36 protein-coding genes and 1 pseudogene are annotated in these 41,741 nt (G+C 57.3%); 22 read left to right on the top strand and 15 right to left on the bottom strand.

Annotation, left to right across the window (positions count from 1 at the left end; translation table 11 throughout):
• Both ACEQU8_RS07485 and gyrB read left to right on the top strand, forming a co-directional pair.
• Window positions 1-293, top strand: a pseudogene (locus tag ACEQU8_RS07485) (DNA polymerase III subunit beta); the annotation flags it as partial.
• A gap of 24 nt (window positions 294-317) precedes the next feature.
• Window positions 318-2,843: a DNA topoisomerase (ATP-hydrolyzing) subunit B gene (gene gyrB, locus ACEQU8_RS07480; protein ID WP_370262662.1), complete on the top strand. Its 2,526-nt coding sequence runs from the start codon at window positions 318-320 to the stop codon at window positions 2,841-2,843.
• 3 nt (window positions 2,844-2,846) lie between these two features.
• Here the strand turns inward: gyrB and ACEQU8_RS07475 are convergent, their stop codons facing one another.
• From ACEQU8_RS07475 to ACEQU8_RS07455, 5 genes are all read right to left on the bottom strand, one after another.
• Complete coding sequence (locus ACEQU8_RS07475) at window positions 2,847-3,314, bottom strand: PaaI family thioesterase (RefSeq protein WP_370262660.1); 468 nt, start codon at window positions 3,312-3,314, stop codon at window positions 2,847-2,849.
• Window positions 3,314-3,727 carry a DUF4442 domain-containing protein gene (locus ACEQU8_RS07470; RefSeq protein ID WP_370262658.1) on the bottom strand — a complete coding sequence of 138 codons (414 nt, stop codon included), beginning with the start codon at window positions 3,725-3,727 and terminating at the stop codon, window positions 3,314-3,316. The genes ACEQU8_RS07475 and ACEQU8_RS07470 overlap by 1 nt, the downstream gene beginning before the upstream one ends.
• Window positions 3,724-4,161 carry a MarR family winged helix-turn-helix transcriptional regulator gene (locus tag ACEQU8_RS07465; protein ID WP_370262656.1) on the bottom strand — a complete coding sequence of 146 codons (438 nt, stop codon included), beginning with the start codon at window positions 4,159-4,161 and terminating at the stop codon, window positions 3,724-3,726. The genes ACEQU8_RS07470 and ACEQU8_RS07465 overlap by 4 nt, the downstream gene beginning before the upstream one ends.
• Before the next feature lie 88 nt (window positions 4,162-4,249).
• A complete protein-coding gene (gene cfa / locus ACEQU8_RS07460) occupies window positions 4,250-5,401 on the bottom strand; it encodes a cyclopropane fatty acyl phospholipid synthase (RefSeq protein ID WP_370262654.1) in 1,152 nt (383 codons plus the stop codon).
• 100 nt (window positions 5,402-5,501) lie between these two features.
• Entirely contained in the window at window positions 5,502-7,451 is a 1,950-nt protein-coding gene (locus ACEQU8_RS07455; RefSeq protein WP_370262652.1) for a hypothetical protein, read from the bottom strand.
• Window positions 7,452-7,747: 296 nt separating this feature from the next.
• On the opposite strand from ACEQU8_RS07455, the gene ACEQU8_RS07450 reads away from it, so the two are divergent.
• From ACEQU8_RS07450 to ACEQU8_RS07435, 4 genes are read left to right on the top strand one after another with little or no spacing between them, the layout of a single operon-like run.
• Window positions 7,748-8,698, top strand: a complete 951-nt coding sequence (locus ACEQU8_RS07450; RefSeq protein WP_370262650.1) for a patatin-like phospholipase family protein — start codon at window positions 7,748-7,750, stop codon at window positions 8,696-8,698.
• 33 nt (window positions 8,699-8,731) lie between these two features.
• Window positions 8,732-9,409 (top strand): response regulator transcription factor, encoded by a 678-nt coding sequence (locus ACEQU8_RS07445; RefSeq protein WP_370262649.1) that lies wholly within the window; start codon window positions 8,732-8,734, stop codon window positions 9,407-9,409.
• A 21-nt stretch (window positions 9,410-9,430) separates the two neighbouring features.
• Window positions 9,431-10,129, top strand: a complete 699-nt coding sequence (locus tag ACEQU8_RS07440; RefSeq protein WP_370262648.1) for a DUF4197 domain-containing protein — start codon at window positions 9,431-9,433, stop codon at window positions 10,127-10,129.
• Entirely contained in the window at window positions 10,126-10,716 is a 591-nt protein-coding gene (locus tag ACEQU8_RS07435) for a copper chaperone PCu(A)C (protein ID WP_370262647.1), read from the top strand. Before ACEQU8_RS07440 ends, ACEQU8_RS07435 begins: the two co-directional genes overlap by 4 nt.
• A 10-nt stretch (window positions 10,717-10,726) precedes the next feature.
• Here the strand turns inward: ACEQU8_RS07435 and ACEQU8_RS07430 are convergent, their stop codons facing one another.
• The 6 genes from ACEQU8_RS07430 to ACEQU8_RS07405 form a co-directional block, all read right to left on the bottom strand.
• On the bottom strand, window positions 10,727-12,805 hold the full coding sequence (locus tag ACEQU8_RS07430) for a TonB-dependent receptor (protein ID WP_370262644.1): 2,079 nt from the start codon (window positions 12,803-12,805) through the stop codon (window positions 10,727-10,729).
• A gap of 82 nt (window positions 12,806-12,887) precedes the next feature.
• Window positions 12,888-13,226: a hypothetical protein gene (locus ACEQU8_RS07425; RefSeq protein WP_370262642.1), complete on the bottom strand. Its 339-nt coding sequence runs from the start codon at window positions 13,224-13,226 to the stop codon at window positions 12,888-12,890.
• A 32-nt stretch (window positions 13,227-13,258) separates the two neighbouring features.
• Window positions 13,259-14,173 (bottom strand): acetyltransferase, encoded by a 915-nt coding sequence (locus ACEQU8_RS07420; RefSeq protein ID WP_370262640.1) that lies wholly within the window; start codon window positions 14,171-14,173, stop codon window positions 13,259-13,261.
• 118 nt (window positions 14,174-14,291) lie between these two features.
• On the bottom strand, window positions 14,292-15,995 hold the full coding sequence (locus ACEQU8_RS07415) for an alkaline phosphatase (protein WP_370262639.1): 1,704 nt from the start codon (window positions 15,993-15,995) through the stop codon (window positions 14,292-14,294).
• Window positions 15,996-16,151: 156 nt separating this feature from the next.
• A complete protein-coding gene (locus ACEQU8_RS07410) occupies window positions 16,152-17,798 on the bottom strand; it encodes a methyl-accepting chemotaxis protein (RefSeq protein WP_370262637.1) in 1,647 nt (548 codons plus the stop codon).
• A gap of 20 nt (window positions 17,799-17,818) precedes the next feature.
• Complete coding sequence (locus ACEQU8_RS07405; RefSeq protein ID WP_370262636.1) at window positions 17,819-18,373, bottom strand: hypothetical protein; 555 nt, start codon at window positions 18,371-18,373, stop codon at window positions 17,819-17,821.
• A gap of 246 nt (window positions 18,374-18,619) precedes the next feature.
• Between ACEQU8_RS07405 and ACEQU8_RS07400 the strand changes: the two genes are divergently transcribed.
• The 4 genes from ACEQU8_RS07400 to ACEQU8_RS07385 all read left to right on the top strand — a co-directional run bounded on the left by ACEQU8_RS07400 (window position 18,620) and on the right by ACEQU8_RS07385 (window position 24,464).
• Window positions 18,620-19,201 carry a cytochrome P460 family protein gene (locus tag ACEQU8_RS07400; protein ID WP_370262635.1) on the top strand — a complete coding sequence of 194 codons (582 nt, stop codon included), beginning with the start codon at window positions 18,620-18,622 and terminating at the stop codon, window positions 19,199-19,201.
• 138 nt (window positions 19,202-19,339) lie between these two features.
• On the top strand, window positions 19,340-20,194 hold the full coding sequence (locus ACEQU8_RS07395) for an SDR family oxidoreductase (protein ID WP_370262633.1): 855 nt from the start codon (window positions 19,340-19,342) through the stop codon (window positions 20,192-20,194).
• Window positions 20,195-20,218: 24 nt separating this feature from the next.
• Window positions 20,219-21,220: an MBL fold metallo-hydrolase gene (locus tag ACEQU8_RS07390; protein ID WP_372521236.1), complete on the top strand. Its 1,002-nt coding sequence runs from the start codon at window positions 20,219-20,221 to the stop codon at window positions 21,218-21,220.
• A gap of 22 nt (window positions 21,221-21,242) precedes the next feature.
• Window positions 21,243-24,464 (top strand): CHASE domain-containing protein, encoded by a 3,222-nt coding sequence (locus ACEQU8_RS07385; protein ID WP_370262630.1) that lies wholly within the window; start codon window positions 21,243-21,245, stop codon window positions 24,462-24,464.
• Here ACEQU8_RS07385 and ACEQU8_RS07380 read toward each other — a convergent pair.
• Window positions 24,447-24,884, bottom strand: coding sequence for a DUF6691 family protein (locus tag ACEQU8_RS07380; RefSeq protein WP_370262629.1), 438 nt, complete (start codon window positions 24,882-24,884; stop codon window positions 24,447-24,449). The genes ACEQU8_RS07385 and ACEQU8_RS07380 overlap by 18 nt on opposite strands.
• Window positions 24,881-25,324: a YeeE/YedE family protein gene (locus ACEQU8_RS07375; protein ID WP_370262627.1), complete on the bottom strand. Its 444-nt coding sequence runs from the start codon at window positions 25,322-25,324 to the stop codon at window positions 24,881-24,883. The genes ACEQU8_RS07380 and ACEQU8_RS07375 overlap by 4 nt, the downstream gene beginning before the upstream one ends.
• Window positions 25,325-25,431: 107 nt before the next feature.
• On the opposite strand from ACEQU8_RS07375, the gene mnmC reads away from it, so the two are divergent.
• Window positions 25,432-26,856 carry an FAD-dependent 5-carboxymethylaminomethyl-2-thiouridine(34) oxidoreductase MnmC gene (gene mnmC / locus ACEQU8_RS07370; protein ID WP_370262626.1) on the top strand — a complete coding sequence of 475 codons (1,425 nt, stop codon included), beginning with the start codon at window positions 25,432-25,434 and terminating at the stop codon, window positions 26,854-26,856.
• Here mnmC and ACEQU8_RS07365 read toward each other — a convergent pair.
• A complete protein-coding gene (locus ACEQU8_RS07365) occupies window positions 26,844-29,378 on the bottom strand; it encodes a DNA topoisomerase III (protein WP_370262625.1) in 2,535 nt (844 codons plus the stop codon). The two genes, mnmC and ACEQU8_RS07365, sit on opposite strands and share 13 nt — an antisense overlap.
• Before the next feature lie 93 nt (window positions 29,379-29,471).
• Window positions 29,472-30,578: a DNA-processing protein DprA gene (gene dprA / locus ACEQU8_RS07360; protein ID WP_370262624.1), complete on the bottom strand. Its 1,107-nt coding sequence runs from the start codon at window positions 30,576-30,578 to the stop codon at window positions 29,472-29,474.
• An 83-nt stretch (window positions 30,579-30,661) separates the two neighbouring features.
• Here dprA and def point away from each other — a divergent pair, with 83 nt between their 5' ends.
• The 11 genes from def (at window position 30,662) to ACEQU8_RS07305 (ending at window position 41,666) form a co-directional block, all read left to right on the top strand.
• A complete protein-coding gene (gene def, locus ACEQU8_RS07355; RefSeq protein WP_370262622.1) occupies window positions 30,662-31,168 on the top strand; it encodes a peptide deformylase in 507 nt (168 codons plus the stop codon).
• 30 nt (window positions 31,169-31,198) lie between these two features.
• On the top strand, window positions 31,199-32,170 hold the full coding sequence (fmt, locus tag ACEQU8_RS07350; protein WP_370262621.1) for a methionyl-tRNA formyltransferase: 972 nt from the start codon (window positions 31,199-31,201) through the stop codon (window positions 32,168-32,170).
• A 72-nt stretch (window positions 32,171-32,242) separates the two neighbouring features.
• Window positions 32,243-33,100, top strand: a complete 858-nt coding sequence (gene htpX, locus ACEQU8_RS07345; RefSeq protein WP_370262620.1) for a zinc metalloprotease HtpX — start codon at window positions 32,243-32,245, stop codon at window positions 33,098-33,100.
• Window positions 33,097-34,437 carry a 16S rRNA (cytosine(967)-C(5))-methyltransferase RsmB gene (gene rsmB, locus ACEQU8_RS07340; protein WP_370262618.1) on the top strand — a complete coding sequence of 447 codons (1,341 nt, stop codon included), beginning with the start codon at window positions 33,097-33,099 and terminating at the stop codon, window positions 34,435-34,437. Before htpX ends, rsmB begins: the two co-directional genes overlap by 4 nt.
• Before the next feature lie 9 nt (window positions 34,438-34,446).
• A complete protein-coding gene (locus ACEQU8_RS07335; RefSeq protein ID WP_370262617.1) occupies window positions 34,447-35,073 on the top strand; it encodes a DUF4390 domain-containing protein in 627 nt (208 codons plus the stop codon).
• Window positions 35,070-37,343 carry an ATP-binding protein gene (locus ACEQU8_RS07330; RefSeq protein WP_370262615.1) on the top strand — a complete coding sequence of 758 codons (2,274 nt, stop codon included), beginning with the start codon at window positions 35,070-35,072 and terminating at the stop codon, window positions 37,341-37,343. The genes ACEQU8_RS07335 and ACEQU8_RS07330 overlap by 4 nt, the downstream gene beginning before the upstream one ends.
• A gap of 18 nt (window positions 37,344-37,361) precedes the next feature.
• A complete protein-coding gene (locus ACEQU8_RS07325) occupies window positions 37,362-38,081 on the top strand; it encodes a response regulator (RefSeq protein ID WP_370262614.1) in 720 nt (239 codons plus the stop codon).
• Window positions 38,078-39,454, top strand: a complete 1,377-nt coding sequence (gene trkA / locus ACEQU8_RS07320) for a Trk system potassium transporter TrkA (protein WP_370262612.1) — start codon at window positions 38,078-38,080, stop codon at window positions 39,452-39,454. The genes ACEQU8_RS07325 and trkA overlap by 4 nt, the downstream gene beginning before the upstream one ends.
• 15 nt (window positions 39,455-39,469) lie before the next feature.
• Entirely contained in the window at window positions 39,470-40,930 is a 1,461-nt protein-coding gene (locus ACEQU8_RS07315) for a TrkH family potassium uptake protein (protein WP_370262611.1), read from the top strand.
• A complete protein-coding gene (locus ACEQU8_RS07310) occupies window positions 40,927-41,325 on the top strand; it encodes a GTP-binding protein (RefSeq protein WP_370262610.1) in 399 nt (132 codons plus the stop codon). The genes ACEQU8_RS07315 and ACEQU8_RS07310 overlap by 4 nt, the downstream gene beginning before the upstream one ends.
• Before the next feature lie 92 nt (window positions 41,326-41,417).
• Window positions 41,418-41,666 (top strand): DUF3567 family protein, encoded by a 249-nt coding sequence (locus tag ACEQU8_RS07305; protein ID WP_370262609.1) that lies wholly within the window; start codon window positions 41,418-41,420, stop codon window positions 41,664-41,666.
• Window positions 41,667-41,741 lie beyond the last annotated feature (75 nt).

The following is a 41,741-nucleotide window of genomic DNA, read 5'->3' as shown; positions in this document are numbered from 1 at the left end:
CTTCTATTCTGACCAGCGACAAATTCAGAGGCATACGATGGGTATTAAGTCCTGGAAGTTTGGTTGTTGTAGCCAGTAACTCGGACCAGGAAGAAGCTCGAGATGAAATCGAAGTGGATTACAACGGTCCAGAGATTGATGTTGGTTTTAACGTAAACTACTTGCTGGATGTGCTTAACAATCTCAAGGCTGAGACGGTTCAATTCACTTTGCAGGATGGCAACAGCAGCGCGCTGGTGACCAACCCCGGCAAAGACGATTTCAAGTACGTCGTGATGCCCATGCGCATTTGAACCGAACACACACAATAAAACCCTATGACTTCAGACATGCAAGAAGGCGGCGCTTTGCCCGCCCAACCCACTGGTGGTGACTATGGCGAAGGCGCCATTCAGATCCTTGAAGGCCTGGAGGCCGTGCGCAAACGGCCCGGCATGTACATCGGCGACACATCCGATGGCACTGGCCTGCACCATTTGGTGTTTGAAGTTGTAGACAACTCCATCGATGAGGCCTTGGCTGGCCATTGCGATGACATTGTGGTGACCATACACGCCGACAACTCCATCAGCGTCACCGACAACGGGCGGGGCATTCCCACCGGGGTCAAGATGGACGACAAGCACGAACCCAAACGCTCGGCCTCTGAAATTGCGCTCACTGAACTGCACGCGGGTGGCAAATTTAACCAGAACAGCTACAAGGTATCGGGCGGTTTGCATGGCGTGGGCGTGAGCTGTGTGAACGCTTTGTCGGTTTGGCTGCGCCTGACAGTACGCCGCGAGGGCAAGGTTCACCAAATTGAATTTGCCCGGGGTGTGGTGCAAAACCGCATCATTGAGGTGGTCGATGGGGTGGAAGTGTCGCCCATGAAGGTGTTGGGCCCCACTGACAAGCGGGGCACCGAAGTGCACTTTTTGCCCGACACCGACATTTTTCAGCAAAACAGCGACTTCCATTACGAAATACTGGCCAAACGCCTGCGCGAGCTAAGCTTTTTGAACAATGGCGTGCGCATTCGCTTAAAAGACGAGCGCACCGGCAAAGAAGACGACTTCGCCGGCAGCGGCGGCGTGATGGGCTTTGTACAGTTTATCAATGCCAACAAAAAGGTGCTTCACCCCAATGCCTTTTACGCTGCTGGCGAGCGCCCGGCCGAAACCTACGGCGGTAGTCCCGGCACCAGCATTGGCGTTGAAGTGGCCATGCAGTGGAATGATGGGTTTAACGAATCGGTGCTGTGTTTTACCAACAACATTCCACAACGCGATGGCGGCACCCACCTCACCGGCTTGCGCGCGGCCATGACCCGCGTGATTGGCAAATACATTGAAACCAATGAAATTGCCAAAAAGCAAAAAGTGGAGGTGAGCGGTGATGACATGCGCGAAGGCCTGTGCTGTGTGTTGTCGGTGAAGGTGCCCGAACCAAAATTTTCGAGCCAAACCAAAGACAAACTGGTGTCGAGCGAAGTGCGCGCCCCAGTGGAAGACATTGTGGTGAAAGCGCTCACCGAGTTTTTGGAAGAGCGCCCCAACGACGCAAAAATTATTTGTGGAAAAATTGTAGAAGCAGCGCGTGCGCGCGAAGCAGCCCGTAAGGCCCGAGAGATGACCCGCCGCAAAGGCGTGCTCGACGGCGTGGGATTGCCTGGCAAGTTGGCAGACTGCCAAGAACGAGACCCCGCCAAATGCGAACTGTACATTGTGGAGGGCGACTCGGCGGGTGGCTCGGCCAAGCAAGGCCGTGACAGAAAATTCCAGGCCATTTTGCCACTGCGCGGCAAGGTGCTCAACGTCGAAAAAGCGCGGTTCGACAAGCTGCTGACTTCTGAGCAAATCACCACGCTGATCACTGCCTTGGGCACCAGCATTGGCAAAGACGATTTCAACCTCGACAAGCTGCGTTACCACCGCATCATCATCATGACCGACGCGGACGTGGACGGCGCTCACATTCGCACCCTGTTGCTGACCCTGCTTTATCGCCAAATGCCCGAGTTGGTCGAAAAAGGCCATGTGTACATTGCTCAGCCGCCCTTGTACAAGGTGAAGCATGGCAAAGAAGAGCGTTACCTAAAAGATGACCAAGAGGAAGCCCAGTACATGATGGGCATTGCGCTTGAAAAAGCCGCCCTGGTGCCCGGCACTGGCAAAGATGCAATCACCGGTGAGGCCTTGGAAGAATTGGCCCGCCAGTTTGTGACCGTGGAAGCGGTGGTGCGGCGCCTAAGCCGAATCATCGACCCCGATGTGCTCAACGCCATTGTGGAAGGTGTAGAACTCGACCTGGACAACGAGGCCGCAGCCAAAGAAACCGCCGCCAAGTTGCAGGCTGTGCTCGACCCCACGGTGTTGAGTGTGTTTGCCCAATTTGATGAACAAAGCGACAAACACCGCGTGTTGATACACCGCCGCCACCATGGCAATGTGCGGGTGACCACCATCGATCCCGATTTTGTGCACGGTGCCGATTACCCCTTGTTGGCCCATGCTGCCAAAACCTTCAAAGGCCTGATTGGCGAGGGCGCTGAAATGCAGCGCGGCGAAGGCGAAAAGCAGAAGGTACAAGCGGTGCAAAGCTTCCGCGAAGCCATGCAATGGCTGCGCGAGCAGGCCGAGCGCTCGGTGAGCAAGCAGCGTTACAAAGGCCTGGGTGAAATGAACCCTGAACAGCTTTGGGAAACCACCATGGATCCCAATGTGCGCCGCCTGCTGCGCGTGCAAATTGAAGACGCCATTGCAGCCGACCAAATTTTTACCACGCTGATGGGTGATGAAGTGGAGCCTCGCCGCGCATTTATTGAAAGCAATGCGCTGAAGGCGAGCAATATTGATGTGTGAGTCTTACTTTTTCTTCAAATTCCAAGTCACCACCATCCGCGCCAAGATTTGACCGTTGGGGTCGTGCACATCGACCTCCACGGGGAAGTTGATCTTCCCGTGTTGACGAAGTGCTTGCTTCAGCTGTGCAATGGGGGCCGCCACCTTGGCGCTGGCCAGCACAGGGCCAGCAGATTGCCCCAGCACCTGAAATTCCACTTGGGCGGCCACCGGGCGCACACCCAAAATAACCGACGCAAATCCTCCGGCCATGGCGCCACCCGAACAGGTTTCTGCCAGGGTAAACAAAGCGCCTGCCGCCAACTGGCCTTGGTCGTCCAATAAATCGGCGCGGTGGTCCATGCTGTAGGTGGCTTGCCCATGGCCCATGGTTTTCAAGCGCACGCCGCATGCTTTGGCAAAGGGCACTTTGCCGTCCATTTGCATTTTGACCAAGGGGCGCATCAGAGCGTTCAACATGGCATCTAACATCACGCTCCCTCCTGGGCCAATACAAATTCAATTGCAAGCTCGGCCAATGGCTCGTTGTTTTGGTTGTGTATCACGGTCAGGGTGCTGGCGGTGTTATTGGCCAGGTCGATGGCGTTGATGGTGGTGCTCATCCACACCGGTCCTTTGGCGGGACGTTTGTAAGCGATTTGGCTTTTGAACCCGGCAATGTGTACACCCGCGTGTTGTTTGAGTTCGCTTTGCAGATTGGCTTGGGCGTCTGCCTGAGCCGCGGCAAAAATTGCACCGGCATGCAAAGTGCCGATGTGATTTTTTAAAAAGGGATCAAAGCCCAACAAGGTGTGAGCTTGACCCTCATGTTGGTGCGTACCCAGTTTGGCGAACCTTAAAAAAGGCTGGCTGGCCAGGTGGGCGGCCAGGGTTTGAATGTTCATTCATGGTCTCCATGGGGTTGAGCAAAACGCGTGTGCACGGTGTTCAGAAAGCGCAGCACGGTGTCTATTTCTTCGGCGGTAAAGCCTGCTTGCAGTTGCTTGTTCAGTTTGGTGAGCAAAGGCTTGGCTTGGGCCAGTTTTTGTTCGCCGGTGGGGGTAAGCCGCAAGTGGGCCACCCGCGCATCTTCTTCAGAGGGCACACGTTCCAGCAAGCCGCTGTTTTGCATGCGTTGAACCAAACCGGTCATCGCCGAGCTATTCAAACCCAAGGTTGCCCCCAAGGTTTGCATGGATGCCCTGGGTTGTTTGGCCAAAGCAAACAACAGGCTGATTTGCGCCACGGGCACGCCGATGAGTTGCTCGGCCTGGTTGTCTACATGGCGGTGCAGCGCGGCGCGTGCCCGGTTGAGCATGAAAAAAAGTCTGCGATCCATCTAAGCCTCTTTATTATTACGCATACGTAATATATAAAAGCTCCGACACTGCTGTCAATTAATACGTATGTGTATTAATAAAAAGTTTTTATGCAATGGGTCGAACACTGCGATAGATGCTTTGGCGTTTGCGATGGCTGAACACCAACTGCCACAGTTGGCCCTTGCGTGCGCGAAAATACCCCGCGCAACTCAAGAGGTAATAGGTCCACATCCGGTAAAAACGCTCGTCATAGCCAGCGGCTTTTAGCTGTGGCCAGGCGGCTTTGAAGTTGTTGTGCCAGGCCATGAGGGTTCGGTCATAGTCGCGACCAAAGTTGTGCCAGTCTTCAAGCACCAGTTTGCCCTCGGTGTGCAGCATGACTTCGCTGGGTGATGGAATTTTGCCGTTGGGGAAAATGTATTTGTCAATCCATGGATCGGTGGCGTCGGTTTTGTCAAAGCCGCCGATGGTGTGCAATAAAAAAAGTCCTTCGGGGTGCAGCAACCGCGTCACTGAGTCAAAGTATTCCCCATAGTTTTTGAGGCCCACGTGCTCAAACATGCCCACCGATACAATTTTGTCGAACCGACCAGTCAGCTCACGGTAGTCCATCATTTCAATGGCCACGGGCAGGCCTTTGCAGCGTATGCGTGCCAGTGCCTGCTGCTCGGCCGATACCGTGATGCCAAGCACCTGCACGCCACAGTGTGTGGCGGCATACCAGGCCAAGCCGCCCCAACCACAACCAATGTCCAGTAGTTTTTGCCCGGGCTGAAGCTCAAGCTTCTGGCAAATCATTTTGAGCTTGTGCAATTGGGCGTCGGCCAGGGTGTTGGCGTGCTGCCAATGCCCGCAAGAGTAGATCATCAGGGGATCAAGCATGGCTTCGAATAACTCGTTGCCAGTGTCGTAGTGGTGCTCGCCCACCTGAAAGGCCCGCATGGGCGATTGCAGATTGAAGACCTTGTCACGCACGGCGAGCATGAGCCACTGCATTTTGGTCCAGGCTTTGGTGTGGTCATCCAGGTCGATGGCCATGAGCCTGTGCATCAGTTCGTCCAGCTGCTCGCAGCTCCACCAGCCCTCCATGTACGCTTCGCCCAGACCCAGGGTGCCTCGCGTGAGCACGGCGCTGTACAGCCGATCGTCGTGCACCTGCATGTCGTGGGGCTGCGACCCGTTGAGGTTGACACCGGCTTGTTCAAGAAGCCGGGCGATGGGCTTTGGGGCCAAACTCGCCGATGAGTGGTTTTGCATGGTGCAACCCTCCCCTTAAGGCTGTCGAAATTTGGTCAGCGGAATACCTGTAGTTTTACCAAGAAAGCCGCTGATCGACAAATTGGGCTGCCGCCAGGGTTTATTTACCCCAGTACACCGCCTTGTCAGTGCCTGCTTTGGCGGTGACGGGCTTGGCAATGTCGCCCTTCCAGTCGTTGGCCAAATAGCAAAATGTTTTGGCAGCCAGTTGTAGCGCCAAAGTGGGAATCGACACCAAGAACATCAAATTGCCGATGTTGGTGTAGCTGATGCGGACATTGCTGCCACCCACCGCTTGCACTGTGCTCAGGGAGCCGCCAGTGGACGCAGCCAGAGCAGGAAAAGCAAAGCCGAAAATGGCTGTGACTGCCGCGCCACCAAAAAAACGGCCAAGGGAGGCGCACATGGTTCTGGACGCCACGCTTTGGGTGCAAAAACGTTGCAGCGAGGAAAACAGATTGTTGAACAATCGTGAGGCCTGCGCGTTGCTCGACAACACCACGCTGTTGTTGAACACCCGGCAGGCTTCCGAGGCCCGCAACAAGGTGCGGGTCACAATACCGTACTGGTGGAGGTTGGCCATCATGTAGGCCGAGTCGAGCCGCTGCTCAGCAGGTTGAGCCTTTTTGCGGGCCAAGGCGGCTTTGGCCGCTGGGGTGTCGCCGGACCAGTCTTTCAATTTTTTGGCCCACCGTGCGCCATCACTTCCACCAAACTTTTCAAGAAGGGCGGCGGGTAATCCAATGAGCAGCCCTTTGTGCAGCAGATTGCCAAAAAGACTGGTCTCGACCATCTTACGAACATCGGTATTGGACTTGACCTGTGGGTTGTCGATTTCGGTGTGGTTGACCAGCCGGCACAGGGCGCGAAAATGCTTTTCACGGGTTTCAACCTGGCGGTTGTGGCGCCGAAGCTCCAAGGGGCTGGGTGACTCTGGCAGGGTGGGCAAATCTTCGCTGAGGTAATCGCCGATGGCTGTGGTAAGCGCTTTCATTTGCGCTTCTTGGGTGGCTGCGCCTTGCACGGCATCGATCAGGTTTTGCAACAGCCTGGGGGTGCCATCTTCATTGATGAATTCAGCGCCAATCTTGACTCGAGCCCCTGAGCCAATCATGGCTTTGGACACCATGCTTTTGCCCACCGGGTCGTCGATGACGCTTTTGACCCTGTGCAGCACCTTGTGCAACAGTTCAGAGAGGTCCTTTTCCATGATGGCCTTCTGGCTGTCGTTGATGTTGGGGCGGCTAAGCGTCATTTGGCTGATTGCACCGGTGATGGTGCCGGCCAACCCCATCAAACTGGACACGGAAGAAAAAGACACAAACATGTCGGCCACAAGCTCTGTGATCTTGTTGCCGATACCATCGTTGACCATGCGTTTTTCCAGGCCATTTTTGGACTCGCCAATTAAGTATGTGGTGCCAACGCCAATCAAGCCCAGTGTGCCGGTCATGAGGGCTTTGTTGGCGGTGCCGCTTTCTTTCATGCCCGGGTGCACCGTGTTGCGCAAGGCGGCGGAGGTCATGCCGGTGGGGGCGGCAAATATTTCGCACATGCCATGGAAGACCTTGGAGATGGATCCAAAACGCAAGGCCCATTTGTTTTCTTTGTTTTTGCCTGAATGGTCGGTGGACTGGGTTTCTGAGTGTTTTTTGTACCGGGTGTCGTCTGTGCGGTATTCGCCTTGTAAGTATTCTGGCCGGTAGCGGACCACGTCTTGCCGCATGAGACTGCGCGCCACGCCGTCTGTTTGCCAGACAGATTTGGCGGGCATTTCGCCGCGGTTGTGTTGCTTTTCAAGCATGCGCTGTTCACGCAGAAGTGCCGCAGCCACGTGCTCTGAGGATTCTTGCCAGGCCTTGGCCATGATGCCGGGGCCGCGTGTGGCTGTGAGGAAGTTGTAGGTTTTGGTCCAGAAGGACATGCGCTTGTAATACCCGTTGCCTGCATTGGACATGCGAGCCTTGCGGGCCGTGTAGTCGCGGCTCGCCTGTTCCCACTCAGGCGAGTTGATGCAGCTTGGCGCTTGACTGGAAATATTGAGCGTCACCGTGTCTCCGGGTGTGCACCACGAAGGTGCTAAAAGTGCCTTATTTGCGCATAAACATGGCACAAAATCCGCATCAAACCAAAAGCGGGTCCGAGGGTATCACTCTTTAGGTGTCACTTTATTCATTAAAGTTTGACAAAATTCGGGTTTTCCCGAGCATGTTGTGCACTGCAACAGTGCGATGTGTGGCGTGGGTGTTTTGCTACACCCAAGCGCAGTTAGACGTGGAATACCACCCGGGCATGTTGCGCTGCGGTAGCATTTGAAGCGATTGATTTAAATGCAATTTGTTGAACATGACCAAGCAAATGTTGAATACGGCGCTCGCGGTGGCTGCCGCTTTGGTGTTGGGTGCTTGCAGTTCCTTAAGCTCTGCGCCAGCACCAGCGCCTCAACCCCAAGCAGAGCAAGCCGCTGCGCCTCCCAAAGTGCGCGAGCCCGTGGTGGCCTTGGTGCTGGGCGGGGGTGGCGTCAAAGGTTTTGCCCATGTGGGTGTGATCAAAGTGCTGGAAGCCCAGGGCATTCGCCCCAGCATTGTGGTGGGCACCAGCGCGGGCAGTTTTGTGGGGGCGTTGTATGCCAGCGGCATGAATGCATATGGCTTGCAGCGCGTGGCTTTGGGCATGCAAGAGGCCGATATTCGCGACCTTACCTTGAGCAGCCAGGGTTTTTTGGTGGGTGAAAAACTGCAACAGTTTGTAAACACCCAGGTGAAGAACAAGGCCATCCAAGATTTCCCCATTCGTTTTGCCGCCGTGGCCACCGACCTTGAAAGCGGCGAAAAAGTGGCCTTCAACTTTGGCAATGCCGGTCAGGCGGTGCGCGCCTCTTGCAGTATTCCAAATGTGTTTTTGCCCACCCGCATTGGCAAGCGTCAGTATGTGGATGGGGGCTTGGTAAGCCCGGTGCCCGTGATGACGGCCCGCGACATGGGCGCCGATGTGGTCATTGCGGTGGATATTTCTGCCAGGCCCAAACAGGGGGCCGGTGCCCTGGGTTGGTGGGGCTTGCTGGACCAAAGCATCAATATTCTTAGCCAGCAGGCCATTCGAGCCGAGTTGGCCCAGGCTGATGTGGTAATTCAACCCAGCGTACAACACGCCGATGCTTTAAACCTGGACCAACGGCATGAGTTTTTGCTGGAAGGCGAGAAGGTGGCCCACCAGGCCCTGGGGCGAATTAAAGAGGCAATTTCGGGCAGCAAGCAGCGTTTGATTGCCCAGGCGCAAGCCGAGGCCCGTTTGTAACCGCACATCGTGATTCGTCGTACAATAAAAAACATGACGAAAGAAAACACCGATGGGGCCACCCCACCTTTTATCCTGATTGTAGAAGACCACCCCATGATCTCCATCATGTTGGCCGACATGGTGGAGCAGCTTTTGCTGGAGAGTGAGGTGATGGTGTGCGACAGCCTGGCAAAAGCCCAGGTGTGTGGACGCCAGCCCGACCTGCTGATTGCAGACCTCGATCTGCCCGACTCCAAGGGTGTGGATTCCATCGATGCTTTTGGTCAATTGTTTCCCAATGCGGCCAAATTGATTTGCTCCGGTGTGCTGGATGCAGCGCTGATGCAACAGGCTCAAGCCGCAGGCTTTGCATTCGTGAACAAGGCTTCCAGCTATCCAGAGTTACTCCATGTTTTGCAAAGCTGCCTCATTGAAGCAGGTGTGCTCAGCCCCCCCGCCCCGCTGAATGAACGGAATGGCAACGAATACCATTCCAACATTTACGCCCCGGGTTCGGACAAACCTCTGACCTGGAAACAAGTGGACATCATGCGCAAAACCGCTGAGGGCATGTCGGCCAAAGAGGTGGCACGTGCGTTGGACATCAGCCCAGACACGGTGCGTGGCCACATCAAAGAAATCTTTCTCCGCTTGGGGGCCAAAAACAAAGGCCAGGCGGTGGAAATCTTCATTCGAGCCGAGCGCAAGGCCCGCCTGCTTGACCGCTAAAACCATCTTTGGGGGAAGTGCATGTTCAACTGCTTTTTGAAGCGTGGTTTGGCTTTGTGCGCCACTTTGATGGTGACAATGCCCGCATGGGCCAACCCTTTGGCTGGTGTAAGCAACACCGATGCAGTGGCAGCGTTGCGCACCACGTTGGCGCAAGGTGCCGATGTGGCGGTGGCCAGCCTGGGCAGGCCCGACGGCTTTTTGGGCAACCCGGCGGCGCGTATTCGCCTGCCAGCCAGCCTTGAGAACAGCAAGGGCATGTTGAACATGTTGGGCATGGGCAAACAGCTCGACGAGCTGGAAGTGTCGATGAACCGTGCGGCCGAGGCGGCTGTGCCCCAGGCCAAAGCCTTGCTGAAAAAAACGATCCAAAACATGTCGGTGACCGACGCGCGCCAAGTGCTTACTGGGGGCGACACCGCAGTGACCGATTTTTTCCGAACCAAAACCCAGGCGGATTTGTATAAGCAGTTGCTGCCCATCGTGAAAGCAAAAACAGGCCAGGTGGGTTTGGCGCAACAATACAATCAGCTCGCTGCCAAGGGCAGCAAGTTGGGCTTGGTCAAGCCCGAGGATGCAAATCTGGAGGGGCATGTGACCAACAAGGCCCTGGATGCCCTGTATTTGTTGGTGGCGGAAGAGGAAAAATCCATTCGAGCCAACCCCATGCAAGCAGGCAGCGCAATTTTGAAGAAGGTATTTGGAGGCATGAAGCAATGAGCCGTTTTTCGTCCCACTGGCCCACCCTGGGCATGGTGTTGCTGACCTTGGGTGCTTTAGGCCTGGGTGCTTGTTCAGAACACCATGGCCACCATCACGAGGGTGAGCACCATACGCACGCCGATGAAGCCCAACCCGTGACAGCGGCACCCAATGGCGCTCCTGCTCAGGTGCAAGATGGGGTGTCTGTGAGCGGCGCATGGGTGCGGGCCACCGTGGGTGAGCAAGACGCCACGGGCGCCTATTTCACCTTGAATTCCGAGCAGGCGTTGACCTTGGTGGGGGTGGCCAGCCCCGCCGCCGAAGTGGCTGAGGTGCATGAAATGCGCATGGATGGCGACATCATGCGCATGAGAAAGGCCGACCGTTTGGACATTAAGCCCGGCGAGGCTTTGGAACTGAAGCCGGGTGGCTACCACGTGATGCTGATGGTGTTAAATGGCCCCATAGAACCAGGGCAAGAGATAGAGCTTAGCCTGCAGTTCGAAAAACCCGACGGCAGCACCCTGGAAATGCCTGTGAAGGCGGTGGCTGGAGCCACCGCCGCAGATGCTGGCCACGGCAGTGGCCAACACCATTCACACTAAACCAACAACATTAAAACACCAGCTTTAACCCAAGCAACGCTGAGCGCCCCGGCAGCGGGGTGTAGCCGCGCACCGTGTTCAGCGTGGTGGCCGAGAATGCCAACTCATCGGTGATGTTTTGCAAACTGGCAAACACTTCACCCCCGACTTGCGAGAATTTCAAAGCCTTGGCCACGGTGAAATTCAGCAAGTTGTAACCATTGACACTGGGGTCGCCGGGCGAGGCTTTGCTGTCGTCCACCCAAATGTATTCAGGGGTTAAGGACCACCCGGCCATGGCGTATTCGCTGCTCAGTACCACGCGCTGTGGGCTGATTCTGGGCAGATTGCCGCCCCCATCTGTTCGCTTGCCCCTGACCAGGTCGTATTGCGCGCGCGGTTTAAACTGCCCCTTCCCCAAGGCGTATTGGGTTGAATAGGCCAGTTCAAGACCTGTGAACTCGGCGGGCACAGCGGTGAAGTCAAACACGGGCACTGTGAACGGGTTGCCTTCGCCATCCACGCCGCTGAAAGTTGAATTGGCGCCGCTGCGCTGGATCAGCGCAATGTAGTTGCTGTAGCGGCTTGCAAATGCGGTGGCGCTGAATTTGGCCAAGGCCACTTCCCAAGTGCTGGTGAGTTCCAGGTGGCGGCCGCGTTCCTCGCGTAAATTTGGGTTGCCCTTCTCGTAAGCGTCGGTGGCCACGTGTACACCGTCAGCATACAGTTCGAAGCCAGACGGCGCGCGCTCAACCCGGGAAATGGATCCACCCAGAGACCAACCGCTACCGATGGGAGTGGTGTAACCCATCGAGAGCGAGGTGGGCGCAAAGCTGCGGTTGATGGCTGGGCCGCCTGTGACCCCCCCGCCTGCGACAGGGCCGACCAGGGGCGATACGCCGCTGCTGGCGGCGTTCACATCGACTTGGTCTGCGCGAATGCCCACTTCAAACGTGCCACTGGTTTGAGGGTTTTTGCTGGCGCGTACAATGGTGAATACACCGGTTTGGTCGGTGGCGGTGCTGGGCACAAAGGCTTCGTCGCCCACCGCGGAAAAATCAATGCGTTCAAATTGCAGGCCGGTGGTGGTGCTGATGTTGAAGCCACCCAGGACAAAGGCCTGAAGGTCCAGCTCGAGACGACCATCCACCCCATCGTTGATGAACAGGGTGGCGGGATTGCCGTCTTCAAATTCGCGGTGCTGGTAGTCGGTTTTCGCCAAACGGTAGCGCACTTTGCTGAAGGCCGCCGTGTTGAAGCTCTGCTCGCCTTCCAGGGCATAGCGTTCTTGTTCCATGCCAATTCGCACATCGGTTGATTTGGGCACGCCGTAGTTGCTGTTGTATCGCTCGGCCAACACACCCACATAGCCTTGGCGTGTGCTCACAGAAGCTGCCACCGATGCACCATCGGATTTTGAGGAGGAGTTTCTAACTCGTTCGCCCCGCACCCCGTCTGGATCAGTGAAGGGGGGCACCTCGAGATCGCGCGTGGTGCGTTTGAAACCGCCCAGATGCAAGCTGACGCCCTGCCCCAAGCCAGCGTCCATCTTGAAGCCCCCGGCGGTTTGGTCGGCTGCACCACCCACCAGGGCGTTAAATTCGCTTTGTATGCCTTGCACAGGCGTGCGAGCGATGCGTTGGTCGACCAGGTTAATTGCGCCGCCCACCGCGTTGCCGCCGTAGGCCAAGGCGGCTGGGCCACGAAGAATTTCTACTTGGGTGAGCGAGAAGGGGTCGACTGGCAACGCATGGTCGAAGCTGAGGGCCGACACATCCACCGATGCTGCCGAGTTGCGCAAAATTTTGATGCGGTCTGCATCTTGACCACGAACAATGGGACGGCTCGCGTTGGGCCCAAAACCTGTGGCGCTGGTGCCAGGCTGATTGCGCAGAGCCTCGCCAACGGTAGTGGCGCCAGAGCCCAGCAGGGTGTCGGATTCGACCACCGCGAAGGGTTTGGCCACATCCCCTGTACTGGTCTGCCCAGTAACCACCACCGATTCAAGAATGCCTTGGGCTGTTGCACTCTGGGGAGCCAGCGCGAGCGCCAGCGATACAAATTGGATGGCTGCCAACGACACGGCGCCACGTTTAAACGGAGTAGACATCACGATTTTCCTGAAAACAAAAACGACACGCCCGCTGCTCACATTGGGGTGACAGCGGGTGATTGACTAAACAAATTCGAGATCAGGACAAGCGGGGTGGGTCGCGAACGCGGGTGCGCGCCAACAGGGCGCAATGGGGGTTTGGGTTGCCCAAAGCGGCTTTTAATCGAAGCGCTGGGCTGGGCATGGGGGGTTGAACAGCCGGAGCCGATGACAGCAAAGACTGCGCACCGGTGAGCCCATCCACCAACAAACACAAGTGAAGTGTGTCTGAGTGGTGATGGTGGTGCCCAAGCTCCGCTTGTTTAAGGGGTTCGCGATGCTCCAAGGCGTGCACATGCCCGGCCCCCTGCACCATGGGCAGGGCCCATGCAAGGCATATTGCAAGCAGCAAGCGATAAACAAGGAGGGGCTTTGGCATGGCTAGATTGTACACACCCTGTCAAGTCCCTTTTATGGCGCGTCGGTGGCCTTTTGTTTGAGGGCGGCCAGCCTTTGGTCTTTGGTTTGCCACAAACCCGCAACCCAGGCTTTGAAGGCTTGCTTGAAGTCGGGGTTGTTGCGGTAGTCGCCTGCAATCATCTCTTGGGGAATGGGCAGCAGGTGCACCTCAATTTGCATGCCGGTTTGCTGGCCGCACAGCCAGGACCATGTGGTGTTGCCTTTCACAGCTTGGTAAGCAATGGTGACATCCACCAAGGCTTCAAACTGTTCGCCCATGGCGTTTAAAGAAGCCGATAACCCCCCAAACTTGGGTGGCAACAGGTGCTGGTAAGGCGATTTGTAGCGTGCGTGCTTGCTGGGGGTAAAGCGGGTGCCTTCCAGAAAGTTGATCACGGTGACTGGGCTTTCTTTGTAGACCGCGCAGGCTTTGCGGGTGGTCTCAAGGTCTTGCTCGGCCAGTGCCGGGTTGCGGGCAATGGCTTTTTGGCTGTGGCGTTTCATGAATGGAAAATCCATGGCCCAGCACACCACGCCCACAATGGGCACCCAAATGAGTTCTTTTTTAAGGAAGAACCGGCCAAACGGCGCATGGCCATGCAGCGCGTTGAACAGCACCAGAATGTCGGCCCACGCGGCGTGGTTGCTGACCACCAAATAACTGCTGTGGGGCTGAAAATCGCCGTGTATGCGTAGCTCCCCCTGCACGCCGTGCATCAATGCATAAATGCCCTGGTTGCTGCCCACCCACCAGGTGGCGATGCGCACGCATGCGTTGGATGCCCACCGCTGCACGCGGTAGATGGGCACCAAACGCAAGGCAATAAAAGGCAGCATGACCACAAACCAGAAGGTGATGCACACCGTCATGGCGCAAACCGTGAGCACGCCCACCAAGGGTTTGGGCAAAAATTTAGACAAAGGCACGGGGTTGCATCCTGCGAATCAACAGCCCGGATATTACCCCACAATGCTGCACTGCATCTTGAATAAGCCTTCAGCTTGTGCAGACGGCCTGCCCCAGGGGGCAGGCGCCTTTAAATGGCTAGGGCAGCGTGGGGGTGATGCGGTTGGCATTGTTGCTCACCTCAAATGTGGCTGACAACTGCTCGCTGCCACCACGCTCGGTGATGGTGCTCACGGTCCAGTACTCGCAGGAGGTTTTGTTTTCGCTGACCCGCAACACGCTGTAGCCACGGTCTGTGACGTTGACATGTTTGATGTGCGGGCTAGACGCCCGAATGGCCTGAATGATCTGATTGGGCACATCCAGCCCGGGCGAGGTCACCGAGGTCACCACAAATTCCACGGCCACGCTGCCCTGCCCGGTAACCGGGTTGTAGCCACCAGCTGCATCGATGGGCTGGTTGGGGTTGTCGGTGATGTCGGCCACCCAGGCCGAATGCACGTCACCGGTTAATATGACCGCATTGTTGATGGCCGGCCCACCATCGCTGCCGCGCAGGGCGTTGATGATGCGCTGACGCTCGGCACCGTAGCCATCCCAGGCGTCGCCATTCAATCCCGAGGGGGCCAACAGGTCATTCACCGGACCTGGGGCGGGGTTGTTCAAGCCTGGCTTGATGATCCACTGGTGAAACACCACTTGGTTGCCAATCAGTTTCCATTGGGCTTGGGAGTTGCGCATGCCATTGATCAAGAAATCAAACTGCTCTTGGCCGATCATGGTGCGGTTGGGGTCAGAAGCGGCACCTTCCAGCGGGTTCACAGGGGTTGCGGCTTCGACATCGCGGTCGTACAGGCGGGTATCGAGCATGAACAGGTCGGCCATGTCCCCAAACTGAACGCGGCGGAAAATTTTTGCGCGGTTCCCTGGTTCGGGTAGACGTATGGGCATCCACTCATCATAGGCTTGTTGGGCTATGGCTTTGCGCTCGGCCCACACACCTTCGTCGCCCTCGGTGTGGTTTTCTGCGCCGTCTCGGTAAGAGTTGTTGGTGGACTCGTGATCGTCCCAAATCGTGATGAAGGGAAAACGGGCGTGCAGGTTCTGCAAGTCTTCATCGCGCTTGTACTGGGCATGTCGGCCACGATAGTCCGCAAGCGTAATAATTTCGGTGGCTGGTTCGTATTCGCGCACACCACCGTACTGGCCGGTGGCGTACTCGTAAATGTAGTCGCCCAGGTGAATGATGGCGTCCAAGTCGTCGCGCTGCGCCAGCTTGCCGTAGGCGTTGAAAAATCCGTGCGCCAGGCTGGAGCAACTGACCACACCAAAGTTTAGCGCGCGTTTGCTGCCCGCAGCGGGTGTGGTTCGGGTGCGGCCCACGCGGCTGGTGTTGCCCTTGCTTCTGAATTGGTAAAAATAAACCGTATCGGCCTGCAGGCCATCGCAGATGACCTTGACGGTAAAGTCTTGCGCCTTGCTGGTTTGGAAATTGACCGACTTTACAAAATCAGTGAGCGCTTCGTCTTTGAACACATCCACGCGGCCAGTCAGTGTGCCATCGTTGGTTTGCGGCGTAACGCGCGTCCAAAGCACCACGCTGTCAAAGGCGGGGTCGCCACTGGCCACGCCGTGTAAAAACTGCACATCGCGGGGCGGTGTTTCTTCGCTGGGGTTGGTGCGTGGGTTGTTGCTTGGGGTGGCGTTGTCGCTTCCACAGGCGGTCATTACACTCAATGAGCCCATGGTGGCACCACCAAACCCCAAACCTTTGAGGAATGTGCGGCGGGTCAGGCCTGGGCGTTTTAAAATTCGGCTGCGTTTGCGTCTTGGTCCAGACATGGGTAAACCTCAGGGGGAAAAATTGAAACAACCCCTGTGATACCCCTGGACGGCGTGAATTGGTTCTGAAGAATTTCTCAGTGTGACAAGGCATCAAATTGTCACACTGAGTAATCCGTGGCGCTTTCAATCGAAAGCGGCGCGGTGTGCACGGCATCAGGTTTTGAAGTAAGAAATCGCTGTTTGAAGATCTTCCGACATGCTCTCGACCCGGCGGGATTGTCCTTCCAGTTGCGAGCTGGCTTGCTTGAGCTGTTCGGACAAACTGGAAATGTCGCTGACCCGGGTAGAGATGTCGTGGCTGGCGGCCTCTTGTTCGCGGGTGGAATTGGCCACAGCCAGGGCGTACTGCACCGATTGTTCAAAATGCTGAACAATTTCCTGCAAGCCGCTCATCAATTTTTCGGCGTACTCCATGTTCTCGCCCATTTGCGCACCGGCTTGTTCAACAGAGTCATTGGACCGCGCAGAGTAAGTACATATTTCGGCAATCAGGGTGCGAATTTCGTCAGTGGCGGTGGCCGTGTTCTGTGCCAGTGTGCGAACCTCGTCGGCCACCACTGCAAATCCCCGCCCTTGCTCGCCAGCCCGGGCGGCCTCAATTGCGGCGTTGAGGGCGAGCAAGTTGGTTTGCTGGGCAATGCCCTGGATCACTGACACAATGCCGTTGATTTTGTCGGAGCGCTCCACCAGACCCGCGATTTCTTGGGTGGTGGTGCGCATTTGGGCGGCCATGGTGTCCATTTTGCCTTGGAGGGTTTGCATCAGGGCCATGCCATTTCGGGCCGTTTCGGCTGAAAGCTTGGCCTGCATTTCGGTTTTGTGGGCGTAGTCCGAAATGGATTTGGCGCTGGCGCTCATTTCTTCCACGCTGACCGCGGTGGCGTTGGAACTGTCGGCTTGGCGCTCCGCAGAACTCGACAAACCTGTGGCCACATCCACCAAATCGCTGGAGGCGGTTTTAAACGTGGCACAAGCCTGGCTAACCTGAGCAATGATGTCGCGCAGTTTGCTTTGCAGGTGTTGCATGCCCTCCATGAGCGAGCCTGCCTCACTGCGCGGCACGGTTACGCTTAAATTGCCATTGGCCATGGTGCCTACCACTTGCATGGCAGTGGCGGGCTCGCCCCCAATTTGCCGGCGAAGTGAGGTGGCCACCATGCCCACCGACAAGCCGCACACCACCACGATGAACACGCAGGCAATGCCAATGGTCACCAATGCTTCGGTGAAGGCTTCGTCGCTTTCGGCCACGGCTTTGTCCACCGCCGATTGCACGCTGGCGCTTAGTGATGCCAAGGTGTTGTCCAGTCGCTCTTCGATGGGGTCGGCTTGTGACAGCAACACCAGCGTGGCGGCTTGAATTTCGCCCATTTCAGAGTTGGCCACCACTTTTTTGTAGGCGGGCTCCAGGGCGGCCAGGTCTTGGTTGATGCTTTGGAGCAGACCGGCTTTTTCAGTTTCCTGATGCTTTTGCGCCATGGCGGTGCCAAGCAACTGCACCTCGGTCATCAATTGTTCCATGCGGGTTTTGGCAAGATCGAAGCGGGCTTGCTCGTCGGCCAGCACCACATTCCTTGCCTCCCGGGCCAGCAGTGCAGATTTGCCGGTAAGGGCCGACACTTCAGACAACAGGCTAACCTGTGTTTCACTGTTGCGCTGTGCACTTTGATTAAGCAGATGCATTTCCAGCGCCGAGAAGCCGCTGAGCGCCAGCAAGGCCAAGATGGGGATGGCCATGACGATGCCGAGCCGCGTGGTGAGGCTGGTGTCCATCACCCGAGTGATCAAGGAATGGTTCATGTCATTTCCTTTAAGTCGAGTTATGGCAAGGCTTGCACGTTCACGCCAATGGTGAGCGTGCCGATGGCTTTGCCACCATCCATCACGGGCACCGATACCTGGGATACCACGGCGCCAGAGCTTTCGTCTTTCTTGGCGCGGGCAACGTAGTCAGCGCCCTTGCCTTCGGCGTAGGCATTCACAAATTTGGGTTCGTCACCCTGCCAGTAGTCGGAGGTGATCGCGCTGATGGCCACGTTGGCGCCCTGGTTGTCGGTAAGGATGCTTTCTACAAAATACGGCTTGCTTTTTTCTGCTGCCAACAGCGCTTGTGAAATGGGGCTGGCCAGCATGGCTTGCGCCTCTGGAATGTTGCCACCGGCGCCAATCCAACGGCCATCAATGGCTTTGATGCTCTCTAGCGTGAGGTTTTTTGCGTTTTGTGCCTTAACAGCAGCCACCACGTCGGGTTTGGCTGCAATCGCTTTGATTTCTGGCACCACGTCTTTGGCGTTGCCAGCGGCATTGGCCAAGGCAGCGCTGCCGATCAAGAGGGCTGCCAGTGCGGGTTTAAACATCAATTGGGCTTTGAACATGGGTTGGCTCCTTGGGGAATCGCCTGTTTTGGTGACGGGTTTTTTTAGCGTAGTGAATGGCTCAAGGCTTTGATCGTTGGATTAGCGGCAGGAATGGGGGCCTTTAATGGGCGATTGCAGGGGCAAAATACTAGGGTAAACCCTTGCATCTGGACAGGGCTTGATGGAACAGTTGCCAAAGCGCGCACGCTGGCGCAATGTTATGGCTGGTGAAATGAGCGTTAAAAACCAAAAAAAGGGGAAATAATGAAAAAGTTTGCTTTGGCTGCGTCTGCAGCACTGGTGCTTGCAGGTTGCGCTGCAGGTGGAATGTTTGGCCCAGCCCCCAAGGATGGCGAACTGGCCATGCCCACGGATTACCGCTCCTGGCCCGTGTTTTTGGCCGGCATTGAAAAGCCGACTGGGCACATTCGCGACATTTACATTAACCCGACTGGCGCTGCTGCCAACAAAGGCGATGCGTTTGCCAACGGCACCGTCAGCGTGATGGAAATTTACAAAGCTGAAAAAACTGGCGACAAAATGACCAAAAAAGCGCTTGAAAAGGTGTTTGTAATGTACAAAGGCAACAACTGGGGCAGCACTGCGCCAGAGGGCCTTAAAACTGGTGATTGGGTGTACGCTGCTTTTGAAGCCAACGGTCAACCCGCTAAAGTGGACTACGCCACCTGCCGTGGTTGCCACCTGCCTTTGGCCAAAGACGACTACATCTTCCACTACGACAAATACTTTGACACCCGCAAAGCCGCCAAATTGGACGGCGTGCACGCTGGCAAGGTCGCCATGTCGGTGGAAGACGCGCACCTGGCCGCTTTGGCAACCCGCTAAAACGTCTTTTAAAGCGTTTTCCAAAAAGCCGCGCTCTGTTTCAAAGCGCGGCTTTTTTACGCCTGTTGTGCAGGCTATGATGGCGACACCACAATGACAACCCTGCAACACAGCGGGGAAGCAAGGAGACAGTTCGCCATGGCCACGCCAACAACACGCCTTTTTGAAGGCAAAACCATCTTTATCACTGGGGGATCTCGAGGCATCGGCCTGGCCATTGCCACCAAGCTGGCCAGCCAGGGTGCCAACATTGTGATTGCGGCCAAAACCGTGGAGCCCAACCCCAAATTGCCGGGCACGTTGTACACCGCCGCCAGCGAGATTGAAGCTGCGGGTGGGCGTTGTTTGCCCCTGCAGGTGGATATTCGCGACGAGGTGGCATTGCAGGCCGCGGTGGACCAAGCCGCACAGCACTTTGGCGGCATTGATGCACTGGTCAACAACGCCAGTGCAATCAATTTGACACCCACCGAGCTCACCCCCATGAAGCGTTTTGACTTGATGTTTGGGGTGAATGTGCGTGGCACTTTTGCCAGCACTCAAGCCTGCTTGCCCCACCTGAAAAAATCGGCCAAAGCAGGCAAAAATCCTCATGTGCTGAATTTGTCCCCACCCTTGAATTTGAACCCCGCCTGGTTTGCGCCTCACGTGGCCTACACCATGGCCAAATACGGCATGAGCATGTGCGTGCTGGGGCATGCCCGGGAATTCAAACCGTTCGGCATTGCCGTCAATGCCCTGTGGCCTCAAACCGCCATTTACACCGCGGCCATGCAAATGATCCCCGGTGTATTGCCCGAGCATTGCCGCAAGCCAGACATCATGGCCGATGCGGCCAGCTTGATTCTTTCTCGCCCCGTGGGGCCTGCCGAGCACACCGGGCAGTTTTTAATCGACGAGCATGTGCTGAGGCAGCATGGCGTTGACGACTTTTCCAACTACGCCACTGTGCCGGGAAGCGCCAATATTCAACGTGATTTTTTCTTGGACTAAGCCAAGGTGCGCCTGATTACATCCGTGCGCCTTTGGGTCGCGCTGCTGGCCATGCTTGGCATGGCGCTGGGTGGTTTGCTGTATTTGGCCAATTCGCGCCCCGATATTCAGCCCCATACCCATGCAACGCTGACAACAGCGAGCAAGGCCAGTGTTCGCAGTCTTTTTTTGGGCACGTCCACGTTGGTGTGGACCGATGGAAAAACCACCTGGTTGGTTGACGGGTTTTTATCGCGCCAGCCCCTGTGGAATGTGGCCTTTACACCTTTGGACGTGGATGAAGCCTTGGTGGACGCCACATTGCAGCATGCGCTGGACCAGTTGAACATGCCTCACCGAGTGGCGGGCATTGTGGTGGCCCATTCGCACTATGACCATGCCATGGATGCCCCCTACATTGCCAAGCGCTATGGTGGGCAGGTGCATGGGTCAGAGTCCACCTGGCAAATTGCCTTGGGACAAGATTTGCCGCCCACTCAAATGGAGGTGGTACACAATGCAGGGGTGGCCAGGCTTGGGGACTTTGAGGTAAAAATTCGTCAAACACGCCACGCCCCCACGGGATTTACCGGGGGGTTGAACCACCAACCTTTGCGCTTGCCTGCCCATGCTCTGCGTTTTAAAGAGGGCTTGAGCTACAGTTTTGTGGTGCATCACAAGTCGCAGGGCGACGAACCCATCGCCTTGGTTCAGCCTAGCGCTGGGTTTTTGCCTGGCGAAAATCGTGATCTAAAAGTGCCTGTGGTGTTCTTGGGCGTGGGGGGGTTGGGTCGCTTGGGCCAGGATTACATTGAATCATATTGGCAAGAGATGGTCACTCAAACGGGGGCCAGGCGCGTTTATCTGATTCACTGGGATGACTTTACCAAGCCCGTTTTTAGCCAAGGTCAGCCTGCGCCCCTGGTGCCCATGCCAGCCTTGATGGACGATATGTCGGCTGCCTTGCCTGTGTTGCAAGGGCTGGCGCTGCGCGATGGGGTGCAACTTGAGGTGCACCAAGCTTGGGAAACGATTACATTTAACTGAATCAGCACGCGGTGCCCCGTACATGTCCAAATCTGTTGAAGCCAATGAAATGAAATACCGGCGATCTTTCGCTGGATTGTTTCATGGCGAGATCACGGCGTGGATGGTGCTGGCCGTGTCGGTGCTGATCACCATCCTTGGATGGTATTTGGCCTCGCAGGCCGTGGAGCGCAGAGCTCAAGAACGCTTCGGCTATGAGGTTCGCGAGGCCACCATTCGAATTCAAACCCGAATGCTGGAGTACGAACAAGCCTTGCGCGGCGGTGTGGCTTTAATCAACGCCAACCCCAAATTTGACCGACAGGCTTGGGTGACCTACGTGAGCAGTCTTGAACTGCAGTCCTTTTTGCCTGGCATGCAAGCCTACGGATTTGCGCGTCGGGTGGATCCTGCGGGTTTGGCTGCCCACGAACAGTCCCTGCGGGATCAGGGGTTTGTCAGTTATTCGGTCACTCCGCCCGGTAGCAGGCCGGTGTACTTCCCCATCGAAATGATCGAACCATTTGATGCGCGCAACCAGCGCGCCTTCGGATACGACATGTATTCGGAGGCGGTGCGCAAAGCGGCCATGGACCAAGCCATGGACACCGGGCACACGGTGTTGTCTGGCCTGGTGCAACTGCGGCAAGAGGGTTCATCAGACGCGCAACGCGGTTTCTTGATGTATTTGCCCGTGTATGCCTCCAATCAGCAGGTCCTCACAGAGGCCCAGCGTCGCAGGGCAATCATCGGCTTTGTGTACAGCCCGTTTCGGGCCAAAGACCTGATGCAAAACGTGTTGGGCCGAGAAAATATTCCATTGAATTTTGAGTTATACGATGACCAGGGTATGCAGGAAAGCAGCCTGGTTTATCGGTCGACCGAGGCGCCCCTCACGACACGCAAAGGCTCGGCCACAGCCCTTCGCAGCCAGCAAACCGTGGTACCTGTGGAGTTGCCTGGGCGTGTGTGGACAGCCAAATTCCAAGGCACAGAGGCTTTTGATCGCGAGGTGCAAAGCGCCACGCCCCAGATGATCTTGCTGGCCGGTGGGGTGATTGATGTGGTTTTGTTCCTCATCATCGGCAGCATGGCGCGGCAACGCAGGGAGCTGGCGCAGCGCAACGTGGCATTGCAGGCCAGCCACGGGCGCTACACCAGCCTTGTAGAGGCTTTGCAGGGTCAGTTTGCGTTTTACAGCCTTGGCCCGGGTGGGCACCTGACCTACATGAGCCCCTCCTTGCCGCGCATGTTGGGCCTGCCCGACCTGGCGGTTGGCGATAACCTCACCATGTTGGCCAACGCGGTGTATCCCGGGCAAAACTTTCCCAAGGCTTTGAGCCACGCCCTGATGCACAAAACCATCAGTAGCTATGAGCTGCAGCATGATCAGCGGGGCAAAAGCAGCCCGGTGACCGTGGAGGGCTTCAACAGCCCCGTGTTATCGGACCATGACGTGTTGCTTTCAGTGGAGGGTGTGGTGCAGGACATCACTGCTCGCCGCGCCAGCGAAATGGAGTTGGAGAGCTACAAGCGAGACTTACAAAAGCTGGTCGACGAACGAACCCATGAACTGCAAGAGGCCAATGAACGCCTTCAATTTGGCGAAAAGCGCATGTTGGCCATGCTGGAGTTGGCGCAATTGCCGCCAGACGCCGATCGCGAGGTTTTGCTGCGTTCAGCTTTCCGGCAATTGATACGGCTACTGGGGGCGCAGAAATACTTTTTGATTGAACTGGATGCCCAGTGGAATTGGGTGACCCAGTGGACCTACAGCGCCGACACCGCCAAACTGGCATGCCAGGCGTTGAACAACACGCGTGTTGGGGTGGACGACGAGCGCTATCAACTAACTGCCTTGGCCATAAACCGTGAGACCTTAAGCCGAAACCAGCCGCAACACCATGTGCTGGGCCACGACGAACCCTTGTTTGCCCAGTGCAAGAATTTGTTGGTGTTGCCTGCAGCCTCCCAAAGCGAGGGGCAGTACATTTTGGGCCTGGCCGACAAAACCAATGCTTTTGACGAGCATGATGTGTTGGAAGCCCGGCTGTTTTTGCAAGACCTGATTCAATTGCTGCAAAGGCAGGCCGCCGCCTACGCCCTGCGGCAGGCCACTGAGCAGGCCATTCGCGCCAGCCAGGCCAAGAGCCTGTTTTTGGCCAACATGAGCCATGAAATACGCACACCGCTCAATGCCATTATTGGCTTAAACAGCCTGCTGCAAAGTGAAACGCTGAGTGACACGGCCAGCCACTATGTCGAAGAAATCAGCAACGCATCGTCCCATTTGTTGGCCATGCTGGAAGACATTCTGAGTTTTTCCAGAATTGAGTCGGGCGCCGTGGTGGCAGAAAACATCGAGTTCGATTTGCGCGAAGCGGCCCGAAACACCCTGTCTCAGTTTGAACAGCGCGCCAGGGCCAAAGGCCTGAGGCTGACCCTGAACGTCGACAGCATGGTGCCCCAACGTGTTTGCGGCGACCCCACCCGATACAAGCAGATTCTGGCCAATCTGTTGAGCAATGCGGTGAAGTTCTCGGAGCGTGGCAGCGTGGATGTGTTTTTGGAATTGCAGACCCAAGACGACGAGCAAGCCGTGTTGCGCACCCGCGTAAAAGACCAGGGCGTGGGCATGAACCCGTTGGACTTCGAAAGGCTGACCGAACCTTTTGAGCAGGCCGACAACACCACCACCAGGCAGTTTGGCGGCACTGGCCTAGGCCTGGCCATATGCAAGCGCTTGACCGATTTGCTCGGTGGGCAGCTTGGTGTTGATTCCCAACCTGGTTTGGGTAGCGAGTTCACATTCACTGTGGTGGTCAAACCCGTGTTTGCCAGTGCGCCACCGCCTGCTCCGCCGAACCTCGATTCTCATGGCATGGCCGGCAGACGGGTCTTGGTGGTCGAGGACAACCCTTTGAACCAGCAAGTGGTGTGCGCCTTGTTAAAGCGCATGGAACTGCAAGTGGTGGTGGTTGAAAACGGCGAGCAGGCCGTGGCCAAGGTCCAGGAAGACCCCCATATTGATTTGGTGTTGATGGACGTGAACATGCCGGTGATGAATGGGCTTGACGCCACCCGTGCCATTCGCCAACTGCCTTTGCCTTGCCGCAACCTGCCGATCGTAGCGTTGACCGCCTGTGCGTTGAAAGAGGATGAAGAAGCCTGCATGGCCAGCGGCATGGACGACTTTTTGACCAAGCCGGTGAATGTGCCCATGCTAAAGGCCACCCTCGAGAAGTATTTAGCGGTGACGCACTGAAAACACCCACATGCCAAGCAGCATGGCCGCGGTGAACAGCAGGGCCTCGCCCAGCAAAGCGCTGCTGGCCACCAACGCGGGCCCAGGGCAAAAACCACCCAAACCCCAGCCCGCACCAAACAACACCGCACCCACCAACAAAGGCCGGTCAATGCTGCTGGTGCCCGGCCATTGCATGGCTTGGCCAAGAAGGCCTGTTTGCCTGCGCTTGGCCAGCCAAAACCCCGGCAGGGCAACAGCAATGGCACCGGCCATGACCAACATCAGCGAGGGGTCCCATGGTTTGCTCAAATCCAAAAAACCAATGACTTTGGCCGGGTTGCTCATGCCCGACACAATCAGGCCCAAGCCGAACAACACACCGGCCAAACCGCTGGCCAAAGCCACAGGCCATGATCTTGAAGACATGCTTTTGCTCATACCGAACCCTCCAGATGGGCCCCAATCAGCGTGGCCACCGCAAAACCCACAGCCATGAACACAGCCACCGCAGCAAGCGACCGGGGCGACAAACGCGACAAACCACACACCCCATGCCCGCTGGTGCAGCCAGAACCCAGGCGCGTGCCGTAGCCCACCAGCAAACCCGCCACCACCAACAGCACTGGGCCGCGGGGGCTGCTCATGCTGAGCGTGCCGCCCAACGCGGTGTATAGCCAAGGCGCCAGCAGAAGACCCAGTACAAAGCAGGCCCGCCAGGCCGCGTCGCCTTGCATGGGCTTGAGCAGACCGCCCACAATGCCGCTGATGCCAGCGATGCGCCCGGCTGCAAACATCAGCCAAAGGGCCGAAAAGCCAATGAGTGCCCCGCCCAACAGGGCTTGCCAGGGCGTAAACAGGTTCCAGTCAATGCTTGGCATAGACGCCTCTATATATGATTAAACGCTCATATATTATCACTGGGCCCCTTCAATTCACCAGCCACAGGGCGGGTTAAAATGAGCCCTTCCCCTTGTTTTGTGCTGACATGGCTCCACCGCCCGACATTTCTAACCCCCTGCCGGCTCTTTTGGCAGCTTTACAGCAGGCTCGCGGGCATGGGCAGCCCATCTTCAGGGCTGTGTTGGCCATTGAAGATCCCCTGGCCGCGTGGGTGGCTTCGCCTGAACTCCGGGCGCTGACCGGTGAGTCCGTGACCCACTGGGCGCCCGGCTGGCATGTGTGCACGATGCCACAGCACCACGCCGAGTTGCATGTGCATGTGGGGCCATTGAGCAAAGCCCAGCGCGTGTTGCTTGGTCGGGTGGATTGGCATGGGCCACCTGGTGCTTTTGATGTTCAGGCCCTTCAAACCTCGGCACCGGCCAGGAAGGTGGCGGTCGTGGGAGCAGGGCTGGCAGGCAGTGCAGTGGCGCTGGCCCTGTGTCAGCAGGGCATGGAGGTCCATGTGTTTGACGCAGCCCATGGCCCGGCACAAGGGGCCTCTGGCAACTGGGCCGGGGCCTTTCACCCCCACATTACGAGGGGCGATTCGCCCTTGTCGCAGCTAAGCCGCTTGGGGCTGGCCTACACGGTGTACGCGCTAGAACACTTGAGCGACGAGGGCTTGCTGACGCGTGGAGTTGACTGGGACACCCCGGGACACTTTCAAAGCCTGCCCGATGCAGAGGCTTTAAAAATGCAAGACACGCTTGCCTTATTGCGTTTACCCGGCGACTTGGTGCGTTGGGTGCCGCCGGGGCAATGGCCGGGCACGGCCTTGGGTGGGGTGTTTTTTCCGCAAGGGGGGTGGGTGAGGCCTGCGCATTGGGTGCAAGCCAATCTGCAGGCTTGCGGCAAGCGGCTTACGCTGCACTGGAACCGCCCGGTGGACGACCTGAACGCCTTGGGCGGTGGCTTCGATGCTGTGGTGGTGGCGGCGGCAGAACAGTCGCTCGCCTTGGCTCCGCTTGCGGGCGCAAGCATGGGCGTTGTTAAAGGGCAAATCAGCCTGCACAGCACGGCGCAACCACTGCCCGCCGTGCTGTCTGGCCAAACCTATGCCATTGCGCCCAAAGGCTTGGGCTGGATGGTGTTGGGCGCCACGTATGAGCGCCCGGTGCTGGATTTACAACCCACTGAACAAGCCGATCAGGATAACCTGGCGCGATTCAACGCCGCTTTCCCGAGCGTACCGGTGGGCCCCAGGCAAAACCACCGTTGCGCGGTGCGGGCGGTGTGGCACGATCGCTTGCCAGCCATCGGCCCCCTGCCGGTTGATGACCAACGGTGGGCGTTTCCGGTGTATTTGTGCACGGGTTTTGCCTCCAGAGGCTTGCTTTGGAGCGCCTTGGCAGGCCAAATGATTGCAGGCTTTTGCAGCGGGCAAGGCTTTGTACATGGCCTCACCCGACGCGTGCTGCCACGGCCAGCCAAAACTGGCGTGGCACGCGGGGCCAATTATTCAGACTGACTGGCTTTGGTTTTGCTGGTTTTGGCCTTGCTTGCAGCGGGCTTTTTCTCTGGCTTGGCTTCAAATTCAAAGCCAATGGCGCCATCGGGTTTTTTCACCAAAAAAGCCTTGAATGCACGGCGCGTTTTGGAGGACACAAAGCGAGTCAACAAATCGGTTTTGCCTTCCAGCAGTAGCTTTCCCATTTGATCGCGCTCAATGGGCTGCTGCAGAATCACTTTGCCCGAGCGGAAATCGCAGCTTTTGTTGGGGCCGACGGACTTCTCGCACACATAGCTGGTGGCCTGCTCATACACATTGGAAGCGCACTTGGGGCAGGGCCCCAGCCGTGTTTCGCCAGAAAAATCGACCTCTTCGGCCAGTTCGTCGTCTTTGGGTTGACCAAAGTCGAATTCAAGCTTGTGGTCGCTGCTCAAGCGCAACGCAGCTGCAAATGGCCGCCCCATTTTGCTGCGGAAACCGTCCAGCATGGGCAGCTCCCGTTCGCGCAGCAAGGTTTCTACCTCGTGCACTTCAAACTGGCGTCCACCGGGAATTTTAGAGATGGAAAACTCGCAACTGGTGCAGGCAAAACGGCGATAGTTTTCTTTGACCACCGCGCCGCAATTGGGGCACGGGGTTTTTAGGGTGGCGTAATCGCCGGGGATGGTGTCCTCGGTGTAGTTTTTGGCGCGGTCAACAATGGTTTCGGTGATTTTTTTGATCTCGCGCATGAACTCTTCGCGAGACAACTCCCCTTTTTCCATCCGAGAAAGTTTGTACTCCCACTCCCCGGTCAGCTCCGGCATGGTGAGTTCTTCCACATCCAGACCGCGCAGCAATGTAAGCAACTGGAAGGCCTTGGCGGTGGGCACCAGGGCTCGCTCTTCACGCACCAGGTACTTTTCGTTCAACAGGCCTTCAATGATGGCCGCCCGAGTGGCCGGTGTCCCCAGACCCTTGGTGCCCATGGCGTCCCGCAGCTCGTCATCGTCGACCAGCTTGCCCGCGCCTTCCATGGCCGACAGCAAAGTGGCTTCCGAATATCGGGCAGGCGGCTTGGTTTGCAGGGTTTGCAGGGCGATGTCGTCGGTGCTGACTTGTTCGCCAGCATCCACGGCCACCAGGCTGTCGTCACCCGCGGCTGCGGCTTGACGGCCATAAATGGCCAACCAGCCCGGTTTAACCAGCACCTTGCCCTCGGTTTTAAAGCGGTGCTTTTCAACCGTGGTGATGCGGGTGGTGACGTTGTACTCGGCCGCAGGGAAAAACACCGCCAGAAAACGCTTGACCACCAAATCGTACAGTTTGGCCTCGGGCTCGCTTAGGGCTTTGGGCAACTGCAGGGTGGGAATGATGGCAAAGTGATCTGAAATTTTGGTGTTGTCGAACACCCGCTTGTTGGGCTTGACCCAATTGTTCTTGAGGATTTGCTCACAAAACTGGCCGTAGTCCCCGGCGATGTGGCCGCGCTCCAAACCCACAAAGGCTTTGAGGGTTTGATTCACTGTGCCCATGTAATCTTCGGGCAGGGCCTTGGAATCGGTACGTGGGTAGGTGAGCACCTTGTGCTTTTCGTACAGGGCCTGAGCCAGGCCCAGCGTGTTTTTGGCAGAAAATCCAAAGCGGCTGTTGGCCTCACGTTGCAGGCTGGTGAGGTCAAACAGCTGCGGCGCAATTTGCGTGGTGGGCTTGCTTTCTTCCTCCACCGTGCCGGGTTTGCCATCGCAGGCAGCCACAATGGCACGGGCCTTGGCTTCGTCCCACAGGCGGTCGGCTCGCTGTTCGGGGTCATCGCCCTTTTTAAAGTCGGGGTCAAACCACTTGCCCTCGTAGGCTCCCGCTTTGGCACCAAAGCTGGCCTTGACTTCAAAGTAAGTGCGGGCCACAAACTTTCGGATTTTTTCTTCGCGTTCTACCACAATGGCCAAGGTGGGGGTTTGCACACGGCCCACGGTGGTGAGGTAAAAGCCGCCCTCTTTGCTGTTGAAGGCGGTCATGGCGCGCGTGCCGTTTATGCCCACCAGCCAGTCGGCCTCGGAGCGGCAGCGGGCCGCATCGGCCAAAGGCAGCATCTCAGAGTCGCTGCGCAGTGATTCAAAGGCCTGGCGAATGGCGGCAGGCGTCATGGATTGAAGCCACAAGCGCTCAACAGGCTTGTGGCTTTTGGCGTACTGAACAATCAAGCGAAAAATAAGCTCACCCTCACGCCCCGCGTCACAGGCGTTGATGAGGCCCACCACGTCTTTGCGCTTGATGAGTTTGTTGAGCACCTTCAGCCGCGACTCGGTTTTGGCAATTGGCGAAAGATCAAAATGCGGGGGCAGCACGGGCAGGTTGGCAAAGCTCCACTTGCCGCGCTTGACTTCAAATTCGTCTGGCGCCTTGATCTCGACCAGGTGGCCCACGGCTGAGGAGAGCACGTACTCGTCGCTCTCGAAGTAGTCATCCTTCTTGGTGAAGCCGCCCAGTGAGCGTGCGATGTCGGCCGCCACAGAGGGTTTTTCCGCGATGATCAGTTTTTTTGGGGTGTCGCTGCTCAATTGGTCCAACGTGAGTAAAGTTTTCAGTGCCTTGTGCGCCGAAGTGTAAGTGCCATGCCTTGATTTAATCAAGGCTTTCTAAAGAATGTTGCTTCAACAGGGTTGGCCGCTGAGTACCCAGCGGTTGCCCGGTTCGGCCACCACCAGCCCCATGAGTTCCAGTTCGGTCAGCGCCACAAAGGCCTGGTCGCAGGCGATGCCAGCCAGCCCGGCCAGCCGGTCGATGTGCTCGGGGTGATGCCCCACTTGGCCCAGCACGTGGGCCAAATCATCACTCAGTTCGCAGCCAGGTTCTTCTGCTGGGTCACCGCCGGGCGCAAGGTGCTGCAAACCCAGGTTGTGACCTTCTTGCAACAACGGTGGGCAGGCTTTGCGATGGGTCGGAAGGCTGGCTTGTACCTCGTTCAGCAGGTCTTGTGCAGTTTCAACAAGCAGCGCGCCTTGTTTGATCATGGCGTGGCAGCCTTTGCTGTGGGTGTTGTGGATGGAGCCCGGTACGGCACCCACGGCGCGGCCCAATTCGCTGGCGTACCTCGCGGTGATCAGCGAACCCGATCGGAGGGCCGCCTCGACCACCAGCAAACCGTCAGACAAAGCTGCGATGATGCGGTTTCGTCTGGGAAAAAAGGCCTTTTGAGGTGCAGTGCCCGGTGGGTATTCAGACAACACCAGCCCCCCTTGGCCCACGATGCGCCGCACCAGCCCGCTGTGGTGGGCAGGAAACACCACATCGGGCCCACAACCCAGCACGGCCACGGTGGCGCCGTGGGCTTCAAGGGCACCGTGGTGGGCTGCCCCATCAATGCCCTCGGCCAGCCCGCTCACAATGGCCCACCCCTGGGTGGCCATCGCGCTTGCAAAGGCTTGGGCATTGGCCAGGCCGGTGCGGGTGGCGCTTCGGCTACCCACCACGCCAATGCTGCGCGCACCCAACAGGGCGGCTTCGCCCTCGCCGAACAATATAAGAGGTGGGTTTTTCAGCTGCAGCAGGCCCGGTGGGTAGTCTGGGCTGTGCACGGTGCGCCAAAACCGGCGGGGTGCTTCTTCAAGCCAGTCGCGGGCCAGACTGTGCCATATGCGCACGGCGTCACAGGGGGCGGGTAACTCGGCTTGTGGGCCTTTGGCGGCCAAGGTTTGCCGCTGGGCGGCCGGCAGGTGGGTGTTGTAGGCCAGGTTCATGGCGTGCAGCAGTGGGTACATGGTGCGCGGCCCTCTGGAAGCGAACTATTTTGCCCCCAGAAGGTATATCCTTTGAGTGTGTAGAAAACAACGGTTGTAAAAGCATGGCATTGCTCCCGATTTTGCGTTATCCGGATCCGCGATTAAAAACGGTTGCCACCCCCGTCACCCAGTTTGATGATGCACTTGTCAAACTCACCCAAGACATGGCTGAAACCATGTACGACGCACCCGGCGTGGGCCTGGCGGCCACGCAAGTGAACGTGCACAAGCGGGTGATTGTGATTGACGTCACCGAAGACCGCAGCGGGCTGACCGTGTTTGTGAATCCCGAGATCATCGACAAAAGCCAGGCCTGCAAGGTGTACGAAGAGGGTTGTTTGTCGGTGCCAGGCATTTACGAAAAAGTGGAGCGCCCAGACACAGTGCGGGTGCGCGCCCAAAACGTGAAAGGCGAGTGGTTTGAGTTGGACTGCGACGAGCTGCTGGCCGTGTGCATTCAACATGAAATTGACCATCTCAATGGCAAGGTGTTTGTGGAATACCTGTCGCAGCTCAAGCAGACGCGTATCAAAACCAAACTGAAAAAGCAGGACAGGCAACCCGCCTAAGCCTGTTCTTTTTCAAGCTACTTTTTGCCCATGACAAAAACACTTCAAGTGGGGTTTGCGGGCACGCCCGAATTTGCGCGCGTGGCCCTTCAAGCCCTGTTGGACGCAGGCTACCCTGTGCCTTTGGTTTTAACCCAACCCGATCGCCCCGCTGGGCGTGGCATGAAGCTGACCGCCTCGCCAGTCAAGCAGCTGGCGCTGGAGCATGGCGTGCCTGTGCTGCAGCCGGTCAGCCTGCGCAAGGGTGAAGAGGCTGAGCAGGTGTTGCATCAACTGAGCACGGTGGCCAATGGCCAGCCCCTGGACGTGTTGGTGGTGGCGGCCTACGGCCTGATTTTGCCCCAGGCCGTGCTGGATGCACCGCGATTGGGTTGCTTGAACATTCATGGCAGTTTGCTGCCGCGCTGGCGCGGAGCTGCCCCTATTCAACGGGCCATTGAAGCCGGCGACCCCCAAACCGGGGTGTGCATTATGCAAATGGAAGCCGGGCTGGACACAGGGCCAGTGCGCTTGCAGCGAGCCTTGCCCATTGGGGTCGACGACACCGCGGCCACGCTGCATGACAAACTGGCCGCTTTGGGCGCCAGCGCCTTGCTGGAGGCCCTGGCGCAATTGGAGGCGGGTGGTTTGCCCCTGGATCCGCAGCCTGAAACGGGGGTGACCTACGCCGAGAAAATCGCCAAAGCCGAAGGGCAAATTGACTGGGCCAGCAGTGCGGCGCTGTTGCAGCGCAAGTTGAGGGCTTTTGATCCGTTCCCAGGCGCTAGCACGCAGTGGCAGGGGCAATTGATCAAATGCTTCAACCCCACCCTGCTACAGGCCGACCTCTGCTTGGGCCAACCTGGTGAGGTATTGGGCGTCAGTGAGCAGGGTGTGGACGTGCAGTGCGGCCAAGGTGTGTTGCGCTTGGGCACCCTGCAGCGCGCTGGGGCCAAGCGCTCGCCGTCGGGCATGGTGGCCAAGGCCCTGGGCTGGGAAGAAGGGACCTTGCTGGGCGCTTGAAAGCCCAGGTGCCTGCCCCAATATAAGCATTGATTGATCAACGTTGGCCCACAGGGCTGCAAAGGAACTGCCATGTACAACTGGATGAAAACCTTCATGCTAATGGCCGCCATCACGGCGCTGTTTGTGGTGTTGGGCGGTATGCTGGGCGGCCGGGGCGGCATGTTGCTGGCTTTGGGTTTTGCCTTGTTGATGAATTTTGGTGCGTATTGGTTCTCGGACAAAATGGTGCTTCGCATGTACAACGCCCAAGAGGTGGATGCAAGCAACGCCCCCGAGTTTTACAACATGGTGGCCGAGCTGGCCCAGCGTGCTCAGTTGCCCATGCCAAGGGTGTACCTCATCAACGACCCCGCACCCAATGCCTTTGCCACCGGGCGCGACCCCGAGCATGCGGCGGTGGCAGCCACCACCGGCATCTTGCGTGTGCTGTCTGCACGGGAACTGCGAGGCGTCATGGCCCATGAATTGGCACACGTCAAGCACCGGGACATTCTGATTTCCACCATTTCAGCCACCATGGCGGGTGCCATCTCTGCGCTGGCCAACTTTGCATTGTTTTTTGGTGGACGCGACGAAAACGGCCAACCCGTGAACCCGATTGCCAGCATCGCTTTGGCCATTCTGGCGCCACTGGCGGCCTCGCTGATCCAAATGGCGATTTCACGTGCACGGGAGTTTGAAGCCGACCGCGGTGGTGCCGAAATTTGCGGTGACCCCGCCGCATTGGCCAGCGCACTGGATAAAATTCAGCGCTACGCCAAAGGGGTGCCATTCCGCACCACCGAGGCCCACCCAGAGACCGCGCAAATGATGATTATGAACCCCCTGACTGGCAAAGGTGTGGCCAGCTTGTTTTCGACCCACCCGCCCACAGAAGAGCGCATCGCCCGTTTGATGCAAATGACCCAAAACGGCAGAGTGGGTTGAGCGCTACCCGTTTGGTCGAAACCGACCTGTCTTTTGCCCTGCTGAAAGCCGCCAGCACCCTGCTCCATGTTTTGGAGCATGGGCGCTCCCTGGACCGCGCACTGGCCATGGAGCTCGAGGGTGTTCGTTCGGCCCAAGCGCGCGGTGCCATTCAAGACCTGGCTTACTGGGGCATGCGCCACATGGGGCAAGGCCTGGTGCTCAGCCGCTTGCTGACCCGCAAGCCCCGCCTGGAGCCTTCGCTTTTGAATCCACTGATGGCGTTGGGCCTGGCCTTGCTGTGGCCTCGGGAACAGGCCAAATACCCGGCCCACACGGTGGTCGATCAAGTGGTCAATGCCTGTGCTGCACACCCCCAGTTGGCCCGCGCCAAGGGCCTGGCCAATGCGTGTTTGCGGAATTTTTTAAGGGGTACCCCCGATTGGGTGCAACAGGCCCTAAACAACCCCTTGGCCCGCCACAACGTGCCGGCATGGTGGCAGCAGGCCTTGGCTCAAGCCCACCCCAACGATTGGGAGGCCATTCTGAATGTGGGCCAAAGCCAGCCCCCCATGGTGTTGCGTGTCAATGCCCGCTGGGGAAGCCCGCAGCAGTATTTAACCGCGCTGGAGGCGCAAGGGCAGGCTGGTCGCGTGGTTGGGCCCCAAGCTGTTTGCCTGAACAAGCCCGTGCCGGTGGGGTTTTTGCCGGGTTTTGCAGAGGGTCACGTGTCGGTTCAAGACGCTGCTGCACAGCATGCAGCCCCCTTGCTGCAACTGCAGGATGGTCAGCGTGTGCTGGACGCCTGCGCCGCCCCGGGTGGTAAAACCGGTCACATTCTGGAGCTGGCCGATGTCGACGTGTTGGCCCTGGATTCCAGTGAACAACGCCTGCAACGTGTGCTGGCCAATGTGCAGCGCATTGCACCTGCCTTGCCTTACCACCCACGGCTACGCACGCAGGCTGCACCAGCCGAGCAGCCCGAACAATGGTGGGATGGCCAGCCCTTTGATGCCATTTTGGCCGATGTGCCCTGCACGGGTTCGGGGGTGGTGCGCAGGCATCCGGACATTCCTTGGCTACGCCGCCCGGGCGATTCGGCCCAGTTGTCGCGCCTACAACACAAAATACTGGCTGCTTTGTGGTCTACCCTGAAGCCCGGCGGTACACTTTTGCTGGTGACTTGTTCAATTTTTCCGGATGAGGGCCCCGTGCTGGCCGAAGCTTTTGAAAACAAACAACCCGATGCGCTACGCCTGCAGGCCCCCGGTCTGCTGCTGCCCCAAATCGACGGGAGCGGTGGCCATGTGTCGGACGGTTTTTTCTACGCCCGGTTTCAAAAAGCCCCACAGGTTTGAGGGTTGGCTTTGAATCCTCCCCGGCTGCGCCATGAGTTGACCTTTCGCCTGAACATCTGGTTTGGTGCATGTCTGCTTTGGCTGGTGCTGGCTTGCTGGCCCCAAGCCCATGCGCAGCAAGATTCCATCACCCGTGTAACTGCCGTCAAGCTCGAGCCCACCAAGGCGCCTGCTGCGCCAGGCTGGAACCTGGCCGCCGAGTTTGATATTCAATTGGGCAACAAGCTTCGCGAGGCGGTAGATCGTGGCTTGCCTTTGCAATTTGCGGTGGATTTTCAGCTCTTTCGCCCGCGCTGGTATTGGATGGACGAGCAAACCCTGGCCACCACTTACACCTACAACCTGTCTTACAACGCGCTGACCCGCACCTATCGCTTGGTGACGCCGGCCAACACCTACACATCGAGCAGCCTGGATGAAATGATTGATCGCATGTCCCGGGTCAGCCAGTGGACGGTCGTCCAGCGCGAGCAAATTGCACCGGGCGAGAAGTACACCGCGCAGGTTCGTTTTCGATTGTTGTTGACGGAGCTGCCCAAACCTTTTCAAATCAGTGCATTGGTGAACAGTGAATGGGATCTGTCCTCGGAATGGGTCACGTTTGAATTCACGCCTCGCCGCGAGGCCCTGAAATGAACCCATGGTTAGAGAACACGCGCTGGATTCGCTACACCCTGCTGATTTTGGGTGGACTTGGTGGCGTGTTGCTGTTCGTGTTGGCCTCGGCCTCGTCCAACACCGATTTTTTTGAAAGCAATTACCCCCTGCTGATCTCGCTCAATGGCGTCATTGCCGTGGGCCTATTTGCGATTTTGATGGTGCTGGTGGTGCGCATGGTGCGCCGTTACCGAGCCGGTGTGTTTGGCTCGCGGCTGCTGCTGCGCATGTCGCTGTCGTTTGCTTTGATGGGTTTGATTCCCGGTTTTGTGTTGTACCTGGTGTCGGTGCAGTTTTTGGCCAAGAGTATCGACAGCTGGTTCGATGTGCGGGTGGATGGCGCCTTGGAGTCGGGTCTAAATTTGGGCCAAACCGCTTTGGACAGCTTGATCAACGAGCTGAGCCTGAAGGGGCAGTCGATTTCGATCGAGCTTTCTCGCGCCACGCCAAGCGAACAGCTCTTGGAGTTGCCCCGGTTGCGCGATGCCGCCAATGTGCAGGAGCTCACTTTGCTGTCAGAGGCTGGTCAGGTGATCACCAGCGCCGGCGGTCAATTGGACAGCCTGCTGCCCAGCCTGCCCACGCAAGTGATGCTGCGTCAGGCTTTGATGACCCGCCCTTTTCAGCAAATTGAGCCCGATCCTGATGATGTCGAGGGGCGTCTTTATATGCGCGTGATTGTGCCGATTGCACCGCCGCTGACCAGCTTTGATTTGGGGCAACGCTATGTGCAAATCATGCACCCGGTGCCAGCCAGTTTGTCGCAGCGTGCCAATGCGGTTCAAAGCGTTTATCGCGATTACCAGGAATTGCAATTGTCGCGCTCCGGTTTGAGAAAAATTTACGGCATCACCCTCACCCTGGCTTTGTTGCTCACGGTGTTTGTGTCGGTGGCTGCGGCGTTTTGGTTGTCTTCGCGTCTGTCTAGCCCCTTGCTGTGGCTAGCCGAAGGCACCAAGGCCTTGGCCAAGGGCGACTTTAAAACCATGCAGCCCATCAACGCCGACGACGAGTTGGCGGAGTTGGTTGAAAGTTTCAATACCATGACCCGGCAGTTGTCTGAAGCGCAGCGCCGTTTGCAAGCCAACCAAAACCAGTTGGCCGCCAACAACGACTTTTTGCAAAGCTTGTTGAGTAGCCTGTCTGCGGGGGTGCTTGTGCTGGACCACAAGCTGCGCTTGAAAATGTACAACGAGGGCGCTTTGCGAATTTTTGATCGCGCCTTGGCCGAAAACCAAGGCCATTCCCTCGATGACGTGCCCGGCTTGGAGGGCTTTGCCATGGCGGTGCGCGCCAGCGTGGCAGATCATCAAAGCGAAGAATCGGGCGAGGCGGGCATTTGGCAAAAGCAGTTGGAAATTCCGCGGGCTTACGACCCACAAAGCAACAAGTCGATTTTGGTGCGTGGTTCGCGCTTGCCCGGCGAAAAAGCGGGCTATGTGCTGGTGTGTGACGACATCACCGCCCTCATCTCGGCCCAGCGCACGGCTGCATGGGGTGAGGTGGCGCGCCGCCTTGCCCACGAAATCAAAAATCCGCTTACGCCGATCCAGTTGTCGGCTGAGCGTTTGCAAATGAAACTGGCCAGCAAACTGGTCGAGCCAGAGTCGGGTATTTTGCAACGGGCCACGAGAACCATCGTGAACCAGGTGGAGTCGCTCAAGCGTTTGGTCAACGACTTCCGCGACTATGCGCGCCTGCCCCCGGCCGATTTGAAGCCACTGGATTTAAATGACCTTGTGATTGATGTGCTGGCCTTGTACGATGCAGACCTGAATGATGCAGAATCCAAAGGCTCTCAGTTGATTCCCAAATTGACTGAAAATTTACCGCCGGTGGCTGGAGATTCGTCGCAGCTTCGCCAAGTCATCCATAATTTGTTGCAAAATGCTCAGGATGCTTGTGCAGAGTGTGACACCCCGCGTGTGGAATTGCGCACTGAGGGATTGAAGTCACCGGAAGGCGATCAGGACCATTTGGTGGGTGTTAAATTGGTGGTGGCAGACAACGGACCCGGGTTCAACCCCGACCTGTTGGCCAAAGCTTTTGAACCCTACATCACCACCAAATCCAAGGGCACCGGTTTGGGCCTGGCGATTGTTCGAAAAATTGCTGATGAGCACAAGGCACGCATTGCGATCCGAAACAGGGTCGATGCACAGGGACGCGTGGTGGGCGCTGCCGTTGAAATCACGTTTCCGGTTTTGAACGAGGCACTTTTGCCGACAGAACACAGTCAGGCCGCATAAGGAAGGAATTAGGCAACCATGGCGACCATTCTCGTTGTAGATGACGAAATTGGAATTCGAGAGCTGCTCTCCGAAATCCTCGGGGACGAAGGGCATGCGGTGTTGTTGGCTGAAAATGCGGGCCAGGCCCGTGCTTTGCGCGACAAAGAACAGCTTGACCTGGTGCTGCTCGACATCTGGATGCCCGACACCGACGGCGTTACTTTGTTAAAAGAGTGGTCCACCAAAGGCCAGCTCACCATGCCTGTGATCATGATGAGTGGGCATGCCACCATTGACACCGCTGTGGAAGCCACCCGCATCGGTGCGCTTGATTTTCTTGAAAAACCCATTGCCCTGCAAAAACTGCTGGGTGCGGTAGAAAAGGGCTTGGCCCGTGGTCGCATGGTGCAATCGGCGCGCGCCCTCATGCAGGCCCAGCCCAAGGCCGCCACCACCCCAGGCACCGCCTCGGCTGCGACTGCCCCCGCCGCCAGCGTCCAAGGTGGCGCACAACATGCGGACAGCACCCCCTTGGGCCAAGCCATGGCCGAATTGTCTACCTTGGACCTGGATGCACAGCTTCGCGACGCGCGCGATGCGTTTGAGCGCATTTATTTTGAATACCACCTGCGGCTTGAAAATGGCAGCATGACGCGCCTGGCTGAACGCACTGGCATTGAACGCACGCACCTGTACCGCAAGCTGAAGCAGCTGGGTGTCGAAGTGGGCCGCACGGCGCGCAAGAACATCGCATGAAAATCATCATTGTCGGGGCCGGGCGGGTGGGCGCAAGCCTGGCCGAAAGCCTGGTCTCCGAGCACAACGACATTACCCTGATTGATCCAGACCCCGCCTTGCTGGCCGACCTGCAAGACCGCTACGACTTGCGCACCGTGGTGGGCAACGGTGTGTTGCCCCGCGTGTTAAAGCAGGCGGGCGCTGAAGACGCCGACATGTTGGTGGCTGTAACCCGCAGCGACGAAACCAACTTGGTGGCCTGCCGAATTGCGGCGCTGCAGTTCAATGTGCCTCGCCGCATTGCACGGGTGCGCTCGCCCGAAATGCTGGAGCAGGCGAATTTGCAGGGCGATGAAGGCTTTAACGTGGACCATGTGATTTGCCCTGAGCAAAGCGTGACCGACCACATTGAACGCTTGATTCAATTTCCAGAGGCCTTGCAGGTGTTGGACTTTGCCAATGGCAAGGTGACCTTGGTGTCGGTGCGGGCCTTTGCCGGTGGGCCTTTGGTGTCGAACCCCATTGAAGATTTGCGCAAACATCTGCCCAACATTGATGTGCGCATTGTGGCCCTGTTTCGCGAAAATCAGCCGGTGACTGTGGATGGTTACACCACCATACAGCCCGGTGATGAGGTGTTTTGCCTGTCGGCCACCGAGCATGTGCGCAGTGTGATGGGCGAGTTGCGCCGAATGTCCAAGCCAGTGAATAAGGTCATGATTGCTGGCGGTGGCAACATTGGCTTGCGCTTGGCCCGTAGTCTGGAAGACGAATACCAGGTGAAGGTGATCGAAAACGACCGCAAGCGCTGCGAAGAACTGGCAAGCCAGTTGGGTTCGCGCACGTTGGTGTTGTACGGCGATGCCACCGATGAAGACCTGCTCACCGAAGAAAACGTGCAGGAGGTCGACACCTTCATTGCACTCACCAGCGACGATGAAAACAACATCATGTCCTCTTTGCTGGCCAAGCGCCTGGGTGCACGCCGGGTGATCTCACTGATTCAGCGCAAGGTATATGCCGAACTGGTGCAGGGTGGTCAAATCGACATTGCACTGGCACCCTCCAACGCCACCTTGAGTGAATTGCTTAAACACATTCGCCGTGGCGACGTGGTGGCTGTGCACCGCTTGCGCCGTGGTGTGGCCGAAGCCATTGAACTGATTGCACACGGGGATCAAAAATCATCCAAGGTGGTGGGCCGGGCCATTGAAAACATCGACATGCCCAAAGGCAGCGTGATTGGCGCAGTGGTGCGTGGCGACACGGTGATCATGGCGCACCACGACACAGTGATTGAAGCCGAGGACCATGTGATCACCTTTGTAGAAAACCGCAAGCTGGTGCCACAGGTTGAAAAGCTGTTCCAGGTCGGCGTGGGGTTTTTGTAAGGTGGCGGGCTTGGCATGAGGAATTCTGTTTTTCCGATTTTCTCAGTGTTTGGCTTTGCCGTGGCTTTGTTCTCTGTGGCATTTTTGGTGCCACTGGCTTATGCGCTATTGAACAGGGAGCCCACCGTGCACGCCTTTGCCGCGGGTTTTGTGTTCACCTTTTTGCTGGGCACTTTGACGCATCTGCTCACCCGTCGTTTTCGGCGCGAGTTGCAACCCCGCGATGGTTTTTTGTTGGTGTCCATGGTGTGGTCGGGTTTGCCAGCTTTTGCCACCATTCCGATGTTGATGTATTTCCCCAATTTGTCGGTGACCGATGCTTATTTTGAGATGGTGTCCGGCTTAACCACCACCGGCGCCACGGTGTTGAGCGGCTTAGATGTCATGCCCAACAGCATCAACATTTGGCGGCATTTGCTGTCGTGGATGGGCGGTATGGGCATTTTGGTGCTGGCTGTGGCCATTTTGCCTTTGCTGGGTGTGGGAGGGTCGCAAGTGTTCAAGGCCGAAACACCCGGCCCCATGAAAGACTCCAAGCTCACCCCCCGCATCACCGAAACCGCCAAGTCGTTGTACATGGTGTATTTCGTGATTTCGCTGGCCTGTTTGTTGAGCTACAAGTTGGCCGGCATGACCTGGCTGGATGCATTTTTGCATGCGGGCACCACGGTGTCGCTTTCGGGTTTTTCCTCGCACGATGCCAGCTACGCATATTTCGATTCTCAAGCCATCGAGATGGTGGCTGTCACCTTCATGCTCATTTCAGGGGTGAATTTCTCGGTGCATTTTTTGGCATGGCGCGGCAAGTCTTTTAGGCCTTACATCAACTGCCCGGAAGCCAAATGGTTTTTCGCGCTCATGTTTTTTGCGGTGGCCTTGGTCACGGTGTATTTGCTGGCCCACCAAACCTACACCTCGGTGGGCGAGGCGTTTCGGTACAGCATTTTTAACGTGGTGTCGGTGGCCACCACCACTGGTTATGCCAACACCGACTACAGCCTGTGGCCCTGGTTTGCCCCCTTGTACCTGGTGTTTTTGAGCATGTTTGCCACCGCAGCGGGTTCCACCGGGGGGGGCATTAAAATGCTTCGCGCCGTTATTTTGTTCAAGCATGCGGTGGGCGAACTGTCGCGTGTGTTGCATCCACGGGCCATCAACCCAGTGCGAATCCGCGGCTCGGCGGTCAGCCCCAGTGTGATTTTTGGCGTACTGGCCTTTATGCTGATGTACGGGATGAGTGTGATCACCATCACCATGGTGCTGGTGTTCACCGGTCTGGATCCCATTTCTGGCTTAACCACGGCGATTGCGATGATCAACAACCTGGGCCCTGCTCTGGGTGATTTTGGGCCAGCCAGCAATTTTGCTGGGCTGGGCGACTTCCAAACCTGGGTGTGTTCGTTTGCCATGCTCTTGGGTCGCCTGGAAATGTTCACCATTCTGGTGCTGTTTACCCCGGCGTTTTGGCGCAAATGAAAACCCAGGTGCGGCTTGTACCCGGCACGGACCCATGGCAACGTGCGCTTCGTATTGAGCAAGAGGTGCAAAGCCTGAAGGGTTTAAAAACCACCCTGTTGCTCAGTGGTGAGGTGTTCCAAAAGGCCACTGTGGAGCAACAAGCCACGCTGTTTGCACACGATGAAGCCCGCAAAGCGCAAGGCATGCATGTGCTGCGTTTAAGCCCGGGATGCCCCTGTTGCTCCTCCAAATTGGTGCTTACCACGCACCTCGCCCGCACCTTACGATTAAACCAACCAGAAGTGCTGCTGCTGGAACTTGAAACCCAAGCGCACCCCAGCGAAGTTCTAAAAACCCTGAGTGACCCTCAATGGACGCCCTGGTTTGCCGATATAAGCATTGTGGAAGGTTGATGATTGCCCAAGGGCTGCACAAGCAGGGCGTGGTCTTGAAATTGCTTGCCAGAACACCATATTCAAACTGAAAGCGTCATTGGAGGTTTGTAATGTTGATGATGATAGACAGCCCCTACTACTGCGTTGTGGACTTGGTGCTCACAGAGGGCCAGCCCAGCGTGGGCATCGAAATTGTGGACAAAAACAACCAGCGTGAGTTGTTCCTGCAAGGCGATGCAGCCGAGCGCTTTCGTGAAGAAGTTCGGTATTTGGCGGCGCAGGAGCCTGATGTGGATGACATTGAGGCGTTCATTGAGCGTTACAAGCCTTGGATGCAGACGCCAGTGACGCTGCACTGACACAGGCAGGTCTGTGCCTTTTTGGAATGCTGTGCGCCGCGCTTCTAGGCTGAGGCGGCCCAAGCCACTGGGCCT

The organism is Limnobacter sp., assembly GCF_964228395.1.
Taxonomy (GTDB): Bacteria; Pseudomonadota; Gammaproteobacteria; order Burkholderiales; family Burkholderiaceae_B; genus Limnobacter.
This window is presented reverse-complemented; position numbering and strand designations above follow the sequence as displayed.

Excerpts from the sequence above, each read along its gene's own strand:
- ACEQU8_RS07330 (WP_370262615.1), top strand. The coding sequence starts at position 35,070 with ATGAACCCATGGTTAGAGAACACGCGCTGGATTCGCTACACCCTGCTG.
- fmt (WP_370262621.1), top strand. The coding sequence starts at position 31,199 with ATGACAAAAACACTTCAAGTGGGGTTTGCGGGCACGCCCGAATTTGCG.
- htpX (WP_370262620.1), top strand. The coding sequence starts at position 32,243 with ATGTACAACTGGATGAAAACCTTCATGCTAATGGCCGCCATCACGGCG.
- ACEQU8_RS07315 (WP_370262611.1), top strand. The coding sequence starts at position 39,470 with ATGAGGAATTCTGTTTTTCCGATTTTCTCAGTGTTTGGCTTTGCCGTG.
- ACEQU8_RS07425 (WP_370262642.1), bottom strand. The coding sequence starts at position 13,226 with ATGCCAAAGCCCCTCCTTGTTTATCGCTTGCTGCTTGCAATATGCCTT.
- ACEQU8_RS07325 (WP_370262614.1), top strand. The coding sequence starts at position 37,362 with ATGGCGACCATTCTCGTTGTAGATGACGAAATTGGAATTCGAGAGCTG.
- ACEQU8_RS07415 (WP_370262639.1), bottom strand. The coding sequence starts at position 15,995 with ATGTCTGGACCAAGACGCAAACGCAGCCGAATTTTAAAACGCCCAGGC.
- ACEQU8_RS07470 (WP_370262658.1), bottom strand. The coding sequence starts at position 3,727 with ATGAACATTCAAACCCTGGCCGCCCACCTGGCCAGCCAGCCTTTTTTA.
- ACEQU8_RS07475 (WP_370262660.1), bottom strand. The coding sequence starts at position 3,314 with ATGTTAGATGCCATGTTGAACGCTCTGATGCGCCCCTTGGTCAAAATG.
- ACEQU8_RS07450 (WP_370262650.1), top strand. The coding sequence starts at position 7,748 with ATGACCAAGCAAATGTTGAATACGGCGCTCGCGGTGGCTGCCGCTTTG.
- def (WP_370262622.1), top strand. The coding sequence starts at position 30,662 with ATGGCATTGCTCCCGATTTTGCGTTATCCGGATCCGCGATTAAAAACG.
- gyrB (WP_370262662.1), top strand. The coding sequence starts at position 318 with ATGACTTCAGACATGCAAGAAGGCGGCGCTTTGCCCGCCCAACCCACT.
- ACEQU8_RS07310 (WP_370262610.1), top strand. The coding sequence starts at position 40,927 with ATGAAAACCCAGGTGCGGCTTGTACCCGGCACGGACCCATGGCAACGT.
- ACEQU8_RS07465 (WP_370262656.1), bottom strand. The coding sequence starts at position 4,161 with ATGGATCGCAGACTTTTTTTCATGCTCAACCGGGCACGCGCCGCGCTG.
- ACEQU8_RS07405 (WP_370262636.1), bottom strand. The coding sequence starts at position 18,373 with ATGTTCAAAGCCCAATTGATGTTTAAACCCGCACTGGCAGCCCTCTTG.
- mnmC (WP_370262626.1), top strand. The coding sequence starts at position 25,432 with ATGGCTCCACCGCCCGACATTTCTAACCCCCTGCCGGCTCTTTTGGCA.
- ACEQU8_RS07410 (WP_370262637.1), bottom strand. The coding sequence starts at position 17,798 with ATGAACCATTCCTTGATCACTCGGGTGATGGACACCAGCCTCACCACG.
- ACEQU8_RS07440 (WP_370262648.1), top strand. The coding sequence starts at position 9,431 with ATGTTCAACTGCTTTTTGAAGCGTGGTTTGGCTTTGTGCGCCACTTTG.
- ACEQU8_RS07375 (WP_370262627.1), bottom strand. The coding sequence starts at position 25,324 with ATGCCAAGCATTGACTGGAACCTGTTTACGCCCTGGCAAGCCCTGTTG.
- cfa (WP_370262654.1), bottom strand. The coding sequence starts at position 5,401 with ATGCAAAACCACTCATCGGCGAGTTTGGCCCCAAAGCCCATCGCCCGG.
- ACEQU8_RS07305 (WP_370262609.1), top strand. The coding sequence starts at position 41,418 with ATGTTGATGATGATAGACAGCCCCTACTACTGCGTTGTGGACTTGGTG.
- ACEQU8_RS07385 (WP_370262630.1), top strand. The coding sequence starts at position 21,243 with ATGTCCAAATCTGTTGAAGCCAATGAAATGAAATACCGGCGATCTTTC.
- dprA (WP_370262624.1), bottom strand. The coding sequence starts at position 30,578 with ATGTACCCACTGCTGCACGCCATGAACCTGGCCTACAACACCCACCTG.
- ACEQU8_RS07435 (WP_370262647.1), top strand. The coding sequence starts at position 10,126 with ATGAGCCGTTTTTCGTCCCACTGGCCCACCCTGGGCATGGTGTTGCTG.
- ACEQU8_RS07445 (WP_370262649.1), top strand. The coding sequence starts at position 8,732 with ATGACGAAAGAAAACACCGATGGGGCCACCCCACCTTTTATCCTGATT.
- ACEQU8_RS07395 (WP_370262633.1), top strand. The coding sequence starts at position 19,340 with ATGGCCACGCCAACAACACGCCTTTTTGAAGGCAAAACCATCTTTATC.
- ACEQU8_RS07430 (WP_370262644.1), bottom strand. The coding sequence starts at position 12,805 with ATGTCTACTCCGTTTAAACGTGGCGCCGTGTCGTTGGCAGCCATCCAA.
- trkA (WP_370262612.1), top strand. The coding sequence starts at position 38,078 with ATGAAAATCATCATTGTCGGGGCCGGGCGGGTGGGCGCAAGCCTGGCC.
- ACEQU8_RS07380 (WP_370262629.1), bottom strand. The coding sequence starts at position 24,884 with ATGAGCAAAAGCATGTCTTCAAGATCATGGCCTGTGGCTTTGGCCAGC.
- ACEQU8_RS07400 (WP_370262635.1), top strand. The coding sequence starts at position 18,620 with ATGAAAAAGTTTGCTTTGGCTGCGTCTGCAGCACTGGTGCTTGCAGGT.